The organism is Streptomyces sp. NPDC001549 (assembly GCF_042894025.1).
Classification (GTDB): Bacteria; Actinomycetota; Actinomycetes; order Streptomycetales; family Streptomycetaceae; genus Streptomyces; species Streptomyces kutzneri.
The window spans coordinates 227,548-284,814 of the sequence record NZ_JBIAVJ010000005.1 but is presented as its reverse complement, the minus strand read 5'-3'; the positions used below and the strand labels follow the sequence as shown (position 1 = coordinate 284,814).

Here is a 57,267-nt window from a genome sequence, read left to right as displayed (position 1 = left end):
CCGGATCGAATCCGACCTCGCGGCGTCACAGGCGATATTCGGCCAATCTCCCTTCGGGTTCCTGCTCTTCGGCACGGACCTCACCGTCCAGCGGGCCAACCGCCGGTTCGCCACCGTCTTCGGGGGTGCCGCCGAGGAGCACCGCGGCCGGACGGTGCACGACTACCTGCCGGCGCACGAGGCCGACCGGATGACCGAAGCCCTGCGCCGGGTGCTGGACACCGGGGACTCGGTCACCGATCTGCGGATCACCGGCGCCACCCCCCGCAGCCGGGAGAACCGCCACTGGTCCATCAACCTCTACCGCGTCCACGGCGGCAGCGGCCGCCCCATCGGCGTCGCCGGGATCGGCACCGACGTCACCCGCCGCCACCTCGCCGCCCGCGAGGCCGCCGGGGTCCGGCGCAATCTGGCCCTCCTCAACGAGGCCGGGCACCGCATCGGGAACTCCCTCGACCTGGAGACCACCGCCCGCGAACTCCTCGACGTCACCGTCCCCGGCTTCTGCGACCTGGCCGCCGTCGACCTCTACCAGGGCCTGCTGCTCGGCGACGACGACCGGCCCGCCCGGCCGCAGGGCCCGGGCGTGCCCAGCCTGCCCGGCCAGGGCCCCGCGCGGACGCCCTCGGCCGCCCTGCGCCGGGTGGCCTTCGCCTCCGCCGTCTCGGACGCCCCGCTGTCGGGTCCCGGCGCACCGGTCTCCGTCGGCGACATCCACCGCTACCCGGCCGCGTCGCCGGGCGCGCTGGCCCTGCGTACGGCGCGGCCGCGGCTGATCGAGGGCGGCGGACCGGAGGACCTCGTACAGTCCACGCTGGTCGTGCCGTTGGTCGCCCACGACACGGTCGTCGGGCTCGCGCAGTTCTCCCGCACCAAGGGCAGCGAGCCCTTCGGCGAACGGGACCGGGCGGTGGCCGTGGAACTGGCCGCACGGGCCGCCGTGTGCATCGACAACGCCCGCCTTTACCGGCGCGAGCACGAGCGGGCGCTGATCCTGCAGCGCAGCCTGCTGCCCCCCGGCGACCCGGAGGCGGCCGGCCTCGACATCGCCTGCCGGTACCTGCCCGGCAACGCGGCCACCGAGGTCGGCGGCGACTGGTTCGACGTCATCGAGCTCCCCGGGCACCGCACCGCGCTGGTCGTCGGCGACGTCATGGGCCGCGGCCTGCGGGCCGCCGTCGCCATGGGAGAACTGCGCACCGCCGTACGGACCCTCGCGCTGCTGGACCTCGAACCGGCGGAGGTGCTGACCGCGCTCGACGAGATCGCCCGCGGCCTCGGCGCCCCCGGCGGCTCCCAGCAGGCCTCCCGGGCGGCCCTGCACTCGCGGGACGCGGACCGCTCCGAGGTGTACCTGGCCACCTGCGTGTACGCGGTCTACGACCCGGTGACGCGGCGCTGCACGATCGCCAACGCGGGCCACATGCCGCCCGTGCTGGTCGAACCCCCGGACGAGGCCGGCGTCCCGCGGCCCGCACTGCTCCTGGAGGTGCCGCCCGGGATGCCGCTGGGCGTGGGCGGCGAACCCTTCGAGGAGGTCGAGGTCGACCTGCCGGAGGGCGCACTGCTGACCCTCTACACGGACGGGCTCGTGGAATCCCGCGACCATCCCCTGGAGGAGGGGCTGCGCGGACTGCGCGCGGCCCTCGCGGATCCGGTCCGGCCGCTGGAGGACGTCTGCGACCACGTGCTGAACACCCTCGACACCCGGCACGGCGAGGACGACATCGCCCTGCTCATGGCACGGGTGCAGGGCCTGCCGCTGGACGCGGTCGGCGACTGGCAACTGCCGCGCGAGGCCCGCTCGGTGGGCCGCGCCCGCGAACTGGCCCGGGCCAAGCTCCCGGCCTGGGGCCTGGAGGGCCTGCTGGACACGACCGAACTGCTGGTCAGCGAACTGGTCACCAACGCCCTGCGCTACGGGGAGGGCGAGATCCGGCTGCGCCTGCTGCTGGACCGCACGCTGGTCTGCGAGGTCTGGGACGCGAACCTGGTCCAGCCCCGCCGGCGCCGCGCCCGCGACACCGACGAGGGCGGCCGCGGCCTCCAGCTGGTCGGCCTGCTGTCGGCGGGCTGGGGCACGCGCCGCACCCACCGGGGCAAGACGGTCTGGTTCGAACTCCCGCTGCCCGGCGCGGCATCGGAGGCCGTCACCGAACTGTCGGCGGAACAGCTGCTGAGCATGTACGGCTGAGCACCTCCCGCCCGCCGGGGCAAGGGCCGACAGCACGTGGCGGCCGCCTCCCCGGTCGGGCGGGGCGGCTGTCACCGACGCCGGTCGTGGAGCGGCCGGCGGGAATCCCGGCCCCGGCTCAGGCGGCCTTGCCGGATTTGAGGGCTGCCAGGCGGGCCTCGATCTCCGAGGTCTTGCCGAGGTCGTCCAGGGCTTCGAACTGGGCGTCCAGGGAGGACGCGGCCAGCTCCCGCTTGCCGAGCGCCATCGCCTCCTCCCGGCGCACCTTCTCCTCGAAGCGGTGCAGGTCGCTCGTCGGGTCCATCACGTCGATGTTCTTCACCGCGTCCATCATCGTGTTCTGCGCCTCGGCCGTCTTCGCCCGGGCCACCAGCTCGTCGCGCTTCGCCTGGAGCTCCGTCAGCTTGTTCCGCATCGAGTCCAGGCCCGACTTGAGCTTGTCGACGACCTCCGTCTGGGCGGCGATCGTCGGCTCCGCCACCGTCGCCTCCTTCTCGGACCGGATCTGCCGGCCCAGCGCCACCTTCGCGAGGTTGTCGAACCTGTCGGCGTCCGCCGCCGCCCCCGCCGCCCGCAGCTCGTCGGCCTTCCGGCTCGCCGCCAGGGCCTTGCCGCCCCACTCGGCGGCCGTCTCCACGTCCTCCTTGTGGTCCGCCTCCAGCATCCGCAGATTGCCGATCGTCGTCGCGACCGCCTGTTCCGCCTCCGAGATGTTGTTCGTGTAGTCGCGGATCAGCTGGTCCAGCATCTTCTGCGGATCCTCCGCCTGGTCCAGCAGCGCGTTGATGTTGGCCTTGGCGAGCTGGGTGACGCGGCCGAGGACGGTCTGCTTGCTCATCGTTGTCTCTCCTGGTCAGGGCCGATGTGTGTGCCGGTCAGAAGCGGCCGCCGCCGCCCATGCGGCCGCGGGTTCCGCCGCCGCCGAAGGAGCCGGGGCCGCTGCCGCCCCCGCCGCCCCCGAAACCGCCGCCGCCCCCGCCCCCGCCGCCGAAGCCCCCGAAACCGCCCCCGCCGCCCCGCAGGATCTCGCCGAGGATGATCCCGCCCAGGACGGCGCCTCCCTGGCCGCCCGACCGCCGGCCCGCGTACGGGTCCTGGTACGCCCGCACGTCCTGCTCCGCCAGCTGCTGCGCCTGCCGCGCCAGCGCGTCCGCCTGCTGGGCCTCGGCCAGCGCCCCCGCCGGGTCGGCAGCCGCCAGGGACACCGCCCGTTCCAGGTGCCGGTCCGCCTCCGCCAGCCGGGTGCGGGCCTGGCTGCCCACCGCGCCCCGGGTGGTGGTGATGTAGTCCGTCGCCGCGCCGATCGAGCTGCGCGCCGCCAGCATGGCCTGGTCGAGCAGGTCCGCCGCCCGCTGCCGCCCCGACTCCCGTTCCCGCGCCCCGGCCAGCGCCTCGTCGAGGGCCGCGTCGGCCTCCTCGATCCGGCGCAGGGCGTCGATCGGGTCGTACCGGCTGGCCGCCTCCTCCCGCCGTACGTCGGCCAGTACGGCCTCCGCGCGGCCGATCCGCCCGCGCAGGTCCGCCGTCGAGGTGCCCTCGGTGGTGCCGGTGAGCAGTCCGCGGGCGTCCGCGAGGTCGGTGTCCGTCTCGGTCAGCGCACCCGGCAGCTTCCCGGCCGCCTCCGCGAGTTCCTGCGCCCGCCGCTCGACCGCGTCCACCAGGGTTGCCGCCTGGTCCACCGCGCCCTCGGCGGCCCGTACGTGCACGGCCGCCGTGCCCTTCCCGCCCGCGTCGAGGGCGGCGTGCGCCAGGCCCAGGTTGGTCGCCGCGAACAGCAGCCGGTCCTTGGCCTGTTCGGCGTTGGAGGCGACGGGCGCCGACGCCGAATCCGCGTACCGCCGGGCCAGCGCGGTCAGCGTCGCCTCGGCGGTGGCCGCGCGCCCGGTCAGGTCCAGGTAGCCCTGCTCCACCGAGGCCAGGGCCTGCGGGGCGTTCTTCTCCAGGTCCCGCAGCCGGTCGAAGTCCTCCGACTCGGCGTCCAGCCGCCGGTTCGCCTCGGTGCACCGGGCGACGATCTCGTCCAGCATCCGGCGCCGGGTCGCGTCGTCCTCCGGGTAGGCGTCGTCGAGCTGCTGGCGCAGCCGGAAGGCGTGCGTGAGCTCGTCCTTGGCGTACACCACGGCCGCGACGAAGGGGCGGGCCGCCTCCTCGCCGAACTGGGCCGAGGCGAAACCGAGTTCCTCGGTGCTGGTGCGGACCGCGTCGTCGGTCTCCACCAGCAGGGTCTTCACCCTGGCGTCCAGCTCCGGCAGCGGGAGCCGGTCCGGCGCCCCCTCGGGCCAGCCCGGCCCGGTCGTCGTACCGCGCCCGCCCCCGGCGGCGTCCCTGCGCTTGCGGCGGGTGTACGTGTACGCCGCGAGCGCCCCGGCCGCGCCGACGGCGACCACCGGGAGCACGAAGTCCCCGGCCCCGCTCTCGCCGCTCCCCGTGCCGCCGGGATCCGCCGGGCCGGGGGTGATGGTGGGCACGGGGACCGGCTGACCACCGAGGACGGCGTTGTAGCCGTTGGCCGCACCGATGGCGGCGCCCGCCCAGTCGTTCTGCTTCAGGGCGGGCTCGATGGCGGTCTGCGCGACGGTGGCCAGCTGCTGCTCGGTGAAACCGGAGTCGACGTCCGCCGAATAGGCGTACTGGCGGGCCCCGGTCGCCACGGCCAGCAGGACGTCGTTCTGGCCGAGGCCGTTGCGCTGCGCGGTGGCGTCGGCCCAGCTCTGGGCGGAGCGCCCGGAGAAGTCCTGTACGTAGGCGACGAAGAGCTGGATCTTCCGGTCGGCGTACAGCTTGTCGAGCGCGGCGGTGACGGCGCCCTGCCGGTCGCCCAGGGCCCCCACCCGGTCGGTGATCTGCCCCTGCTGGGACAGGGTGACGGGATCCTCGGCCCACGCGGGCGCCGCCCCGGCCGCGCCCCAGCCGCCGACCGCGAGCAGCCCGGCCGCCAGGGCGAGCCCGGCCCGTACGAACGTCCTGCGGCGCGGCCTGCTTCTCGGCGGAATCACAATTGGGAGGGTATGGGGGGTTTCGCGGCCTCGCATTCGGAGTCATCGGCGCGGCAGCGTCATCGACGCCGCCGCCCGCTCCCACAACGGCACGAGCGCCGTGGGAGCGGGCGGCGGGGCCGCCGGGACTACCGGGAGTCGGCGGACCGGCGCCCGATCTTGTTCCCCAGCCACACCAGCGGGTCGTACTTGCGGTCCACCGCCCGCTCCTTCAGCGGGATCAGCGCGTTGTCGGTGATCTTGATGCCCTCCGGGCAGACCTCCGTACAGCACTTGGTGATGTTGCAGTAGCCGAGCCCGTGCTCCTCCTGCGCGGTGCGTTTGCGGTCCAGGCCCGCCTCCGCCGCCGCGTCCAGCGGGTGCATGTCCAGCTCCGCCACCCGCATCAGGAAGCGCGGGCCGGCGAAGGCGCCCTTGTTCTCCTCGTGGTCACGCACCACATGACAGGTGTCCTGGCACAGGAAGCACTCGATGCACTTCCTGAACTCCTGCGAGCGCTCCACGTCGATCTGCTGCATCCGGTACGCACCCGGGGCCACCCCCTCCGGCGGCACGAAGGCCGGGACCTCCCGCGCCTTGGCGTAGTTGAAGGACACGTCCGTCACCAGGTCCCGGACGACGGGGAAGGCGCGCAACGGGGTGACCGTGATCGTCTCGGACCGCTCGAAGGTCGACATGCGCGTCATGCACATCAGCCGCGGCCGGCCGTTGACCTCCGCACTGCACGAGCCGCATTTGCCCGCCTTGCAGTTCCAGCGCACCGCCAGGTCGGAGGCCTGGGTGGCCTGGAGCCGGTGGACGATGTCCAGGACCACCTCCCCGTCGTGCACCTCGACGGTGAAGTCCCGCAGTTCCCCGCCCTCCGCGTCGCCCCGCCAGATCCGGAAGCTCGCGTCGTACGTACTCATTGGTAGAGCTCCTCTTCGGCGAGGTACTTGACCAGCTCTTCCTTCTCGAAGAGCGCGAGCAGGTCGGGACGGATGGGCTCGGTGCGGGTCCGTTCGAGGGCGATCCGGTCGGCGGCCGGGTCCGCCGGCGCCGGGTCCACCGGCCGGCACAGCAGGTTCACCGGACGCCAGCCGCGCTCCATCGACGGGCAGTCCTCGCGGGTGTGCCCGCCCCGGCTCTCGGTGCGCTCCAGGGCCGCGCGGGCCACGCACTCGCTGACCAGCAGCATGTTCCGCAGGTCCAGGGCGAGGTGCCAGCCGGGGTTGAACTGCCGGTGTCCCTCGACGCCGGCCCGGTTGGCCCGTACGCGCAGGGTCGCGAGCTTCTCCAGCGCCTCGGTCATCTCGCCCGCGCGCCGGATGATGCCGACGAGGTCGTTCATGGTCGTCTGCAGTTCCCGGTGGAGCGTGTACGGGTTCTCCGCGCCCTCGGCGGCGTGGAAGGGGGCCAGCGCCTCCGTCGCCGCCGCGTCGATCTCCGACTGGGCGACCGCCGGGCGTCCGGCGGACGTGGCCGACGCGGCGGACGCGGCGTACCGCGCCGCGTGCAGCCCGGCCCGCCGTCCGAAGACCAGCAGGTCGGAGAGGGAGTTGCCGCCGAGCCGGTTCGAGCCGTGCATCCCGCCCGCGACCTCGCCCGCCGCGAACAGCCCCGGCACCCCGACGGTGGCGGCGGACTCCGAGTCGACCGCGATCCCGCCCATCACGTAGTGGCAGGTCGGGCCCACCTCCATCGGCTCCGCCGTGATGTCCACGTCCGCCAGCTCCTTGAACTGGTGGTACATCGACGGGAGCCGCCGCTTGATCCTCTCGGCCGGCATCCGGGTGGACACGTCGAGGAAGACCCCGCCGTGCGGTGAGCCGCGGCCCGCCTTCACCTCGGAGTTGATCGCCCGCGCCACCTCGTCGCGCGGCAGCAGCTCGGGCGGGCGCCGGTTGTGGTCCGGGTCCTCGTACCAGCGGTCGCCCTCCGCCTCCGACTCCGCGTACTTCTCCTTGAAGACGTCGGGGACGTAGTCGAACATGAACCGCTTGCCCTCGGAGTTGCGCAGCACCCCGCCGTCACCGCGCACGGACTCGGTGACGAGGATGCCCTTGACCGACGGCGGCCAGACCATGCCGGTCGGGTGGAACTGCACGAACTCCATGTTGAGCAGGGGCGCGCCCGCGAGCAGGGCCAGCGCGTGGCCGTCGCCCGTGTACTCCCAGGAGTTGGAGGTGGTCTTGAAGGACTTGCCGATCCCGCCCGTGGCGAGGACGACCGCCGGGGCCTCCAGCACGAAGAAGCGGCCGGACTCGCGTTCGTAGCAGAAGGTCCCCGAGACCCGCTGCCTGTCCTTGAGGACCCTGGTGACCGTGCATTCCTGGAAGACCTTGAGCCGGGCCTCGTAGTCCCCGAACTCCTTGAAGTCCTCCTGCTGGAGCTGGACGATCTTCTGCTGGAGCGTGCGGATCAGCTCCAGGCCGGTGCGGTCGCCGACGTGCGCGAGGCGCGGGTACTCGTGCCCGCCGAAGTTGCGCTGGGAGATCTTCCCGTCGGGCGTCCGGTCGAAGAGCGCGCCCCAGGTCTCCAGCTCCCAGACCCGGTCCGGGGCCTCCTTCGCGTGGAGTTCCGCCATCCGCCACTGGTTGAGGAACTTGCCCCCGCGCATGGTGTCGCGGAAGTGCACCTGCCAGTTGTCGCCCTCGTTGACGTTGCCCATGGAGGCGGCGATCCCGCCCTCCGCCATCACCGTATGGGCCTTGCCGAACAGGGACTTGCAGATCACGGCCGTACGGGCGCCGCGCTCGCGGGCCTCGATCGCGGCGCGCAGCCCGGCGCCGCCCGCGCCGACCACGACCACGTCCCACTGCTGCCGTTCCACTTGAGCCATCTCAGAAAATCCTCGGGTCGGTGAAGGCGCCGCTGGCCAGCAGGTACACGTAGAAGTCGCACAGGGCCACGCTGATCAGGGAGGCCCACGCCAGCTGCATGTGGCGGGCGTTGAGCCGGCTGATCCAGCCCCAGAGCCGGTAGCGCACCGGGTGCTTCGAGAAGTGTTTGAGCCGGCCGCCCATGATGTGGCGGCAGGAGTGACAGGACAGGGTGTAGGCCCAGATCAGCGTGATGTTGACCAGGAACAGCAGGGTCCCGAGGCCCATGTGGCCCCAGGCGTAGTGCTCGTCGCGGAAGGTCAGCACCGTGTCGTACGTGAGGATGCCCGCGACCGGGACCGCCGTGTAGAAGAAGTACCGGTGCGCGTTCTGGAGGATCAGCGGGAAACGGGTCTCGCCGGTGTACCTCGTGTGCGGTTCGGCGACGGCGCAGGCGGGCGGTGAGGCCCAGAAGCCCCGGTAGTAGGCCTTGCGGTAGTAGTAGCAGGTCAGCCGGAAGCCGAGCGGGAAGATCAGGATCAGCAGGGCGGGGGAGAGGACCCACCAGCTGCCGAAGATCTCCCAGTTGGGCCCGCCCTTCATCGGGACGCAGTTCTCCGCGAGACACGGGGAGTAGAAGGGGGAGACGTACGGGGCCGCGTAGTAGTCGGCGTTCGCGAAGGCCCGCCAGGTCGAGTAGACGATGAAGGCGAAGAGCCCGGCCGCGGTGCCGGCGGGGGCCAGCCACCACCGGTCGGTCCGCAGGTGCCGGGCCGTGATCGCGGCCCGTGAGGCGTCGTGGACGCCGCCGGGCCGCTGCTGGGGTCGTTCCGTGCCTGTGGCCAAAGAAGACTCCGGGAGGAGTGATGAGGGGTGCCCCGGCCGGTCCGGCCGCGGACGGCCGGACCGGACGGGGCGTGGGTGGATGCGTGTCCGTGACGGGCTGCCTCAGGGGGCGTGGCGGTCGCGGGCGCCCAGGCCCTCGTCGTCGGAGTCCGTCCACAGGGAGCTGTCGTACGGGGTGTCCGGGACCGTCACCATCCGGGACGGGTCCGGACCCGCCGCCGTCGTCGACGGCTTCTGCCGGGCGGCCCGCTGTTCCAGCCGCTCGACCTTGCGCGTCAGCTCGTCCAGGTTGCGCCGTACGGCACTCAGATCGTCTTGCAGGGACATGATTTGCCCTCACTTCCGCCAGGTGCGGTGGCAACGCTCATGTGCGCCTGCGAGTGTCGCGCTTCCCGTCCCCCGTTGTGAAGGGACGTGCAGCGATTGCGGGCGCGCAGGCGCGAACCGTGCGCCCCTCCCTGCCCCCCATTGTCATCCCTCTCCCGGGGGAACGCCTCCTGTCGCGCAAGGGGGATTGGTCCGCACGGGTGGGGTTCGCGGCGTGGCGAGAGGCGGCTGCGAGGGGTGCGGCGGACCGTCTATTTCAGTGGGTTCCGGCAACCGGTGTGATCAGCTCCATATACCGCCGAACGTGATCATGCTTCCCCCACGCCCCGCCCCGGAGGTACCACCCATGTCCCAGAGAAGGCGCAGGTCCTTGGCGCTCCTGACCTCGGGAGTCCTCGCACTGCCGCTGCTCACGGGCTGCGGCGCGGGTGACGACGAGGGCGGTCAGGCCGCCGCAGGACAGGACATCGCCACGACCACCCGTGACAAGGTCGCGGACGGGGGTGTGGTGCGCTGGGCGGTGGACACGCTCCCGGGCACCCTCAACACCTTCCAGGCCGACGCGGACGCCACCACCAACAGGATCGCCGGCGCCGTCCTGCCCCAGCTCTTCGTGCTGGACGCCAAGGGGCGGCCGGTGGCCAACCCGGACTACCTGGAGAAGGCCGAGGTCATCGAGCGGGAGCCGAAGCAGGTCGTCCAGTACAAGCTGAACCAGAAGGCGGTGTGGAGCGACGGGCGCGAGATCGGCGCCGCCGACTTCGTGGCGCAGTGGCGGGCCCTGAACGGCAAGGACTCGGCGTACTGGACGGCGCGCAACGCCGGCTACGAGCGGATCGAGAAGATCGAGAAGGGCAAGACCGATCTGGAGGTCAGGGTCACCTTCAACAAGCCGTACGCCGACTGGCGCTCCCTCTTCACCCCGCTCTACCCCAAGCAGGTCACCGGTACGCCGGACGCCTTCAACGAGGGTGCCCGGGGCGCGCTGAAGATCACCGCCGGACCCTTCGGGCTGGGCGCGATCGACAAGAAGACCGGTACCGCCGCCCTGACCCGCAACGCGCGCTGGTGGGGCCGTCCGGCCAAGCTGGACACGCTCGTCCTGACGGCGGTCCCGCGGGCCGAGCGCCCGGCGGCGCTGGCCGCCGGAAAGATCGATCTGGCGGAGATCGACCGGGCCGGGGCCGACCGGATCGCACTGGCCCGCCGGGACGCGGCCGCCAAGAACGGCCCGGGCGCGGGCGGCGCCCCGGCCCACGGCCCGGGGGCCGCGCTGACGCCGGCGCAGGCCACGCTCTCGTGGGCGACCGCCTTCGGGGCGGACGAGGAGAAGGCGGCGGCGGAGACGGAGAGCCGCCAGAAGCACCTCGCCTCGGTCAAGCGGTACGCGGACGAGCAGGCGGCGCTGAAGGCCTTCACCGTACGGAAGTCCCTGGAGCCGGCCTACACCCAGCTCGCGATCAACGGGGCCTCCGGCCCGCTGGCGGACGAGCGGGTGCGCCGGGCGGTGGCCCGGGCGCTGGACCGCAAGGCGCTGGCCGAGGTCGTGCTCAAGCCGCTGGGCCTGCCCGCGAAGCCGGTCGGCAGCCACCTGGCCCTGGCCGGGCAGCGGGCGTACGCCGACAACAGCGACGCGCTCGGCGGCCAGGACACGCAAGCGGCCCAGGCCCTGTTCGCGGACGCGGGCTGGCGCAAGGGCGGCAAGATCACCGAGCCCGTGGGCGCCAAGGCGGGCCCGGAGAGCGCGCCGCAGGACGACTCGAAGACCCCGTCGGGCCCGGGCACCGGAAACGACGGGCTCTACATCGTGGGCCAGGACGACGGGGCCAACGGCGAGCCGCGGTCGGCGGCCGCCGACCGCCCGGAGGACGGCACGGTCCCGGCGGGGGCCCAGGACGGGCCGTCCCCGGTGCTGGCCCCGGCTCCCTTCGGGGCCGAGCAGCGGGCGTCCCTGCTCGCCCAGGCGGCCCAGGTCGCCCGGGCCGCCCGGGCGGAGGCCGCCGACGACGGCAAGGGGGTCCCGGCCCGCGAAGGCGACGCGGCCGACCCCGCGAAGGCCTCCCCGGCCCCGGCCCCCGCCAAGCAGCCCGTCCGCACCTCCGGAAACATGCTCGCCAAGGACGGCAAGGCGCTCAGCCTGCGCTTCGTCCTCCCGGCGGGGCCCGGCTCGGAGTCCCTGCGCACGGTCGGCGAGCGGATCGCGGGGATGCTCCGCAAGGTCGGCGTGAACACCGAGACGATCAAGGTGGCCGACGACAGCTTCTTCAAGGACCACATCGCCTCCGGCCAGTACGACCTGGCCCTGTACTCCTGGCCCGCGACGGCCTACCCGGCCACCGACGCCCGGCCCATCTTCGCGAAGCCGGAGCCGGCCGCGGACGGCTCGCTCCTCGTCGAACAGAACTACACACGGGTCGGCACCGACCACATCGACCAGTTGTTCGATCAGGCGGTCGGCGAGCTGAACGAGGAGCAGTCCCGTGAGCTGATGCGCAAGGCGGACGCCCGGATCTGGGCCGCGGCGGGCTCCATCCCGCTCTTCCAGCGCCCCGAGCTGGTGGCGGTCAAGCCGGGTCTCGCCAACGCCGGCGCCTTCGGTCTCGGCGCCCCCCGCTACCAGGACATCGGCTGGAGGAAGGCGCCGACCGCGAAGGAGAAGAAGAAGTAGCGGGGGAGAAGAAGTGGTGACAAAGCGGTGCCTGTCTGGTTGACCGCAGGGTCGCAAGCTCAGATGTGACTCAAGTCCCTTGCCCGCCGGATCACCCGGCGGGCAAGGTCGTGCATACCCGTTGACCCGCGTGAATACCGGCCGGAACGGCGGTCGGGGCACCCCACGCAACCCTCGGCCGCACTCATGCATCCGGCCTCTTGACAGACCCCCGGCAGGCGGTTCCCGCCACTCGACGTACCATGGGGTAAGGCCGTGGCAGGTTTTCGCCCGGCCGAGGCGCGCGTGCCGGACCGTACGCGACGCCATCCACGATCCCGGGAGAAGCGCCGAAGTGCCCACGCGCCACGACATCCGTAACGTCGCCATCGTCGCCCACGTCGACCATGGCAAGACGACCATCGTCGATGCCATGCTCAAGCAGGCCGGTGCCTTCGCCGCCCACCAGCACCTCGACGACCGCATGATGGACTCGAACGACCTGGAGCGTGAGAAGGGCATCACGATCCTCGCCAAGAACACGGCGGTGAAGTATCACCCCAAGGACGGCGGGGCCCCGATCACGATCAACATCATCGACACCCCCGGCCACGCCGACTTCGGTGGTGAGGTCGAGCGCGGTCTGTCGATGGTGGACGCCGTCGTTCTGCTGGTGGACGCCTCCGAGGGTCCGCTGCCCCAGACCCGCTTCGTCCTGCGCAAGGCCCTGCAGGCGAAGATGCCGGTCATCCTCTGCATCAACAAGACCGACCGCCCGGACTCCCGGATCGACGAGGTCGTCAACGAGACGTACGACCTCTTCCTGGACCTGGACGCGGACGAGGACCAGATCGAGTTCCCGATCGTCTACGCCTGCGGCCGTGACGGCGTTGCCTCGCTGACCAAGCCCGAGGACGGCACCGTCCCGGCGGACAGCACCAACCTGGAGCCGTTCTTCTCCACCATCCTGGAGCACGTCCCCGCCCCGGTGTACGACGAGGAGGCCCCCCTCCAGGCCCACGTCACCAACCTGGACGCCGACAACTTCCTCGGCCGCATCGCGCTGGTGCGCGTCGAGCAGGGCGAGCTGCGCAAGGGCCAGACCGTCGCGTGGATCAAGCGTGACGGCTCCATCTCCAACGTCCGCATCACCGAGCTGATGATGACCGAGGCGCTCACCCGCAAGCCGGCCGAGGTCGCGGGCCCGGGTGACATCTGCGCGGTCGCCGGTTTCCCCGAGATCATGATCGGCGAGACCCTGGCCGACCCGGAGAACCCGATCGCGCTCCCGCTGATCTCGGTGGACGAGCCGGCGATCTCCATGACCATCGGTACGAACACCTCCCCGATGGTCGGCCGCGGCGGCAGCGGCAAGGGCGCGGACGCCAAGTCCGCCGTCAAGGACCGCAAGGTCACCGCCCGCCAGGTCAAGGACCGTCTGGACCGCGAGCTGGTCGGTAACGTCTCGCTGCGCGTCCTGGAGACCGAGCGTCCCGACGCCTGGGAGGTCCAGGGCCGTGGTGAGCTCGCGCTCGCCATCCTGGTCGAGCAGATGCGCCGCGAGGGCTTCGAGCTGACCATCGGCAAGCCGCAGGTGGTCACGCAGGAGGTCGACGGCAAGGTGCACGAGCCGGTCGAGCGCATGACGATCGACGTCCCCGAGGAGCACATGGGTGCGGTCACGCAGCTCATGGGCGTCCGCAAGGGCCGCATGGACAACATGTCGAACCACGGCTCCGGCTGGGTCCGCATGGAGTTCGTCGTCCCGTCGCGCGGCCTCATCGGCTTCCGTACCGAGTTCCTGACGGGCACGCGCGGTACCGGTATCGCCCACTCGATCCACGAGGGCCACGAGCCGTGGTTCGGCCCGCTGGTCACCCGTAACAACGGTTCGCTGGTCGCGGACCGCGCCGGTTCGGTCACGCCTTTCGCGATGATCAACCTGCAGGAGCGCGGCGTCCTGTTCACCGACCCCGGCACCGAGGTGTACGAGGGCATGATCGTCGGCGAGAACTCGCGCTCCGACGACATGGACGTGAACATCACCAAGGAGAAGAAGCTCACCAACATGCGTGCGGCTTCCGCGGACAACACGGAGAACGTGGTGCCGCCCCGCAAGCTCTCCCTGGAGCAGTCCCTGGAGTTCTGCCGCGACGACGAGTGCGTCGAGGTGACCCCGGAGGCCGTCCGTATCCGCAAGGTCGTCCTGGACCAGAAGGACCGCTCGCGCACCGCGTCGCGCGCCAAGTCCGCCAAGTAGCAGTAGCCGTACGGCCGTTCGCCCGCGCTAGCCCGCGTTTGCTCGGGCGGCGGCCGTGGCGGTCGCCGTCGGCCACAGGGCCCTGGTAGTGCAGCAGCCCCTCCCGTCACGGAGTCCGTGACGGGAGGGGCTGTTCGCTTCTGTCAAGCGGATTTTTGCGTTCAGGTGTCCGTATACCGACCGTGACACTCCGGAAGATGGACCAACCGTCCGTTTCGCACGTGTCTGTCTCCTATCCGTTTGTCCGGATTTCGGGTTTCTGACGCGGATCGATGTTGTGAAAACGAGACCACTTAAGTGTGGTTTACGGCCTGACAGTCCCTGAGGATGGCTCCATTGAGCTCGGGTCAATGGGTCACGCGATGTGGGGATCGCGCCGACTCACGAGCACACTATGGGCAGGGAAATTGCTCGCCGTCAGGGGTGTCGGCGAGGTTTTTCTGCCCCTCAAGTCGATCAGTGGACTCATGAGGAGGAAACCCATGCGCGGTGCCAAGAGCGCCAAGTGGGTCGTGGGCGCGGTTGTCGTCGCCCTGGCCGCTACCGCCTGTGGCGGCGGTGACGGTGACAGCAAGGACAAGGGCAGCGCCAACGGTGGCGTGTTCCGGCTCGGTAGCACCGAGCCGGACACCATCGACCCGGGGCGTGCCCACGAGTCCACCGGCGTGCTGCTGGCCAACGCCCTGTTCACCGGCCTGTACGGCAACACGCCGGACGGCCTGGCCGAGCCCGCGCTCGCCGAGTCGGCGACGTCGGACGATAGCTGCACGTCCTTCACTTTCAAGATCAAGCCCGACACCAAGTTCTCCAACGGCGAGGTCGTCGACGCCGAGTCGTTCGCCCGTGGTTGGGCCCGTGCCGCGCACAAGGCGGCCGCGTCCGACGTGGCGTACCACTTCGCCGGCATCAAGGGTTACGCCGAGCTGCAGGACGGCTCCGCCAAGACCTTCTCCGGTGTCACCACGCCGGATCCGACCACCATCAAGGTGGACCTGTCCAAGGCGGACTGCGAGTTCGTCCTGAAGACGGCGCACAACGCCTACAGCCCGGTCCCGAAGGTCGCCAAGGTCGGCGAAGAGGACAAGGCGTTCGGCGAGTCCCCCATCGGCAACGGTCCGTTCAAGATGGACGGTGCGTGGGACCACAACAAGGCGATCAACCTCGTCCGCAACGACACCTACGGGCTGGAGAAGGCGTCCCTGGGCAAGGTCCAGGTCACCCTCCTCAACGACAAGACCGCGCAGCAGCTCGAGTACGACGGCTTCCAGGCCGGCACCTTCGACTACGCGCACATCCCGACGCCGATGCTGAAGACGGCCGAGGCGAAGTACAAGCCGCAGAACAAGTGGTTCGCCAAGGACACCAGCGGCATGAACTTCGTTCTGCCGATCGGTGACAACGGTCCGACGAACAACAAGGACGCCCGTCTGGCGATCTCCTACGCGATCGACCGTCAGGCCATCGCCAAGGGTGTCTTCCAGGGCTTCCAGACCCCGTCGACCACCATCGTGCCGCCGTCGTTCCCGAAGGCGTTCCAGAAGGACCTGTGCGTCTCCTGCGTCAAGCAGGACGTCGCCAAGGCCAAGGAGCACGCCGAGAAGGGCGGCCTGAAGCCGGGTACCGAGATCAAGTTCAGCTTCAACACCGGTGCGGGCCACGAAGAGTGGGTCCAGGCCATCGCGAAGCAGCTCGAGGACGTTCTCGGCGTCAAGGTCAAGCTGGACGGCAAGGACTTCCCGGGCATGCTCAAGGAGCAGCAGGGTTCCAGCGCGACCGGTATCTACCGCTTCGCGTGGGGCGCGGACTACCCGACCCCGGAGAACTTCCTGTTCCCGCTGCTGCACTCGACCTCGATGTCCAAGGACGCCGAGGGCAACGTGACCGGTGACAACCGCGTCCGTTACAACAACCCCGAGTTCGACAAGCTGATCGACACGGCCCGCGCCACCAAGGACGAGGCCGCGCGACTGGCGATGTACAAGCAGGCCGAGAAGATGGCCATGGACGACATGGCCCTCATCCCGACCTTCAACCGCTCCCAGTTCCGCCTGATGGCGACGGACAAGTTCAACGGTCTGGACGACATCAACTTCAACGAGGACCCGATCCTCGAGAAGATCTCGCTCAAGAAGTAATCGGTTCGGACGGTATATCCGTCAGGAGCGAACGTGCCGCGGCCCCCGGGTGACCGGTGGGCCGCGGCCCCGCTCGGCAGGCCGTTTTTACTTCGGCACCCCTCACATCCGCGGGCAATCCCCGCAGGCCGAGAGCCGGCCCGTTCCTTGGGCCGGAGGCCGCTGCTCCCAGAAGCGGCCAGGTAGAGAGGCAAAACATGGGAAGGTACGTCGCCCGTCGCCTCGGGCAGATGGTCATAGTCCTCATCGGCGCGACCATGGTTCTGTTCGCGTGTCTGTTCGTTCTCCCCGGCGATCCCGTGGGTTCGATCGCGGGCAGTGACAAGGCACGTGACCCCGCAGTGGTCGCGGAACTGAAGGCACGTTACGGGCTCGACAAGTCGCTGCCCGAGCAGTACGTGAACTACGTGACCAAGGTTGCGACCGGAGACCTCGGCGAGGACTTCATCCAGCGCCGCGAGGTGTCCGAAATCCTCGGTCCCAAGCTGCAGAACACCGCGAAGCTGGCCCTGCTGGCCATCGCTCTCGTCACGGTGTTCGGTATGGGCGTGGGCATCATCGCCGCGCTCTACAGATACAGCATCCTGGACATGACCACGACATTTTTTACGACCATGGCGGTCGGTTTCCCAACCTTCGTCATCGGCATGCTGCTCAAGAAGTACTTCGCCGTGGAACTCGGTTGGTTCCCCCCGATCGGCGGCGATCAGCTCAACGGCATGATCCTTCCCGCGGTCACCCTCGCCATCACGGACATCGCGTTCGTCGCCCGCCTCACCCGCGGCACGATGCTGGAGGTGCTGCGCGCGGACTACGTGAAGACGGCCGTGGCCAAGGGACTTCCGCGCCGCCGCGTGCTGTTCAAGCACGTGCTGCGCAACTCGTCCATCCCCGTGGTCACCTACCTGGGTATCTCGTTCGGTGCACTTCTCGGTGGTGCGCTCATCACTGAGGCGATCTTCAACTGGGACGGTGTCGGTCTGGCACTGGTTCAGGCGATTCAGCAGCAGAACAACCCGATCGTGATCGGCGTCGTGACATACAGCGTCGCCATCTTCGTCGTCCTCAGCCTCATCGTGGACCTGCTGTACGCGGCCCTCGACCCGCGTATCCGCCTCAGCTGACCGCCCCCAAGGAGGATTTCCTCATGTCTGAGCTCGCAACGAGCCCGGCGATCGGGGACGAGAACCCCGTGTCGTCCGCTTCGGCCCTGGCCGAACCCCGACCCAAGCAACTGAGTCAGTGGGGCGAGATCCGTCACCGCTTCGTCCAGAACAAGCTGGCCGTCGTCGGCCTCGTCATCATCTCCGCGCTGTTCCTGACCGCCATCTTCGGCGACTACCTCACCCCCTTCGACCCGGGGGCGCAGGACTTGGAGAACACCCTCGTGTCGCCCAACGGCACGCACTGGATGGGTACGGACGCCCTGGGCCGCGACATGTTCTCGCGCCTCATAGTCGGCACCCGCGTGGCCATGTTCGTCGGCCTCGCCTCGATCTTCTTCGCGGTGCTGATCGGTGTCGCCCTCGGCGCCATCGCCGGTTACTTCGCCGGCTTCGCAGACACCCTGGTCATGCGCGTCGCGGACGTCTTCCTCGCGTTCCCGCTGATGATCGGCGCCATCGTCATCATCCTGGTCACCGGCCGTGGCATCACCCCGGTGGTCATCTCGCTGGCGATCTTCTCCTGGGCCACCGTGTCCAGGCTCCTGCGCAGCTCGATCCTGTCGGTGCGCGAGATGGACTACGTCCACGCGGCCAAGGCGCTGGGCGCCAGTGGCTGGCGCGTCGTGCGGACGCACATCCTGCCCAACTCGCTGACCGCCGTGCTGGTCTACGCGACCTTCAACGTCGGCACCACGATCGTCGGCGTGGCGGCGCTCTCCTTCCTCGGCGCCGGCGTCCCCGTCGACGTCCCCGAGTGGGGCAACATGCTGGCGGCCGGACAGGGCTTCATCGGCGTCAATGACTATCTCTGGTACTTCCCGAGCCTGTTCGTCGTCGTCACCGTGCTCGGCTTCGCCTTCGTCGGCGACGGCCTGCGTGACGCGCTCGACCCGAAGCTCCGGTAGGGCCGCGCGATGCCCCGAGACAACATCAGCAAGCAGGACGAAGGTGGCGGCGTGACCACGTCGGAGATTCTCAGCGTTGCGGAGACGGGCGGCGGATCCGCCGTGCCGCTGCTGGAGGTGGACAACCTTCAGGTCGAGTTCAAGACCCGTGACGGGGTCGCCAAGGCCGTCAACGGCGTGAGCTACAGCGTCAACGCCGGCGAGACCCTCGCCGTGCTCGGCGAGTCCGGCTCCGGCAAGTCCGTCACCGCTCAGGCGATCATGGGCATCCTCGACAGCCCGCCCGGACGGGTCGCCGGCGGCGAGGTGCGCTTCCACGGCAAGGACATCCTCAAGATGTCCGACGAGGAGCGCCGCAAGCTCCGCGGCAACAAGATGGCGATGATCTTCCAGGACGCGCTGTCCTCCCTGAACCCGGTCTACTCGGTGGGCGACCAGCTCGGCGAGATGTTCCGGGTCCACCGGGGCGCGTCCAAGAAGGACGCGAAGCTCAAGGCCATCGAGCTCATGGACCGCGTGAAGATCCCCGCCGCCAAGGCGCGCGTGGGTGACTACCCGCACCAGTTCTCCGGCGGCATGCGCCAGCGCATCATGATCGCCATGGCGCTGGCCCTGGAGCCGGACCTGATCATCGCCGACGAGCCGACCACGGCTCTCGACGTGACCGTCCAGGCCCAGGTCATGGACCTGCTCGCGGAGCTCCAGCGCGAGATGAACATGGGCCTGATCCTGATCACCCACGACCTCGGCGTCGTCGCCGACGTCGCGGACAAGATCGCGGTCATGTACGCGGGCCGGATCGTCGAGACCGCTCCGGTCCACGAGATCTACAAGCGCCCGTCCCACCCGTACACCCGTGGCCTGCTGGACTCGATCCCGCGCCTGGACCAGAAGGGCCAGGAGCTCTACGCGATCAAGGGTCTGCCGCCCAACCTGCTCCGCATTCCCGCGGGTTGCGCCTTCAGCCCCCGCTGCCCCAAGGCGCAGGACATCTGCCGCACCGAGATCCCGGTGCTGCACCCGGTCACCGAGCAGGACGGCACCGAACTGCCCGGCCGCGGCAGCGCGTGCCACTTCTGGAAGGACCAGATCCATGGCTGAGCTCACCAAGAACGCCACCGAGCGCGAGCCGATCCTCCAGGTCCGTAACCTGGTCAAGCACTTCCCGCTGACCCAGGGAATCCTGTTCAAGAAGCAGGTCGGCGCGGTCAAGGCGGTCGACGGGATCTCCTTCGACCTCTACCAGGGCGAGACCCTCGGCATCGTCGGCGAGTCCGGCTGTGGCAAGTCCACGGTCGCCAAGCTCCTGATGAACCTGGAGCGCGCGACCGCCGGCGAGGTCTTCTACAAGGGCCAGGACATCAGCAAGCTGTCCGGCCGCGCCCTGAAGGCCGTGCGCCGCAACATCCAGATGGTCTTCCAGGACCCGTACACGTCGCTGAACCCGCGCATGACGGTCGGCGACATCATCGGGGAGCCTTTCGAGATCCACCCCGAGGTGGCTCCCAAGGGCTCGCGCCGGCAGAAGGTCCAGGAGCTCCTGGACGTCGTCGGTCTGAACCCGGAGTACATCAACCGGTACCCGCACCAGTTCTCCGGCGGCCAGCGCCAGCGCATCGGCATCGCCCGCGGCCTCGCCCTGCAGCCGGAGATCATCATCTGCGACGAGCCGGTCTCCGCGCTCGACGTGTCGGTGCAGGCCCAGGTCATCAACCTGATGGAGAAGCTGCAGGACGAGTTCAACCTCTCCTACCTCTTCATCGCGCACGACCTCTCGATCGTCCGGCACATCTCGGACCGCGTGGGCGTCATGTACCTGGGCAAGATGGCCGAGATCGGCTCCGACGCCGAGATCTACGAGCACCCGACCCACCCGTACACCCAGGCGCTGCTCTCGGCCGTCCCGGTCCCGGACCCGTCCGCGCGCGAGGGCCGCGAGCGGATCATCCTCACCGGTGACGTCCCGTCCCCGGCCAACCCGCCGTCGGGCTGCCGCTTCCGCACCCGCTGCTGGAAGGCCCAGGACAAGTGCTCCACCGAGGAGCCGCTGCTGGCGATCCCGGAGCGCTTCAAGGGCGTGAACACCCTGGCCGCGCACGAGTCCGCGTGCCACTTCGCCGAGGAGAAGGCCATCCTGGCCGTCTGACCGGCGCGTTCCTTTCCGACGGCTGGTCCCCGGTGCCTCACGGCGCCGGGGACCAGCCGTTTTCGTCACCGGTGCGGGGCGGTTCCGCCCCCGGGGACCGGACCCTGGGGAAACCGGTTGCGCCCCCGGGAGCAGGGGACGGAGAGTGACGGCATGACCCTCACCGTACGGCCCGCCGGGCCCGGGGACGCGGCCGACATCTGCGCCCTGCTCAATGCAGTCGACGTGATCGAGATCGGCCGCCCGGAGACCGATCTCGGCACCGTCGAGTCCGATCTCAACGCCCCCGACGTGGACCTGGCCACCGATTCCTGGCTCGCGCACCAGGACGGCCGGCTCGTCGCCTACGCCCTCGTCTGGGCGGACTCCGGCCCGGGCCGCGTCGACGGGGACCACTACGTACTGCCCGGCCACTCCGAGGCCGCCCTCCTGCTGCTGGAGCGCATGGAGGCCCGGGCCCGGGAGCTGACCGCCGGTCAGGGCGTCCTGCGACTCCAGCTCAACGTGAAGCCCACCCTCGACCTCTCCCTCCTCACCGGGCGCGGCTACCGCACCATCCGCCGCTACCAGGTCATGACCCGCTCCCTGTCCCCGGCCGCCGACCCGGCGCCGGCCCTTCCGGCCGGACTCACCCTGCGGCACTGCGCCGACGACGAGGCCGACCGCCACCGGGCCCACGCCCTGATCGAGCGGACCTTCGCCGCGCACTTCGGCCATGTGGACCGCCCGTACGAGACCTGGCTGGACCACATGGACGGCCGCAAGCTCGACTGGTCACTGGTGTGGATCGCGAGCCTGCCCGGCCACGGCGACGCGGCCGTGCTGCTCACCCGCGACGACCGTACGAGCATGGCCTGGGTCAGCCACATCGGCGTGGCCGAGGAGGTGCGCGGCCGGGGCATCGGCGGTTTCCTGCTCCGCCACTGCTTCGCCGTCTACGCGGAGCGCGGCCGGGACTCCGTGGGCCTCGGCGTGGACACCCACAACGTGACCGGCGCGCTCGCGCTGTACGAGGCGCACGGCATGGGCCTGCACTACTCGGTCGACTCGTGGGAGCTGGCATTGCACCCCCAGGGGTGACAGGGGCGTGACGCGCGGGTGCAATCGGTCCAACGAGGAGTGTGCAGGGCCCCACATAGGGTGACATTGGCCCCTAAGCGAGTCTTGGGATCCATAGGAGGCACTCCATGCGCGGAGCCACCCATGCCACGTGGGCCGCATGTGCGGTGGCCGTCGCCCTCGCGGCGACGGCCTGCGGCGGCGGTAGCGACAGCGGCGGAGGCGGCGAGGCGGGAATCGTCAGCTCCTCGTGGGGTGACCCGCAGAACCCGCTGGAGCCCGCCAACACCAATGAGGTGCAGGGCGGCAAGGTGCTCGACATGCTCTTCCGGGGCCTCAAGCGATACGACCCGAAGACGGGCGAGGCCCTCGACATGGTCGCCGAGAAGATCGAGACGACGGACAGTCAGAACTTCACCATCACGCTGAAGGACGGCTGGAAGTTCAGCAACGACGAGCCGGTCACCGCGCAGTCCTTCGTCGACGCCTGGAACTACGGCGCGGACGTGCGCAACAAGCAGAACAACTCGCCGTTCTTCTCCGACATCGTCGGTTACGCGGACGTCCACCCCGCCTCCGGTGAGCCCAAGGCCAAGACGATGTCCGGACTGGTCGTCAAGGACGACAAGACCTTCACGGTCGCCCTGAAGAACAAGTTCTCCACCTGGCCCGAGACCCTCGGCTACCAGGCCTTCTCCCCCCTGCCCAAGGCCTTCTTCACCGACCACGCCGCCTGGCTGGACAAGCCGATCGGCAACGGCCCGTACACGGTGGACTCGTACACCAAGGGCACCGGCATGAAGCTGCGCAAGTGGGACACCTACCCCGGTCCGGACAAGGCGCAGAACGGCGGTGTGGACCTGAAGGTCTACACCGACAACAACACCGCCTACACCGACCTGATCTCCGGCAACCTCGACCTCGTCGACGACATCCCGGCGCAGCAGCTGAAGAACGTCAAGAACGACCTGGGCGACCGGTACATCAACCAGCCGGCCCTCATCATCCAGACCCTCACCTTCCCGCTGTACGACCCGCAGTGGAGCAAGGAGGGGATGGAGAACGTCCGGATCGGCATTTCCCGGGCCATCAACCGCGACGAGATCACCAAGCAGATCTTCCGTGAGACCCGCACCCCGGCCAAGGACTGGACCTCCCCGGCCCTCGGCGCGGCGGGCGGCTTCTCCTCCACCGTCTGCGGCGACGCCTGCGTCTACGACCCGGCCGCGGCCAAGAAGCTCATCACGGACGCCGGCGGGCTCCCCGGCGGCAAGGTCACGCTGACCTCCAACGTGGACACCGGCTCGCACCGCGACTGGATGGACGCCGTCTGCAACAGCATCAACAACGCGCTGGGCGAGGGCCCGGTCTGCACGGTCAACCCGATCGGCACCTTCGCCGACTTCCGCAACCAGCAGAGCAGCTTCAAGCTGACCGGTCCCTTCCGTTCCGGCTGGCAGGCCGACTACCCGCTGATCCAGAACTTCCTCCAGCCCCTCTACTACACCGGGGCCTCCTCCAACTACGGGAAGTTCAGCAACGCGGACTTCGACAAGCTCGTCGACGAGGCCAACCAGGAGAGCGACCAGGCCAAGGCCGTCGCGAAGTTCCAGGACTCCGAGAAGATCCTCGCCGCGCAGATGCCGGCCATCCCGCTCTGGTACCAGAACGGCAGCGCGGGCTACGCCGAGCGGCTCTCGGACGTGGCGCTCAACCAGTTCAGCGTCCCCGTGTACGACCAGATCAAGGTCAGCTGACCCGCGTTTCGGATCGATCCTGGAGCAGTCCATGGGACGTTATGTGATCCGGCGGCTGCTCCAGATGATCCCGGTGTTCATCGGCAGCACGTTCCTGATCTTCTTCATGGTGTACGCGCTCGGTGACCCGGTCGCGGCCCTCTTCGGCGACAAGGCGCCCGACCCCGCCACCGCCGCGCGCATCCGCAAGGACCTCTTCCTCGACCAGCCCCTGTGGAAGCAGTACCTCCACTACATGGGCCAGATCTTCCAGGGCGACTTCGGCACGGCCTTCAACGGCCAGCCGGTCACCGAGCTGATGGCCAGCGCCTTCCCCGTCACCCTGCGCCTGACCCTCGTCGCGATCTTCTTCGAGATCGTCATCGGCATCACCCTCGGCGTGGTCAGCGGCCTGCGCCGCGGCAAGTCCGTCGACACCAGCGTGCTCGTGCTCACCCTCGTCGTCATCTCCGTACCGACGTTCGTGACGGGCTATCTGCTCCAGTACCTCTTCGGCGTCAAATGGGGCTGGGTACGGCCCACCGTCTCCCCGGACGCCCCCTTCAACGAGCTGATCCTCCCCGGCATGGTGCTCGCACTGGTCTCCCTCGCCTACGTCACCCGGCTCTCGCGCACCTCCATCGCCGAGAACGTCAAGGCCGACTACGTGCGCACCGCCGTCGCCAAGGGCCTGCCGCGCCGCCGGGTCGTCACCCGCCACCTGCTGCGCAACTCGCTCATCCCCGTCGTCACCTTCATCGGCACCGACATCGGCGCCCTGATGGGCGGCGCCATCGTCACCGAGCGGATCTTCAACATCCACGGCGTCGGATACCAGCTCTACCAGGGGATCCTGCGCAACAACTCCCCGACGGTGGTCGGCTTCGTGACCATCCTCGTCATCGTCTTCCTGCTGGCGAACCTGCTCGTCGACCTGCTCTACGCGGTCCTGGACCCGAGGATCCGTTATGCCTGACCCGGAGCGTCCCGAAGGGCCCGGCGGTTACGATCCCGTCGGGCCCCGTCCGCACGAGGCGGTCTCCCCGACCGGCCAGGGGGGACCCATGGATCTGGCTCTGGAGGAGGCCGAGAGCGTCGAGGGCATCGAGAAGGACGGCCCGCCGGGCGGGACCGGCCCCGGCGAGAAGCCCCGCTCCCTGTGGTCCGACGCCTGGCACCAGCTGCGCCGCAACCCCGTCTTCGTCATCTCCTCGCTGATGATCCTCTTCCTCGTGATCATCTCGATCTGGCCGCAGCTCATCGCGAGCGGCGACCCGCTGCAGTGCGACCTGTCCAAGTCGCAGCAGGGCTCCTCCCCGGGCCACCCCTTCGGCTACGACACCCAGGGCTGCGACGTGTACACCCGTACCGTCTACGGGGCCCGCGCCTCCATCACCGTGGGCGTCTGCGCCACCTTCGGCGCCGCCCTGCTCGGCTCGCTGCTCGGCGGGCTCGCCGGGTTCTTCGGCGGCTGGGGCGACGCGCTGCTCTCGCGGGTCGCCGACATCTTCTTCGGCATCCCCGTCGTCCTCGGCGGCCTGGTCTTCCTGTCCGTCGTCACCAGCACCACCGTCTGGCCGGTGGTCGGCTTCATCGTGCTCCTCGGCTGGCCGCAGATCGCCCGCATCGGCCGCGGCTCCGTCATCACCGCCAAACAGAACGACTACGTCCAGGCGGCCCGGGCCCTCGGCGCCGGCAACGGCCGGATGATGCTCCGGCACGTGGCGCCCAACGCCATCGCCCCGGTCATCGTCGTCGCCACCATCGCGCTCGGCACCTACATCGCCCTGGAGGCCACTCTGTCCTTCCTCGGCGTCGGCCTGCGCCCGCCCACCGTCTCCTGGGGCATCGACATCTCCAACGCGGCCTCGCAGATCCGCAACGCTCCGCACATGCTGCTCTGGCCGGCCGGCGCGCTGAGCCTGACCGTGCTCGCCTTCATCATGCTCGGCGACGCGGTGCGCGACGCCCTCGACCCCAAGCTGCGCTGAGGAGCCCCGCACATGCTGCTCGAAGTCCGCGACCTGCACGTGGAATTCAAGACGCGCGACGGAGTCGCCAAGGCCGTCAACGGCGTCAACTACTCGGTGGCCGAGGGGGAGACGCTCGCCGTGCTCGGCGAGTCGGGCTCCGGCAAGTCGGTCACCGCCCAGGCCGTGATGGGCATCCTCGACGTGCCGCCGGGCCGGATCGCGGGCGGCGAGATCCTCTTCAAGGGCAAGGACCTCCTCACGATGAAGGAGGAGCAGCGGCGCAAGATCCGCGGCGCCGAGATGGCGATGATCTTCCAGGACGCCCTCTCCTCCCTGAACCCGGTCCTGAGCGTGGGCGCACAGCTCGCCGAGATGTACGAGGTGCACCGCGGGATGTCCCGCAAGGACGCCAAGGGCAAGGCCGTCGAGCTGATGGACCGGGTCAAGATCCCGGCGGCGAAGGAGCGGGTGGGGGACTACCCGCACCAGTTCTCGGGCGGCATGCGCCAGCGCATCATGATCGCGATGGCGCTGGCCCTGGAGCCCTCGCTGATCATCGCGGACGAGCCGACGACGGCCCTGGACGTCACCGTCCAGGCCCAGGTGATGGATCTGCTCGCCGAGCTCCAGCGGGAGCTGAACATGGGCCTCATCCTGATCACCCACGACCTGGGCGTGGTCGCGGACGTGGCCGACAAGATCGCGGTCATGTACGCGGGCCGGATCGTCGAGGCGGCCCCCGTCCACGAGATCTACAAGGCGCCCGCGCACCCGTACACGCGCGGCCTGCTGGACTCGATCCCGCGCCTGGACCAGAAGGGCCAGGAGCTGTACGCCATCAAGGGCCTGCCGCCGAACCTGGTGGCCATCCCGCCGGGCTGCGCCTTCAACCCGCGCTGCCCGATGGCGCAGGCGGTGTGCCGCACCGACGTTCCGCCGCTGTACCGGGTGACCGAGTCCCCGGTGGAGCGGACCAGCGCCTGCCACTTCTGGAAGGAGTGCCTCCATGGCTGAGCCCCTGCTGGAAGTGAAGGACCTGGTCAAGCACTACCCGCTGACCCGGGGCATCGTCTTCCGCAAGCAGGTCGGCGCGGTCAAGGCGGTCGACGGGGTCTCCTTCGACCTGCGCGCCGGCGAGACGCTCGGCATCGTGGGCGAGTCCGGCTGCGGGAAGTCCACCGTGGCCAAGATGCTGGTCAATCTGGAGCGGCCGACGGCGGGCGCGATCTCGTACAAGGGCGAGGACATCACCAAGCTGTCGGGGCGCGCCCTGAAGGCCGTGCGCCGCAACATCCAGATGGTCTTCCAGGACCCGTACACGTCGCTGAACCCGCGCATGACGGTCGGCGACATCATCGGGGAGCCCTACGAGATCCACCCCGAGGTGGCTCCCAAGGGCTCGCGCCGGCGACGCGTCCAGGAACTCCTGGACGTCGTCGGCCTGAACCCGGAGTACATCAACCGGTACCCGCACCAGTTCTCCGGCGGCCAGCGCCAGCGCATCGGCATCGCCCGCGGCCTCGCCCTGCAGCCCGAGATCATCGTCGCCGACGAGCCCGTCTCGGCGCTGGACGTCTCCGTCCAGGCCCAGGTGATCAACCTGCTGGACCGGCTGCAGAGCGACTTCGACCTGTCCTACGTCTTCATCGCGCACGACCTCTCGATCGTCCGGCACATCTCCGACCGGGTCGGCGTCATGTACCTGGGCCGGATCGTCGAGATCGGCACCGACCGCCAGATCTACGACCACCCGACCCACCCGTACACCCAGGCGCTGCTCTCGGCCGTCCCGGTCCCGGACCCGGAGGCCCGCGCCCACCGCGAGCGGATCATCCTCACCGGCGACGTGCCGTCCCCGGCCAACCCGCCCTCGGGCTGCCCCTTCCGCACCCGCTGCTGGAAGGCCGAGCCCCGCTGCACGGCGGAGGTCCCGCTGCTCGCGGTCCCCGAGGTCTTCCCCTCGGGCCCGGCGGCGCACCCGTCGGCCTGCCACTTCGCGGCGGAGAAGCAGGTGGTCCCGCCGTCGGACCAGCCGCCCCCGCCGCCGCCCCCGCCGCCCCCGTCCCCGCCGCCGGCGGATCCGCTGACGAAGGAGTAGCCGCAGACCGATCATTTCCGGCCACCGCTGTGTGCCGGGTGGGGAAACGGCAGGCACCCCCGGCAACTCCGTTTACACGGGGGCAACTTGACCGTTTCTGCCCCGAGATCTGGGGCATGCAACCTGGATGCCGTGCGGCCGTGCGGGTGCCGACAGCCGGCCGGGGAGGCGTACAGCCTCGCCGGCCGGCCTCCCCGTGACCCCACTCATGCGCGGCATGCGCCCCTCGTGCTGCCGGATTTCGATCGATGCGCTGGTACGGATAGTTATGATCCGTAGCGCACGGTGGGTATGACTCCTGCCGAGCACGAATACGCGTACCGATGTCCGCTCGACGTGGAGGTGAAACGCCGTGGCACTCTCGATCTCCGCCGTGGTGCTGCTGGCGATCATCGTCTTCCTGCTGGTCCGAAGGGCGGGCCTGAAGGCGGGACATGCGGTGGTCTGCGTACTGCTCGGCTTCTACCTGGCGAGTTCCACCATCGCCCCGACCCTCAGCCAGCTCACCTCGAACGTGGCGAGCATGATCAGTGGCCTCAAGTTCTAGGCCTCGCCTCGTAGGCTAGGCCCCATGAACGGTCTTCCCGCCCGTCGTCTGCTCCTCGTGCACGCGCACCCCGACGACGAGTCGATCAACAACGGCGTCACCATGGCCAAGTACGCGGCCGAGGGCGCCCACGTCGCGTTGGTGACCTGCACCCTGGGCGAGGAGGGTGAGGTCATCCCGCCCGGGCTCGCCCACCTGGCGGCCGACCGCGACGACACCCTCGGCGCCCACCGCGTCGGCGAGCTCGCCGCGGCCATGGCGGAACTGGGCGTCCACGACCACCGGTTCCTCGGCGGCCCCGGCCGCTTCCGGGACTCCGGGATGATGGGCGCCCCGCAGAACCACCGCCCGCAGGCCTTCTGGTCCGCCGACGTGGACGAGGCCGCCGCGTACCTCGTGGAGATCATCCGGGAACTGCGGCCGCAGGTGCTCGTCACCTACGACCCGGACGGCGGATACGGGCACCCCGACCACATCCAGGCCCACCGGGTCGCCATGCGCGCCGCCGAACTGGCGGCGGAGACCGCGTACCGGCGCGACCTCGGCGCGCCCCACACGGTCGGGAAGATCTACTGGAACCGCGTCCCGCGCTCGGTGGTCGAGGAGGGCTTCGCCCGGCTGCGCGCCGCCGGGGGCGAGATGCCCTTCCCCGCGGTGGGCTCGCCCGGGGACGTGCCGGGGGTCGTCGCCGACGAGCGGATCACCACCGAGATCGACGCCAAGGACACCTTCGTGGCGGCGAAGGCGGCCGCCATGCGGGCCCACGCCACCCAGATCGCCGTGGACGGGCCCTTCTTCGCCCTCTCCAACGACCTGGCACAGCCGCTGTTCACCCGCGAGTACTACGAACTGGTCGAGGGTCGGCCGGGCGCCCCGGCGGGCGAACGCGAACACGACCTCTTCGCGGGGGTGGAGGCATGAGCGGCACGGCCACGGCCGGACGGATCGCCGGCTGCCTGGGCATGCTGGTCGCCGGTGCGCTGACCGGCGCGGCCGGCTTGCTGGTGGTCGGCCTCTGGTTCCCCGGCGGTCTGCTGCTCGCCCTGCTGGCCGTCTTCGGGCTGTTCCTCGGCGGGCGGATCGCCCTCGGGACCGGCTTCGGAGTGGGCGGCGCCGCGGCCGGCTGGTTCCTCTCGTACGTGATGCTCAGCATTCCGCGCCCCGAGGGGGACTTCCTCCTCGCTTCGTCCGGAATCGGCGTATATGTCTACCTTTTGGGTGGAACCGTTCTCGCTGTGATGTGTGCCACGATGCGCGGTCCGCTGGATCGGCCGGTTTCGGTCTCCCGGCCTGCCAAGTGACGTGGTGTCGGACCTCGTAGGGAGGTTCGCCGAGGGGCCGCGCCGGTGCCCGCCGGGCGCTTCAGGGGGGTTTGACGGGCTCTATCAGGAACCCCTGATTCCCGCCAGTCAGTTGCGTGCGGGCGACGGCCAGTATGGTGGACGGGCCGCCGAGCTGCCCGCGCACGGTATGACGGGCGGCGGAGCCAACCGGGAGAACCTGCCTTGAGTCGTGAAACCGACAGTTCGTCCTCCGGGCCCAAGGGGCACGGTGGAGCCGCTTACCCCTCGGGTACACCGCCGTACGGAACCGGCCAGTACCCGTCCACGGACGCTGCGGCGACCGCTCCGGAGGAGAACGCTGTGACCTCGAAGCCGTCCACGCCCGATTCCGACGGGCCCAAGACCGAGACCACCCTGACGACCCGGATCCGGATCAACATCCCGGGTTCGCGGCCGATCCCGCCGGTGGTCGTGCGCAAGGCGATGGGCACCAACTCCGGCTCGGCCGGTGCCGGGGAGCGGAGCGCGCCGGAGCCGGCGCCCGAGCAGGCCTCCCCGCCGCCCGCGCAGCGGCGCGGGCCGCAGCCGACCCGTATCGAGGCCGCCCCGGAGCCGGCCGGCGCCCAGGCGCCGCCGCCCGCCCCGGCCGCCGAACCCGAGGAGGCGGCCAGCAACTGGTTCGCCCCCCGCAAGCCGGCCGCCCAGGCACCCGGACCGGCCCCCGCCGCGGCACAGATGCCGCCGGCCGCGGCCGCCCCGCCGCTCGCGCAGCGGCCGTTGCCCACCCGGACGCCGTCCCCGACGCCGACTCCGACGCCCATGCCGCCGCCGGCCGGGCCCGGCGCGGGCTTCGCCCCGCCGCAGCACACCCAGGCTCCGCCGCCCGGACCGGACGCTGCCTTCGCGCCGCAGCGCACCCCGCCGCCCGTCGCGGACTACGGCCAGGGATACGCCCAGGCCCCCGCAGCCCCGATGCCCGGCGGCCCGGGTGTCGGGACGACCCAGGGCTTCCCCGCGTACGGGGGCGACCAGGGCGACGGCGGCCCCGTCACCGAGGCGTTCCCGGCCTACGGCGGCGGCCCCGCCGGACCCACCGGCGGCCCCGGCTTCGGCACCGGCCCCGTCGGCGGCCCGGCCGGCGCGGCCGCCTTCGACGAGGCTCCGCAGTGGCCCGGCCCCGACCTGGACGGCCCGCTGCCGCCCCCGGTACCGGCCCCCGCCCCGGCCGCCTCCCGCCCCGCTGCCGCGCAGCCCAAGGCCACCGGCAAGGCCGCAGGCAAGCCCGCCGGCAAGCCCGCCAAGAAGGGCCGCTCCAAGCTGGTCCTGCTCGGCGGCGGTGTCATCGCCCTCATCGGCGTGGCCTACGGCGCCGGGCTGCTCCTGAACCACTCCGACGTCCCCAAGGGCACCACCGTCCTCGGCGTCGACATCAGCGGCAGCCGCGACGAGGCCGTCTCCAAGCTCCAGACGGCCTTCGGCACCCGCGCCGCCGCCCCGATCCAGCTCAGCGTCGGCGGCAAGCCGGTCGAGCTGAAGCCCGAGAAGGCCGGCCTGACGCTGGACGCCCAGACCACCGTCCGCAACGCGGCCGGCAGCGACTACAACCCGATCACGGTCATCGGCTCGCTCCTCGGCAACGAGCGGGTCGCCGACCCCGTGATGCCGACCGACGAGGAGAAGCTCCAGGTCGCGCTGCAGGAGCTCGCGGGCACCTCCGGTACGGCCACCGAGGGCACGATCAAGTTCGACACCGGCAAGGCCGTCGCCGTCCCCGGTACCCCCGGCACCACCCTCGACGTGGACGCCTCCGTCCAGCTGGTGGCCAAGACCTTCAAGGACCAGGTCGCCACCGGCAAGGCGGCCGTGGCCGAACTGCCGACCACCGCCAAGGCGCCGGCCATCGGCCAGGCCGAACTGGACCGGGCCATGAAGGAGTTCGCCGAGCCCGCGATGTCCGCGAACGCCACGGTCAAGGTGGGTGCCAAGTCCATCGCCTTCGGCGCCAGGTCCCTGCCCAAGATCCTCAGCATGCAGCCCGTCGACGGCCGCCTGACCGAGAAGTTCGACCTGGAGGCGCTCAAGGCGACCTACGGGAACACCTTCGACGGGATCCTGATCACCCGCGGCACCGGCGAGAAGACGGCCGTCACCCCGCAGGACATCGCCGGCGCCCTCGGCAAGGCCCTGCGCGGCAAGACCACCGCCGAGCGCACCGTGGTCGTCGACACCAACCCGAACTAGCCCGTCCCGTTCCCTCCGGATCGGCCGACCGGTGCCCCCGCCCGTACCCCGGGCGGGGGCACTGTCATGTCCGCCGCATGACATCTGTCATCCGGCACACACGACGCCCGACACTGCCGAGCGGAACCCCGTACGGGCGAAGCTCTCTCCATGACGACGACCGCGACACGCACCGCGAAGCCCGCCACCGACCGCGTGGTCAGCTTCGAGAACGTGACCAAGAGCTACGGCACGGTCCGGGCGGTCGACGGCCTCTCCCTCACGCTCCACCCGGGCGAGACCGTCGCGCTCCTCGGCCCCAACGGCGCCGGCAAGTCCTCCACCCTCGACCTCCTCCTCGGCCTGCGCCCCGCCGACTCCGGCACCGTCCGGATCTTCGGCACCACCCCGCGCGAGGCCGTCGCCGCCGGCCGGGTCGGCGCGATGCTGCAGAGCGGCGGCCTGATGGAGGAGGTGACCGTACGGGAGATCGTCGCCCTCGGCTGCGCCCTGCACCCGCGGCCGCACCCGGTCGACCAGGTGCTCTCCCGGGCCGGCGTCGACAAGATCGCCGACCGCCGGGTCGACAAGCTCTCCGGCGGCCAGGAGCAGCGTGTGCGCTTCGCGCTCGCCACGGCCGGCGACAACGACCTGATCGTGCTCGACGAGCCGACCACCGGCATGGACGTCACCGCCCGCCAGTCCTTCTGGGCCACCATGCGGGAACAGGCCGACCAGGGCCGTACGGTCCTCTTCGCCACCCACTACCTGGAAGAGGCCGACGCGATCGCCGACCGGGTCCTGGTGCTCGGCAAGGGCCGGCTGCTCGCGGACGGCACCGCCGCGGAGATCAAGGCCAAGGCCGGGGCCCGGAAGATCTCCTTCGACCTGAGCGACCCCGCCGACGGCGCGATCGGCCGGCTGCGCGCGCTGCCCTTCCTGACGGCCTTCGAGCACCACGGCGACACCGTCCGCATCCAGTCCCGCGACGCCGACGCCACCGTCCACGCCGTGTACGCGCTCGGGCTGTACCCCCGCAATCTGGAGGTCGCGGGCCTCGGCCTGGAACAGGCCTTCATCGCCCTCACCGAGGCCGAGGAGGCCACCCAGTGAACGCCCTCATCAAGCTGGAGATCGTCCGTGCCCTGCGGAACAAGAAGTACCTCTTCTTCACGATCATGTACCCGGCCGCGCTGTTCCTGATGCTCGGCGGAACCCTCGACGGCACCACCAGGGTCATGGGCACCGAACTGACCATGCCCGCCTTCTACATGGTCGCCATGGCCTCCTTCGGCGCCCTGACCGCCGTCCTGATGGGCAACAGCGAACGCATCGCCAAGGAACGGGAGAAGGGCTGGGTCCGCCAGCTGCGCCTCACCGCCCTCCCCGGCCGCGGCTACGTCCTCGCCAAGACGGCGGGCGCCGGAGTGCTCTCGCTCCCCGCCATCCTGGTCGTCTTCGCGGTGGCGGCCGCCGTGAAGGGCGTACGGTTCGAGGCCTGGCAGTGGCTCGCCCTCACCGGCTCGATCTGGGCCGGCAGCCTCGTCTTCGCGGCCCTCGGCGTCGCCCTCGGATACCTGGCCAGCGGGGACAACGTCCGCCCCATCACGATGCTCGTCTACTTCGCGCTGTCGATCCTCGGCGGCCTGTGGATGCCCACCGCGAACTTCCCGCAGTGGCTCCAGAACATCTGCGAGTGGCTCCCCACCCACGCCTACGCGGGCCTGGGCCAGGCCATCGAGCTCGGTGGCGCCCCCCGGGCCGGGGACGTCGCGCTCCTCGCGGTGTACTTCGTACTGTTCACCGGTGCGGCCGCCTGGCTGTACCGCAAGGACTCACTGAAGGCATGAAACCCGTGGCGCTGACGAAGGAAGGCGAGGACCGGGACTTCCTGGAGATCGCCAAGCAGCCGGAGAACCGCCACCAGAAGATGGTGAAGATGCTCTGGATCAGCATCTGGCTCTTCTACCTGAGCGCCCCCGTCGCCGACCTGGCCGACGGCGGGCACAGCCCCGGCGCCCGGGTGCTCGGCGGCCTGGGCCTCGCGGTCTTCGTCGCCTGGTACCTGGTGCTGGTCTTCCGCACCGCCCGCCCGATGCCGGTCCGCCGGGTGCTGTTCTCCCTGGCGGTGCTCTCCGCCGAGGCCATGGTCCTGTCGCTGGCCCTGGGCCGCGAATGGCTCGTCCTCTTCGTCTACGTGGCCATCTCCTCCGGAGCCGCGCTGCCGGCCCGGTACTCCCGCTGGACCGTCCTCGGCACCACCGCCCTGCTCGCGGTCACGGCGAACGCGGTCCCGGACGGCACCGCCTACCTGGCGGGGCTGCTGATCCCGGCCCTCATGGGCGGCTACGCGATGGTCGGAGTCCGGGCGATGATCCGCACCACGATGGAGCTGCGCGAAGCCCGGGCCACCGTGGCCCAGCTCGCGGCCAACGAGGAACGGCTGCGGATGGCCCGGGACCTGCACGACCTGCTGGGGCACTCGCTGTCGCTGATCACGCTGAAGAGCGAGCTGGCGGGCCGGATGCTGCCCGGGCAGCCGGAGGCGGCCGCCCAGCAGGTCGCCGACATCGAGCAGGTCAGCCGGCAGGCGCTGGTCGACGTACGCGAAGCGGTGAGCGGCTACCGGCGGCCCACCCTCCCCGGCGAACTCGCCGGCGCGCGCACGGCCCTGGCCGCGGCGGGCGTCCTGGCCGAGCTCCCGGCGCCCCCGGCCGACGACCTTCCCGAGGCGGCGGAATCGGCCCTGGCCTGGTCCCTGCGCGAAGCGGTGACGAACGTGGTGCGGCACAGCGGCGCGAAGCGCTGCCGGGTCACGCTGGAGACCAGCCAGACCCTCGACGGGCCGGTACTGGAACTGACCGTCACGGACGACGGCGCGAGCGGCGGCCAGAGCGGCCCCGGCAACGGTCTGACCGGCCTGACGGAACGTCTGGAGGCCCTCGGCGGCACCCTGTCGGCAGGCCCCGCCGGCCGGGCCGGCTTCGCCCTCACGGCCCGAGTCCCCCTAGGATCGAGCACATGACCTCACGTCCCATCCGCATCCTCCTGGCGGAGGACCAGTCGATGGTCCGCGAGGCCCTCGCCGCGCTGCTCGGCCTGGAACCCGACATCGAGGTACGGGTCCAGGTGGCCCGCGGCGACGAGGTGCTGGCGGCGGCCCGCGCGCACGACGTGAACGTGGCCCTGCTGGACATCGAGATGCCGGGCATGACGGGCATCGAGGCGGCGGCCGCCCTGCACGCCGAACTCCCCGCCCTGCGGATCGTCATCCTGACCACCTTCGGCCGCCCCGGCTACCTCCGCGGCACGATGGAGGCGGGCGCCTCCGCCTTCCTGGTCAAGGACGCCCCGGCCGCGCAGCTGGCGGCCGCCGTACGCAAGGTCCTCCAGGGGGAGCGGGTCATCGACCCCACCCTGGCCGCGGCCGCCCTCGCGGAGGGTGCGAACCCGCTGACCGACCGCGAACGGGAGGTCCTGCGGGAGGCGGAGAGCGGCGCGACCAACGCGGAACTCGCGGCGCGGCTCCACCTGTCCCAGGGCACGGTCCGCAACTACCTCTCGACGGCGATCCAGAAACTGGCGGCCCGCAACCGCGCGGAGGCCGTGCGCGTGGCCCGCGAAAAGGGCTGGCTCTAGCCAACCCAGCCCCGCCGGCGTTTGAGGCGCGGTCCGGGCGGAGCCCGGTGCCCGGCGGAGCCGGGTTCCCCGGGGCTCCGCCCCAGACCCCGCGCCTCAGACGCCGGCGGGGCTGAATGTGGCCCAGGCGAGCCTGAACGAGGTCAGTTCAGGAGGGCGCGGGCCGAGACGGCTTCCGCACGGATGCGGGCCGCCGCATCGGCGTCCACCGCGGAGACCACCCCGGCGTACGCGTCGAGCTCGGCCGCCCCCTCCTGGAAGGAGCCCCGCTCCACCAGCAGCCGCGCCCGCTCGTACCGCAGCGCCGCCGGATGCGACGGCAGCAGCAGCGACAGCTCCACCGCCCACAGGGCCACCCCCGACTGCTCCGGGCGGGCCGAGGCCCAGGCCCGGATGTTCGCCAGGATCCGCTGCACGATGTCCAGCGTCCGGGCGGGCTCGCGCGGCCCCGACGCCAGCTCCGCCGGCCCGGTGCCCAGCGACGCGCCGCCCGCGAACGGGTCCACCACCACGCCCTCCTCCGGGTCCCCGAAGCCCACCACGAAGTGCCCCGGCAGCCCCAGCCCGTACACCGGCGCCCCGGCCCGCCGGGCGACCTCCAGCCACACCACCGACAGCAGGATCGGCAGCCCGCGCCGCCGCCTCAGGACCTCGTGCAGCAGCGAGGACGACAGCCGGTCGTAGTCCGCCGGGGTGCCGTGGAACCCGAGGCGCCCGCCCAGCAGTTCCGTCACCGCGGACGCCCACGCCCGCCCGCCGCGCAGCCCGTACGGCAGCATCCCGGCCAGCCGGTCCAGCTCGATCTGCGCCCGGTCCATGGCGCGTTCGTCCAGCTCCGGGTCCCCCTCGGTGGCCAGCAGCAGGCACAGCAGCGCCAGGTCGGGCCGCTCCGCCCGGGCCTCGGCCGCGAACTGCTCCCGCCAGGCCGCCGGACTCACGAGGCCGCCCGGTAGTGGTGGTACGTGTGGTGCGTGGCGAAACCCAGCCCGCCGTACAGCGCCAGCGCCCCCGGATTGTCCGTCTCGACCTGGAGCCAGGCCGCCGAAGCGCCCTCCTCCAGCGCCCGCCGGGCCAGCGCGGCCATCACCGCCGTCGCCAGGCCCTCCCGCCGGTGGGCGGGATCCACGGTCACCGCCGCGAAGCCGGCCCACCGCCCGTCCACCACGCAGCGCCCGATGGCCCGGCCCCCCGGCAGCGCCGCGAACCACACCGACGGCCCTTCCACCAGCATCCGCCGGGCCAGGTCCGGGTCGCTCACCTTCCCGTAGCGCCCGAGCCACTCCTCGTCCGGGGCCCGGGTCAGGCGTACGGCCCCGGCCGCGGGCGCGTCCACGTCGCCCACCGGCGCCAGCGCCCCGATCCGTACCTCCGCCGACACCTCGTTCACCCAGCCGCGCCGCTCCAGCTCCGCGCCGAGCACCTCCTGGGTGCCGGCGGCCCCCGTCGCGACCTGCACATAGGCCGGAAGCGACCGCTCCGCGTACCAGGAGGTCACTCGCGCGAGTGCATCGTCCAGCGGTATCCCCGGGTCGCCGAGCGGCAGCACGGAATTGGCCCGCCGGGTGAATCCGGCGGCCGCCCGCAGCGTCCACCCGCCCAGCTGCTCGCTCTCCAGCGGCTGCCAGGCCCGCGCGGCGACCCGCGAGAGCTCCTCGAAGGAGGCCGCGGGACCCCGGCGCCGGGCCGGCGCCGGAGGCACGATCTTGCCCGCCACCAGCGAGGATTCCGAGATGCGGACGGATTGTCCGTCCTTCTTTGTGATCAGCAGCACACCCTGGTCCCAGGATGTGAGAACCCCGACCGTGTCCGTGAACTCGGGTGATCCGCTCACTACGGCCTCCACCCGTCGTACAGAGACTCGTTTACCCACGTCAGCCGGGGTAATACGGACCTCCAGCAGTCCACCGGCAGTGATTTCCACAGCTCTGTCCGCCCCTCCTGTTCGGATCGTGCCCGGGAACGGAGATACTAGGTGCGGGCATCGACGACGCCGCGCTCCCGCGCGATATGGAAAGCCCTACCGAGGAGGAACGAGAGCGTGACCTACGTCATCGCGGAGCCTTGTGTCGACGTCAAGGACAAGGCATGCATCGAAGAGTGCCCCGTCGACTGCATCTACGAGGGCCAGCGGTCCTTGTACATCCACCCGGACGAGTGCGTCGACTGTGGTGCGTGTGAGCCGGTCTGCCCGGTCGAGGCCATCTTCTACGAGGACGACACTCCGGAGGAGTGGAAGGACTACTACAAGGCGAACGTCGAGTTCTTCGACGAGCTCGGTTCGCCCGGTGGTGCCTCCAAGCTGGGCCTGATCGAGCGCGATCACCCCTTCGTCGCGGCGCTGCCCGCCGGTATCAACGGCGAGCACTGACTTTTCAGGCAGACGCGCCCCTCGGTCCCGTACGGCCTTCCCGCCGCACGGGACCGACGTGTTTCCCGACCCGCACACACCAGCACTCAGAGAGAGCAGAGACCACCGTGGCCGCAGTATCCGACCGTCTTCCCGCCTTCCCCTGGGACAAGCTGGAGCCCTACAAGGCCACGGCGGCGGCCCACGCGGACGGCATCGTCGACCTGTCGGTCGGCACGCCCGTGGACCCGGTCCCGCAGCTGATCCAGCGCGCCCTGATCGAGGCCGCCGACTCCCCGGGCTACCCGACCGTGTGGGGCACCGTCGCCCTGCGCGACGCGATCACCGGCTGGGTGCGCGGCCGCCTCGGCGCGAGCGCCGCCGAACACCGCAACGTCCTGCCGGTCGTCGGCTCCAAGGAGCTGGTGGCCTGGCTGCCGACCCAGCTGGGCCTGGGCGCCGGGGACAAGGTCGCCTACCCCCGGCTCGCCTACCCCACGTACGAGGTCGGCGCGCGGCTGTGCGGCGCCGAGGCCGTCGTGTACGACGACCCCACCGAGCTCGACCCGGCCGGTGTGAAGCTGCTGTGGCTCAATTCCCCTTCCAACCCCACCGGCAAGGTCCTGGCCAAGGAGGACCTCGTCCGGATCGTGGCCTGGGCGCGCGAGCACGGGATCCTGCTCTTCAGCGACGAGTGCTACCTGGAGCTGGGCTGGGAGGCCGAGCCCGTCTCCGTCCTCCACGACGACGTCTGCGGAGGCTCGTACGAGGGCATCGTGGCCGTCCACTCCCTCTCCAAGCGCTCCAACCTGGCGGGCTACCGGGCGGCCTTCGTCGCCGGTGACGCGGACGTGCTCGGCGAGCTGCTGGAGATCCGCAAGCACGGCGGCATGATGACCCCCGCCCCGGTGCAGGCGGCCACCGTCGCCGCCCTCGGCGACGACACCCACGTCGAGGAGCAGCGCGAGCGCTACGCGGCCCGCCGCGCGGCACTGCGTACGGCCCTGGAGGCGCACGGCTTCCGGGTCGAGCACAGCGAGGCGAGCCTGTACCTGTGGGTGACCCGCGACGAGCCCTGCTGGGACACCGTCGCCCACCTCGCGGGCCTGGGCATCCTGGTCGCGCCGGGCGACTTCTACGGCGAGGCGGGAGCGCGGTTCGTGCGCGTCGCCTTCACCGCCACCGACGAGCGGGTCGAGGCGGCGGTCAAGCGCCTCGGCTGACCTCCGGGTTCCACTACGAAAACGCCCGAGGGGGCCGGGAGTTCGCACTCCCGGCCCCCTCGGCGGTTCCTGCGGCGTCAGCCGCCCAGCGGCAGACCGCCCGGCAGACCGCCCGGCAGACCGCCCGGCAGGACACCGGACGTCGGCAGCGAGGACGTCGGCAGCGAGGACACCGGCAGCTCCTGCGCCGTGGGGAGCCCGCCGAGCAGGCCCTGCGCGGTGCCGGCCACCTCGGAGGCGGGGGCCGGCAGGGCCTTGGTGGCGCTGCCGGCGGTGTCGACGGCACCCGTGGCAGCGTCCGCCGTCGCGGCGGTGTCCGTGGCGGTGAGCTGGCCCAGCTGCGGCACGGACTCCAGACCGGCGGCGCTGGCCGCGCCGGCCGCACCGACCACGGGCGCTGCCCCGGCTGCGATCAGCAGCGCGGCACGGGCGATCCGGCGGGTCAGGGGGAGAGACATGTTGCTCCTAAGCGGTAGCGGCTGAGTACGCCGTCCTAACCGCTCCGGGGGCGGGTGGAGTTGCGGTGCCAGTGGGTAAAGGATCGGTAACGCATCGTTTAATCGGCTTCCGGGAAAAGCGCATTGGATGCACGCCGACCAGGGCTTCCGTCCGTTTCCGGGATCCGTGGCCCGCTACACGGATCCCCCCGCAGGAGTGATCACTCGTACGTGAGCCCGGGCGCCCCCGGCGTGTGCCCCGCCGCCGAGCGGATCAGCGGGCCATGAAGATCCGTACCTCGCCCGGGCCCGCGTAGTGGAGGTCCTTGGCACCGTCCTTGGTCCCCGCGCCGGCCTTGTCCTGCCACCGTCCCCGGTCCTTGCCCGCGATCCAGCCGTGCCGGTCGTACGACACCCGGGAGATGCCCATCGCCTTCGCGTTGGCCACCGCCCAGTGGGCCATGGCCCGGCTGCGGCGGACCGCGGCCTCATCGCCGGCCTTCTTCTCCGTCAGGGTGACCTCGGCCTCCGGGGCCGTCCGGCCCCCGCCGGCGTTCCGGCCGGCCTGGCCGCCCTGCGGGGACATGGTGTGCATCCCGTCCTTGCCGAAGATCCGGACCAGGTCGGCCCGTACCCGCTCCGGGTCGCCCGGCCCGGTGGGCGCGGGTCCGCCGCAGTTCAGGGTGCCCCCGCCGGCGAAGGCCGCCGTCAGCACGGTCGCGTCGGGCTCGTGCTTCGCGTACGCCTGCGGGAACCCGCTGCGCTGCACCTTCTGCGCGGCCACCGTCAGCGGCAGGCGCGAGTACCCCGGCACGTCGACGAGGTGGTCGTAGAAGATCCCGGCCGAGTAGACCGGGTCCGTGATCTGCTCCGGAGTGCCCCAGCCCATCGACGGCCGCTGCTGGAAGAGGCCGAGCGAGTCCCGGTCGCCGTGATCGAGATTGCGCAGCGCGGACTCCTGCATGGCGGTCGCCAGCGCGATGGTCACCGCCCGGTCGGGCAGGCCCTTGGCGACACCGACGGCGGCTATCGTCGCCGCGTTGGCCGCCTGCTCCGGCGACATTTCGTACGTTTCAGAGGTTTCGTCCTCCCCGACCGGATCCGCGCTGGCCATACAGAACGGGGCGCCGCCGCCACCGTTCGAATCGTGCTGCACGGCGAAGTACCCGATCACCGCGAGGAGAACGAGCAGGCCGACGGCCGCCCGGAGCAGCCGGCGGCGACGAGGACGGGGATCACGGGTCTCGGACACGCGGCCCACCGTACTTGAGGCATATGACGCGTCCACCGGCCGGACGTACGAGGCTTCGTCGCATCCCGGGGCGTTAGGGTCAGTTCCATGTCCGAATCCGAGCTGGACCTCACCCTGGACGCCGCCGAGCTGACCGCCCGGCTCGTCGACATTCCGTCCGTGAGCGGCGACGAGAAGGTACTCGCCGACCTCGTGGAACACGCGTTGCGCGGCCTGGCGCACCTCACCGTGGACCGCTTCGGCAACAACGTCGTCGCCCGCACGGACCTCGGCCGCGCCGAGCGCGTCGTACTGGCCGGCCACCTCGACACCGTGCCGATCGCCGACAACGTCCCCTCCCGCCTCGACGAGAACGACGTGCTGTGGGGCTGCGGCACGACCGACATGAAGTCCGGTGTCGCCGTGCAGCTGCGCATCGCCGCGACCGTGCCCGAGCCGAACCGGGACCTCACCTTCGTCTTCTACGACCAGGAGGAGGTCGCCGCCGACCTCAACGGCCTCGGCAAGGTCGCAGGCGCCCACCCCGACTGGCTGACGGGCGACTTCGCGGTCCTGCTGGAGCCCTCGGACGCCGAGGTCGAGGGCGGCTGCCAGGGCACCCTGCGCGTCCTGCTGCGCACCGCCGGCGAGCGCGCCCACTCCGCCCGCAGCTGGATGGGCTCCAACGCCATCCACTCGGCGAGCCCGATCCTCGCCCGCCTCGCGGCCTACGAGCCCCGCAGGCCGGTCATCGACGGCCTGGAGTACCACGAGGGCCTCAACGCGGTCCGCATCGAGGGCGGCGTCGCCAACAACGTCATCCCCGACGCGTGCACGGTGACCGTCAACTTCCGCTACGCCCCGGACCGCACCGAGGCCGAGGCGCTGGCCCACGTGCGGGAGGTGTTCGCGGACTGCGACATCGCCGAGTTCGTGGTCGACGACTCCTCGCCCGGCGCCCTCCCCGGCCTCTCCCACCCGGCCGCCAAGGCCTTCATGGAGGCGGTCGGCGGCCGCGCCATGCCCAAGTTCGGCTGGACGGACGTCTCCCGCTTCAGTGCCCTCGGCGTCCCGGCGGTCAACTACGGCCCGGGCGACGCCCTGCTGGCGCACAAGGTCGACGAACGCGTCGAGACGAAGGCGATCCTGCACTGCGAGGAACGACTCCGCGCCTGGCTGACCTCCTGAATTCCGCTTCTCGTCACCTTTGTGCGCCTACCCTGATCCAACGATCAGCAGGAGGGAGCACAGCATGGGCAACCACGGCAGTCCCGAGGGTTCCGCTCGTCGCCGGCCCGAGGAGCAGCAGCTCGGGCCGGTGCTGAGGAGGCGGAGCCAGGTGCAGGCGGGCAGTACGACGGACCAGCGGCTGCTGGACTCGGCGGGGCCCTCCGAGTGGGTGCACACCGATCCCTGGCGGGTCCTGCGCATCCAGTCGGAGTTCATCGAGGGCTTCGGCACGCTCGCCGAGCTGCCGCCCGCGATCAGCGTGTTCGGGTCGGCCCGTACGCCGGAGGGCTCGCCCGAGTACGACGCGGGCGTGCGGATCGGCAGCGCGCTGGTCGACGCCGGCTTCGCGGTGATCACCGGCGGCGGTCCGGGGGCCATGGAGGCGGCCAACAAGGGCGCCCGCGAGGCGAACGGCGTCTCGGTCGGCCTCGGCATCGAGCTCCCCTTCGAGCAGGGGCTCAACCAGCACGTCGATCTCGGCCTGAACTTCCGGTACTTCTTCGTCCGCAAGACGATGTTCGTGAAGTACAGCCAGGGCTTCGTCGTCCTGCCGGGCGGCCTGGGCACGCTGGACGAGCTGTTCGAGGCACTGACCCTGGTCCAGACCCAGAAGATCACCCGCTTCCCGATCGTGCTCTTCGGCACGGAGTACTGGAGCGGCCTGATCGACTGGCTGCGGAACACCGTGATCGCCCAGGGCAAGGCCTCGGAGAGGGACCTCTACCTGTTCCACGTCACCGACGAGGTGGATGAGGCGATCGCACTGGTGACGAAGGAAGTCGGCAAGTGACTGCCCGGGCCCGGGGCACTTCGCCCCGGGCCCGGCAAGGGGTTCACGCCAGGCCGCGGCGGGCGACCGCCGGGGGGCGGTGGCCCTGGATGGAGCGGACCATGTCCAGGATCTGCCGGGTCTCCTCGACCTCGTGGACGCGGTAGACCTGCGCGCCCAGCCAGGCCGAGACGGCCGTCGTGGCCAAGGTGCCCAGCAGGCGTTCCTTGACCGGCTTGTCGAGGGTCTCGCCGACGAAGTCCTTGTTGGACAGGGAGACCAGGACCGGCCAGCCCGTCGCCGTCATCTCGTCCAGCCTGCGCGTGGCCTCCAGCGAGTGCCTGGTGTTCTTCCCGAAGTCGTGACCGGGGTCGATCATGATCGCGTCCCGGCGGACGCCCAGCGCCGCCGCCCGCTCCGCGAGTCCGACCGTCACGCGCAGCACGTCCTCCATGACGTCCTCGTACGCGGTCCGGTGCGGCCGGGTGCGCGGTTCCACCCCGCCCGCGTGGGTGCAGACCAGCCCCGCGCCGTAACGCGCGGCGACCTCCGCGAGCTTGGGGTCCACCCCGCCCCAGGCGTCGTTGAGGACATCGGCCCCGGCCTCGCACACCGCCTCGCCGACCTCGTGCCGCCAGGTGTCCACGCTGATCACCACGTCCGGGTGGCGGCGCCGGACCTCGGCCACGAAGCCGACCGTGCGCCGTGCCTCCTCGGCCGCGTCCACGTGCTCGCCCGGGCCCGCCTTGACCCCGCCGATGTCGATGATCGCGGCGCCCTCGGCGATCGCGTGCTCGACCCGGTCCAGCGCCGGCTCGTCGCGGAACGTCGCGCCCTGGTCGTAGAAGGAGTCCGGCGTCCGGTTCACGATGGCCATGATCACCGGCTCGTGGGTGTCGAACTCGCGCCTGCCCAGTCGCAGCATCCTGCTCTTTCCTCCTTCGGCGGCCCTTGCGCCTCGCCTGCGACCTTAACCTGGTGGCCGGAGTCTCTCAGGGGAGTTGATCGTGTTCTTCTTCTTGATGATCGCGCTGGTCGTGGTCGTGGCAGCGGTCACCCTGGCGGTGATCGGCGGCGGCTCGGAGGCCGTCCTGCCGGAAGCGGAGCCGGACCGGGTCGCGGACGGGCTGCCGGAGACCCGGCCCGTCGTACGGGCCGACATCGACGCGCTGCGGCTGCCGGTCGCCCCGCGCGGGTACCGGATGGCCGAGGTGGACGACGTACTGGAGCGGCTCGCGGCCGAACTGGCCGAGCGGGACGCGCGGATCGCGCAGCTGACGGCCGCGGCGGCGCCCGCCGCCGCCCCGTCGGACGCGCCCGGGCACGTCGACCTCAGCAAGGGCGGCGAGCGGTGAGCGGTTCGGTGGCGGGTGCGGACGGGCTGCTGCGCTGTCCGTGGGGGCTGTCCACGCCGGACTACGTCGTCTACCACGACACCGAATGGGGCCGTCCGGTGCACGGGGACGACGCCCTCTACGAGCGGCTGTGCCTGGAGGCGTTCCAGTCGGGGCTGTCCTGGATCACGATCCTGCGGCGCCGCGAGGGATTCCGTAAGGCCTTCGCGGACTTCTCGATCGCGGCGGTCGCGGAGTTCGACGACCGCGACGCGGAGCGGCTGCTGGCCGACGAGGGGATCATCCGCAACCGGGCCAAGATCGAGGCGACCCTGGCCAACGCGAAGGTCCTCGCCGGGTGGGAGCCGGGCGAGCTGGACACCCTGATCTGGTCCCACGCCCCCGGGGAAGCGGGACCGGCCCCGCTGACGGTCACCGAGGTCCCGGCGGTCACGCCGGAGTCCACCACCCTCGCCAAGGCCCTGAAGAAGGCCGGCATCCGCTTCGTCGGCCCCACGACGGCCTACGCCCTGATGCAGGCCTGCGGGCTGGTCAACGACCACCTGGCCGACTGCGTCTCCCGCGACCCGGCCTGAGCCCGGCCGGGTCGCGGCACGCGCGTCAGCGGCCGAGGTACTTCGGCGGCTGCTTCGCGAGGAAGGCCTGGACGGCGATGGAGTGGTCCTCGGAGGCCCCCGCACGGGTCTGGAGGGTGTCCTCGTGGGCCAGGGCCTCGGAGAGCGTGTGGGAGGCCCCGTAGGCCAGGGACTCCTTCAGCGCGGCGTACGCGACCGTCGGGCCGGCGGCCAGCGCGCGGGCCACGGCCTCCGCCTCGGCGTGCAGGGAGTCCGCGGGCACGAGGCGGTTGACGATGCCGAGCTCGTACGCCTCCTGGGCCTTGATCGAACGCGGGAACAGCAGCAGGTCCGAGGCGCGGGAGGCGCCGATCAGACGGGGGAGGGTCCACGAGACCCCGGAGTCGGCGGTCAGCGCCACCCCGGCGAACGAGGTGTTGAAGGAGGCGGTGTCGGCGACGACCCGGAAGTCCGCCGCCAGCGCGAAGCCGAAGCCCGCCCCGGCCGCGACGCCGTTCACGCCGGCCACCACGGGCTTCGGCATCTCGGTGAGCGCCCGCACGATGGGGTTGTAGTGGTCGGCCACCGTGGTCATGGTCAGCGAGGAGCCGGTCTCGCGGTCCGAGGCGAGATTCCCGATGTGCTCCTTGAGGTCCTGACCCACGCAGAAGGCCCGGTTCCCGGCCGCGGTGAGCAGCACGGCCCGTACGGCGGTGTCGGCGGCCGCCGCCTCGACCGCGTCGCGCAGGGCGATCTTGGCCTCGGTGTTCATCGCGTTCATCGCGTCCGGGCGGTTGATCGTGATGGTCGCGAGTCCGTCGGTCACTTCGTAGAGCACGCTGTCGGCCATGGCAGGGGGTCCCCCTTCGTCGCGGGCTTGGCTACCGGTCGGTACTGTCCGGTACAAAGGTCAGCATGGCGGACCGGAGGTGGCGCGCACATGTGATGTGCGTCAAAGAAAGCCGGTGCCGCTTCCCGGGTGCGGCGGCGAAGTATCGCAGGCGGCTCCCCGAAATGAGTGGTTTTGGCCGAGCGCGTTGCCCAAGCGTTCCCATGCGATGTTGGTCATCGGGTCCTGACATGCGGGATAATGGCTGGGAAGCAATGTGTTCGATGCCGGGTATTAGGCGCCTGAATGGGGCCGTCGGCTGACGATGAGCTGGTTTCAGGAAGGGGAACGAGCATGGCGGCCATGAAGCCGCGGACGGGCGACGGCCCGCTCGAGGTCACCAAGGAGGGGCGGGGCATCGTCATGCGCGTACCGCTCGAGGGCGGCGGTCGGCTTGTCGTCGAGCTGACCCCTGATGAGGCGGACGCCCTGGGTGACGCCCTGAAGAAGGTCGTCGGCTGACCCCACGGGGACACCGGCAGTACTTCCACCTTCTGCATTTCCGCATTCTCTGCGCTGCCCCGACCGCGATCCCGCGGCCGGGGCAGCGTTGTGTCGTCAGTCCTGGACCCGAGCCTTCCGGAGCCGTGCCGTGACCTTCGCGCCGCCTGCGCCGCCCGCTTTCGCCGACTGCACGGCCCGCCAGAAGGCGGCCCGGATCCTCTCCGACGTGCTGGCACCGGCCCCTCTGGTGGTCGCGCTGCTGCTGCTCGTCGGATGGCGGAGCACCATGTCGTGGGCCGGGCTCGGCTGGGGCCTGTTCGCCGCCCTGTTCTGCGGGCTGGTCCCGGTCGGGATCATCGCCCTCGGCGTCCGCCGGGGCGCGCTGACCGACCAGCACATCCGGGTACGGCGTCAGCGGGTCGTCCCGATGGCCCTGAGCCTGGTCTCCGTCATCGCCGGAGTCACGCTCCTGCACGTCCTGGGCGCCCCCCGGGAGGTGTTCGCGCTGGTCGTGGCGATGCTGGTGGGCCTCGTGTCCTCGCTGCTGGTCACGGTGGCCTGGCAGATATCGATCCACATGTCGGTGGCCGGCGGGACCGTGATGATCCTGCTGCTCGTCCTCGGGCTCCAGGTGCTCCCCGCGGTGCTGATCGCCGCCGCCGTGGGCTGGTCCCGGCTGGTGCTGAAGGCGCACACCCCGGCCCAGCTCCTCGCCGGCACCGCGCTGGGCGGTACGGCGGCCCTCACCTTCGCGCTCCTGAACTGATCCGGGGGCCGCGGCCGCGCGGCCGCGGCCCGGTGGACCCGCAGGTCCTACGCGGCCCGCCGGCGACCCCGGGGGCTCAGCGCCGCACGGCGCACAGCAGCCCGTCGCCCACCGGGAGCAGCGCGGCCTCCAGCGCGGGGCTCTCGCGGACGCTGCGCAGCAGCTCGCGGACGCGCAGGACCTCCACCGGCTGGGCCGCGGAGTCGACCGTGCGGCCGTCGGAGAAGACCCCCTCGAAGCACACCAGTCCGCCGGGGCGCAGCAGCCGCAACGATTCGGCGAGGTAGTCGAGGGACTCGGAGGGGTCCCCGTCGCAGAAGACGAGGTCGTATCCGCCGTCGGCGAGTCGCGGGAGCACGTCGAGGGCGCGGCCGGGGATGAAACGGGCGCGGTTGCCCGCGAAGCCGGCGGCGCGGAAGGCCTGGCGGGCGAAGGCCTGCCGGTCCGCTTCGGGATCCACCGTGGTCAGCACCCCGTCGGGGCGCATTCCGTGCAGCAGGTGGATGCCGGAAACGCCGGTTCCGGTGCCGATCTCGGCGACCGCCTTGGCGTCCGCGGTGGCGGCCAGCAGGCGCAGCGCGGCCCCGGTACCGGGGGAGACGGACCTCAGGCCCGCTTCCCTGGACCGGTCGCGGGCCCATCGCAGAGCGTCGTCCTCGGCGACAAACGCGTCGGCGAACGCCCAGCTCGTCTGCCGGTTGCCGGTAATGACCCTCTCCTGTCCCCATAGTTGGCGCAACGGTGACTGTATCCGTTGACGTCGGGAACCCGCAGATGGGACCGGGCGTTGTGAAGGGTGGAGGCGGGATAAGAAGGGACGGTGCCGGGCAGATCGACGGCCAGGACCGCTCCCGGGCTTAAGTCTCGCGTAAAGATACTGCAAAAACGCTTATCCGGAGCTGACAGAGGGGGTGGCTATGGTAGGGACTCCACTGGACACCACCAGAGCCGACAGGGGAGGTGCGGCTGCGCCTGTGGATCGTGGGGGCGTACTGAGACGCCTCTTCTGGTCGGCGGGTGAGCCGAAATCCGTGACCTACATTGCTGACCGCTTCCACACCGCCGACGCCGCAACCACCGCGACCTTTGCCGCCGATGCGGGCTCCCAGGCGTGGACCCCTCCTTCATGGGAGGAGATCGTCAGCACGCACAGCGCGCGGGTCTACCGCCTTGCCTACCGTCTGACGGGTAACCAGCACGACGCCGAGGATCTGACGCAGGAGGTCTTCGTCCGCGTCTTCCGCTCGCTGTCCACGTACACCCCCGGCACCTTCGAGGGCTGGTTGCACCGCATCACGACGAACCTGTTCCTGGACATGGTGCGCCGCAAGCAGCGGATCCGCTTCGACGCGCTCGGCGACGACGCCGCCGACCGGCTGCCGAGCCGTGAGCCGTCCCCGCAGCAGGTCCTGCACGACACCCACTTCGACGCGGACGTGCAGCAGGCGCTGGACACCCTCGCCCCCGAGTTCCGCGCGGCCGTGGTGCTGTGCGACATCGAGGGCCTGTCGTACGAGGAGATCGCCGCGACGCTCGGCGTGAAGCTCGGCACCGTGCGCAGCCGTATCCACCGGGGCCGTTCGCACCTGCGCAAGGCACTCAAGCACCGGTCCCCGCAGGCCCGTGCCGAGCAGCGCGCGCTGGCCGGAGTGGCGATGGGCGCCCCCGGCGCCGGGGGAGAGGGCGGAGCCGAGTGAGCGACGTCAGTCCGTCACCCGCCGAACAGCACCTGGGCGACCGGCTTGCCGCCCTGGTGGACGGGGAGCTGAAACACGACGCCCGCGACCGGGTCCTGGCCCATCTGGCGACCTGTGCCAGGTGCAAGGCCGAGGCCGATGCCCAGCGGCGTCTGAAGACCATGTTCGTGGAGAGCGCGCCGCCGCCGCTGTCCGCGGGGCTGCTCGCGCGGTTGCAGGGGCTGCCTGGCGGCGGCCTCGACGATCCGTCGGGTCCCGCCGGTCCCGCCGGTCCCGGCCGTCCCACCGACCCGGCAAGCACCGCGGGGGCCGACCCCTTCAACGCGTTCGCGTACGGGCTGCCGCTCGCCGCACGGCCGCGGCCGCAGGAGGGCTTCCGCATCCACGAGGTGGGCCGTCCGCGCCGCAGGTTCGCCTTCGTCGCCGCCGGGGCCGTCTCGCTGGCCGCTCTCGCGCTCGGCGGCGCCCTGCCGTTGGAGGTGGACCCGAACCTGCGGGGTGATTCCCCGGCCCCGGCCTCCAGGCCCGGTCCTGCCCTGCCCGTGGCCGATCAAGGGGCCCGTGACCGGCTGCCCAGCCCCGAGGCCGTCCCGACCCTCCTGTCGGCCGTGGCGACCCCGCTGCCGCCGCTCCAGCCCTCCCCGCAGCACCCGGCACGCCCGGTCTCCCTGCTGCGCTGACGCGGGACCTGGTTGAATCTGCGGCACATGCGCATAGGTACGCGGGGAGCGCCCATGGCCGACAGGCAGCAGACCGACCCGGCTCCGCAGTGGTGGAGCCGGCCCGAGGGGACGACCGAGGAGGGCCGCCGCGAAGCGGTTCCCGCGCCGCGGCCCGGAACCGGGGGCGAGGACCACGTACAGGACGCGGCCCCGGCCCCGGAGGCCCGGGCCTCGGACGTGTCTGCCCCGGACGCCCCGGCCCAGGACGTCTCGGCCTCGGACGTGTCTGCCCAGGACGTGCCGGCCTCGGACGTCTCGGCCTCGGACGTGTCTGCCCAGGACGTGCCGGCCTCGGACGAGCCGGCCTCGGACGAGCCGGCCGCAGTCCCCATGGTGCGGTACGACCCCTGGGGCGCCGAGCCCCTGCAGGTCGTGGACCGGGGCCGGACGCCGCGCGGGATCCGGCTGTGGCAGGTGGTGGCCCTCAGCCTCGGAACGGCCCTGCTCGCCGGCGGGATCGGCGGCTACCTCGGCGTGCTCGCCGAGCGGCAGAGCAGCACCCGGCTGGAGCTCCCCCAGACGGCCGGCGCCGCCGACCGGGGCCGGGCCCCCGAGAGTGTGGCCGGGATCGCGGCCACCGCACTGCCCGGCGTGGTCACCCTGCACGTGCGGGGCACGAAGGGCAGCGGTACGGGTACCGGCTTCGTGCTCGACCAGCAGGGGCACATCCTGACCAACAGCCACGTGGTGGCCGACTCCCAGGAGATAACGGTCACCTTCAGCACCGGCGAGAGCGTCACCGCCGAGCTGGTCGGCCGCGACTCCGGCTACGACCTGGCCGTGGTCAAGGTCAGCGGGGTGCGCGGGCTCCAGCCGCTGAGCCTGGGGAACTCCGACAACGTGGAGGTCGGCGACCCGGTGGTGGCCATCGGCGCGCCCTTCGACCTGTCGAACACCGTCACCGCCGGCATCATCAGCGCCACCGGCCGGCCCGTCACCGCGGGCGGTGACAAGGGCGACGGCAGCGACATCAGCTACGTCGACGCGCTGCAGACCGACGCCCCCATCAACCCGGGGAACTCCGGCGGCCCGCTCCTCGACGCGAAGGCCCACGTGGTCGGCATCAACAGCGCGATCCGCGGGGCCGACAAGGAAGATCCCACCCGGCAGGGCGGCTCCATCGGGCTCGGCTTCGCCATCCCCGTCAACCAGGGCAAGCGCGTCGCCGAGGAGATCATCCGCACCGGCCGCGCCACGCACCCGGTCATCGGCGTCACCCTCGACATGGACTACGCGGGCGACGGGGCCCGGGTCGGGGACAAGGGCGAGGACGGCAAGCCGTCCGTCGTCGCCGGCGGACCGGGCGCGCGCGCCGGGATCCGGGCCGGGGACGTGATCACCAAGGTGGACGGCCAGCGGGTGCGCGGCGGCGACGAGCTGATCATCAAGATCCGGGCCCACCGCCCGGGCGACCCGCTGACCCTCACCGTGCTCCGCGGCGGCCGCGAAACCACACTGAAAGTGGTCCTCGGATCGGCGAACGGCTCATGAGCGCGGGATGACAGGAGGGTGAAAGCGCCGCGGAGGCGGTACGCAGGTAGGGGTCCGTGGACAACGCCGGGTACCGTGTGTCGGGGCCCGAAGTGATAGAGAGCCGAGGAGCGGCAAGGTGTTCAACGACATAGGCGCACTCGAACTTGTCACGATCGTGGTGCTCGGCATCCTCGTCTTCGGACCGGACAAGCTGCCCAAGGTCATTCAGGACGTCACGGGCTTCATCCGGAAGGTCCGGGCGTTCTCGGACAGCGCGAAGAACGACATCCGCTCCGAACTGGGCCCGGAGTTCAAGGATTTCGAGTTCGAGGACCTGAACCCGAAGACCTTCATCCGCAAGCAGCTGACCGAGAACGAGGACCTCAAGGAGATCCGCACCAGCTTCGACCTCCGCAAGGAGCTCAGCGACGTCTCCGAGGCCGTGAAGAGCTCGGAGGCCGACGCTGCCCCGGCCTCCCCGGCCGCGGCCGCCACGCCCGCCGTGACCGGCCCGGACCTGCTGAAGAAGCCCGCCGCCCCCGCCCCGGAAGAACGCTCGCGCTTCGACGCCGACGCCACCTGACGCGCGGCCTGCCCGGCGATTCGCGGTCGGATGGCTATCCTCCATCTGTCCGGATCGCAGGACGCCCGAGGGAGGGGGTCCCCCCAGCACAGCGAGGGGGAGGGCCGTTCCGGACCCCACGGAACGAGAGGCCGCCCAGATGGAGACGACGAGCAGCAGCCGGGTAGGGGCGCAGACCGCGGAGGCCCCCGCCCCCGCAGGCGCACCCGCCCAGGAGCCGGATACCGGCCCACACAGCGATACGCAGCCACAGGAGGCCCCTGCGCCCGTACCGGCGGCCCGCCGGACGGCCGAGGGGTTCCTGGCGGCCGACTTCCCCTGGTACGGGCTGGACGGAGCCTTCACCGGCCCCCGCTGGCTCATGCAGGTCGGCACCGCCGCCGACGGAACGGTGGAGCACGGCTCCACCGGCCACGGCGACGAGCCCTCCGCCCGGGGCGAGATCGCCACCGGTGAGAAGGAACGCTTCGCGGTGGTCATCACCGTGGCGAGCAACCCGCTGCGCCGCAGCGGCGACGGCACCGGCGTCCTGGAGGCCACCTCGGTCTCCTCGGCCGCGTGGCTGGCCGGCTCCGGGCTGCTGGCCTACAGCTGGCCCGGACAGATGGACCACGCCCTGCGCAACGACTGGCTCGACCAGCAGACCGAGGCCGCGTGGGAGCTCGCCGACGACCTCGACGGCGAGGACTGGTCCACGCTGTCGCTGCCCGTGGACGGGGAGCCGACGACCTTCCACTACCGCGAGTCCGAGTTCGGCTGGGTGCTGGCCGGCTCCACCGGCAGCGGCGTCCACCTGGGCGCCTACGGCCGCGGCATGAGCGCGTACGGTCTCGGCTTCTCCGCGATCGCGGACCTCGGCTCGTACCAGTAGCGGGTCACGGGTACCGGGCGACGGGGCCCGGTACGGGGAAGGGCGCCGCTCGGCGAGCGGCGCCCTTCCCCGTGGTACGGACGGTCAGAACTTGTTGCGCGGGGTGATGCCCAGCGACATGCCCGACAGGCCGCGCGCCCGGCCGCCCAGCTTGCCCGCGATCGCGCGCAGGGCCGCGCCGGCCGGGGAGTCCGGGTCGGACAGGACGACGGGCTTGCCCTCGTCGCCGCCCTCGCGCAGCCGGACGTCGATCGGGATCGAGCCCAGCACCGGCACCGTCGCGCCGACCGTCTTGGTCAGGCCGTCGGCGACCTTCTGGCCGCCGCCCGAGCCGAAGACGTCAACCATCTCGTCGCAGTGCGGGCACGGCAGGCCCGACATGTTCTCGACCACGCCGACGATCTTCTGGTGGGTCTGCACGGCGATGGAGCCGGCCCGCTCGGCGACCTCGGCCGCGGCCTGCTGCGGGGTGGTGACGACGAGGATCTCTGCGTTCGGCACCAGCTGGGCCACGGAGATCGCGATGTCACCCGTGCCCGGCGGCAGGTCGAGCAGCAGTACGTCCAGGTCGCCCCAGAACACGTCGGCGAGGAACTGCTGGAGCGCGCGGTGCAGCATGGGCCCGCGCCACACCACCGGGGCGTTGCCCGGGGTGAACATGCCGATGGAGATGACCTTCACGCCGTGCGCCGACGGCGGCATGATCATGTTCTCGACCTGGGTCGGACGGCCGTCCACACCCAGCATGCGCGGCACGCTGTGGCCGTAGATGTCCGCGTCGACCACGCCGACCTTCAGGCCGTCCGCCGCCATCGCCGCGGCCAGGTTCACCGTGACGGAGGACTTGCCGACACCGCCCTTGCCGGACGCGACCGCGTACACACGGGTCAGCGAACCCGGCTTGGCGAAGGGCACCTCGCGCTCGGCGGTGCCGCCGCGCAGCGTGGCCGCCAGGTCCTTGCGCTGCTCGTCGCTCATCACGTCGAGGGAGACGGCGACGGAGGTGACGCCCGCGACCTTCTCGACGGCCTCGGTGACGTTCTTCGTGATGGTCTCGCGCATGGGACAGCCGGACACCGTGAGGTAGACCGTGACGGCGACCTCGCCGCCCTCACCGATCTCCACCGATTTGACCATGCCGAGCTCGGTGATCGGCCGGTGGATCTCGGGGTCGTTCACCGTCGCCAGTGCGTCCAGGATCGCGTCCTGCTCAGGCACGGCGGCGGAGCTTGTGTCGGTAGCCATGCCCCGATGGTACGGCTCGGTAGCAGGCCGCAGGAAAGCCCGTCAGCGGTCGCCTTCGTCACGTTCGGCGGGGAATAGACGCCGCTCGTCCATCTCCTTGATCAGGTCCTGGAACTCGGACCTGATCCAGTCGCGGGTGGCGACCTCGCCCAGGCCCATCCGCAGGGCGGCGATTTCCCGGGTCAGGTACTCGGTGTCGGCGATGGACCGCTCGTTCTGCTTGCGGTCCTGCTCGTGGGTGACCCGGTCGCGGTCGTCCTGCCGGTTCTGCGCGAGCAGGATCAGCGGAGCGGCATAGGAGGCCTGGAGCGACAGCATCAGCGTCAGGAAGATGAACGGGTACGGGTCGAACCGCAGGTTGTCCGGCGCGAAGATGTTCCACAGCACCCAGACGATGATGACCAGGGTCATCCAGACGATGAACCGGCCGGTGCCCAGGAAGCGCGCCACCCGTTCCGACAGCCGCCCGAAGGCCTCCGGGTCGTACTCGGGCAGCAGCGACCGGCGCGGCGCGCGCGGCAGGTCCAGGCGCACCCGCGAGCGCGTCAGCGCGCTCGACCCGGCGCCCGAGGACCTCCCCGCGCGCTCGCCGGAACGTTCCGCCGCTTCCGCCGCCAGCCCGTGCTCGCGCGCCTGCGTCCGTGCCTGCTCGCGCCGCTCCCGGATCTGCTCGCGGCGCCGCTCGCGCGCCTGCTCGCCCCGCCCCCGTTCGAAGCGTCCTCGTTCAGCGGCCACCGAGGGCCTCCTCGGAATGGAAGTCCGTCTCCCGCCAGTCGTCCGGCAGCAGGTGGTCCAGCACGTCGTCCACGGTCACCGCGCCCAGCAGCGAGCCGCTCTCGTCGACCACCGGCACCGCCACCATGTTGTAGGCGGCGAGGTGCGTGGTCACCGCGGGCAGCGAGGCGTTCGGCCGCAGCGGCGGCAGGTCCGTGTCCACGATCGAGCTGACCAGCGTGAACGGAGGGTCCCGCAGCAGCCGCTGGAAGTGCACCGTGCCCAGGTACTTGCCCGTCGGCGTCTCGTCAGGCGGCCGGCACACGTACACCTGCGCCGCCAGCGCCGGCGACAGGTCCGCCTGCCGTACGCGGGCCAGCGCGTCCGCGACCGTCGCGTCCGGCCGCAGCACGATCGGCTCGGTGGTCATCAGACCGCCCGCGGTGTTCTCCTCGTAGGACAGCAGGCGGCGCACATCCGCCGCGTCGTCCGGCTGCATCAGCGTCAGCAGCCGCTCCTTGTCGTCCTCCGGCAGCTCGGAGAGCAGGTCGGCCGCGTCGTCCGGGTCCATCGCCTCCAGGACGTCGGCGGCGCGCTCCTCCTTCAGCTTGCCGAGGATCTCCACCTGCTCGTCCTCGGGCAGCTCCTCCAGTACGTCCGCGAGCCGGTCGTCGTCGAGGGCGCTGGCCACCTCGGCGCGCCGCTTCGGCGTCAGGTGGTGCAGTACGTTCGCCACGTCGGCCGGGCGCATCTGCTCGAAGGTGGCGACCAGGTTCTCGGCGCCCTGCCCGTGCTCCTCCAGCGAGAAGCCCGTCACCGCCGACCACTCCACCGTCAGGGCCTCGCCGCGCCGGCGCAGCGCCCCCGACTTGCCCTTCCGTACGAAGATCCGGTCGATCTCCCAGTCCCGGCGGGCCGGCAGCTGCTGGATGGCCACGTCCAGGACGGTGACCTCCTCGCCGCTCGCGACCAGCGTCACCCGCCGGTCCAGCAGCTCGCCCAGGACCAGGCGTTCGGTCGGACGCTGTTCGAACCGCCGCATGTTGATCACACCGGTGGTGATGACCTGCCCGGACTCCACACCGGTGACCCGGGTCATGGGCAGGAAGATCCGCCGCCGGCTGACGACCTCGACCACCAGGCCGAGCAGCCGCGGCGGGCGGCCGCCGACCCGGAGCATCGCGACGAGGTCGCGGACCCGGCCGACCTGGTCGCCGTTGGGATCGAAGACGGGCACACCCGACAGATGCGAGACGAAGATCCGCGGGGCGCCTGCAGCCATCCGAGCGCCTCCTAGTGCGTCGATCAAGAGTCGTGCCGCCCCTCAGGCTAGCCCGTGCCGCCCGAAAGCGTCCTGGTGGGGCGGTCCGCCCGGGGGCGGGCGAACACCGGGGCGCGGTCGCGGGGCGCGAGGTACGGGCGGGTACGCTGCCTGCTGCTCGCAGACGACCGACGAGAGGCACCCGCCCGTGACCGCCTACTTCCCTGCCGCGCGGCTGCGCCGGGCCGCCTTCATCGGCGTGCTGTGCGCGGGCCTCGCCGTCACCGGTACGGGCTGCGGGGAGGACCCCGACGAGGGCACGAACGGTGTCGGCAAGCTGTCCGCCGACAAGATCGAGGCGAAGGCGAAGGCGGCCGCGACGGAGGCCGACTCGGTGCACCTGTCCGGCACGCTGGTGAGCGGCGGCAAGTCCTTCACCCTCGACATGCGCCTCAAGGCGGACGGCGGCTCCGGCGAGGTGAAGTCCAACGAGGACACCTTCCAGCTGCTGCGCGTGGGGGAGCAGCTGTACCTGAAGGCGAGCGCGGCGTTCTGGGGCCAGTCCGACTCGGCCGGCAAGCTCGGCGACAAGTTCGTGAAGGTGCCCGAGGGCGACCCCTCGTACAAGCAGTTCCGCGGCTTCACCGACATGGACGTGCTGCTGGACGGGCTGCTCGGGCTGGAGGGCAAGCTCGCCAAGGGCTCGTACACCAAGGTCGGGCACACCCGCGCGGTCCAGGTCACGGCGGACGCGGGCAAGGGCGGCAAGCTCTCGGTCTCCCTGGAGGGCACCCCGTACCCGCTGCTGATGGAGCGGGCGGGCGGCGCGGGCCGGGTGGAACTCGCCGAGTGGGGCAAGACGTTCCCGCTGGAGGCACCCGCGCAGGACCAGACGGTCGACTACGGGTCCCAGCTGCCGACGACCAAGGACCAGGGCGGCGCCCCCGCCCCGGCCCCCTCCAAGGGCTCCGGCCAGGGCGCGAACCCGACGAAGCCGTAACGTTCCGCTGGCCGGGCGCGCCCCGGCACGCACCCGTCCCCGGTACCCCTTACGGCAGGGCGCGGGCGGCTTTCAGCTCCGGGCCTTCTTGCGCTTCAGCAGCAGCTTCGGCAGGGCCGCCGGGACGGCCCGGCGGGTCGTCGCCGGGGACGGCAGCGGAACGGCGGCCAGCGAGCCGTCCGGGAGCTGCGCACGGACCGATTCCGGCTCCAGCCGCAGCAGCCGGCACTCCCGGGCCCACCGCTCGGTCATGTCCTCCGAGTCGGGCGCGTTCAGCCGCTTGCCCTTGAGCTCGGCGACCGCCGCCGCCCACTCCTCGCCGCGGGGCGGGAGCTCCCGTACCGTCGCCGTCCAGGCCACCAGCCGGCCGCCCTTGTCCTTGCTCCGCACGGTCACCTCGGCACGCGCGCCGTCCGCCAGCCCCGGGAACGGCTGCTCGCCGGGCCCGTCGCCCAGCACATGGGCCGCGCCGTCCACCCAGGCGTGCCACAGGGCGCGGTCGGTCCCGTCGCCGCGCACCCAGATCAGGCCGGACTTCTTGGTGGCCTCCTCGACGAGGGCCAGGTCGAGCGTGCTGAGAGTCATGCCGACAGGGTAGGGGGTCGCTCCCCGCGCGCGAGCGGGCGTCCCGGCCCGCAAGACCCGGGGCGGGCCCGCCTCAGAGCCAGCCGTTGCGGCGCAGCGCGCGGTGGATGGTGAAGCAGGAGGCGGCGATCGCGGCCATCACCATCGGATAGCCGTAGCGCCAGTGGAGCTCCGGCATGTGGTCGAAGTTCATGCCGTACACGCCGCAGATCATCGTCGGCACGGCGATGATCGCCGCCCAGGAGGTGATCTTGCGCATGTCCTCGTTCTGGGCGACCGTCGCCTGCGCGAGATTGGCCTGGAGGATCGAGTTCAGCAGCTCGTCGAAGCCCACCACCTGCTCGTGCACCCGCGCCAGGTGGTCGGCGACGTCGCGGAAGTACTTCTGGATGTCCGGGTCCACCAGCCGCATCGGCCGTTCGCTCAGCAGCTCCATCGGACGCAGCAGCGGCGAGACCGCCCGCTTGAACTCCAGCACCTCGCGCTTGAGCTGGTAGATGCGGCCCGCGTCGCCGCCGCGCGCACTGCCCTTGGCGGGGGCGGCGAAGACCTCGCTCTCCACCTCGTCGATGTCGTCCTGCACCGCCGCCGCGACCGCGATGTATCCGTCGACCACGTGGTCGGCGATGGAGTGCAGGACCGACGAGGGGCCCTTGGCGAGGAGGTCCGGGTCGTCCTGGAGGCGGTGGCGCAGCCCCTTGAGGGAGCCCTGTCCGCCGTGCCGGACGGTGATGACGAAGTCGGGGCCGGTGAAGCACATCACCTCGCCGGTCTCCACCACCTCGCTGGTGGCGGTCAGTTCGGCGTGGTCGACGTAGTGGATCGTCTTGAAGACGGTGAAGAGGGTGTCGTCGTAGCGCTCCAGCTTCGGCCGCTGGTGCGCGTGCACCGCG

54 protein-coding genes (2 of these 54 cut by a window edge) are annotated in these 57,267 nt (G+C 71.3%); 36 read left to right on the top strand and 18 right to left on the bottom strand.

The window, feature by feature from the left end; translation table 11 throughout:
• A protein-coding gene (locus tag ACFY04_RS11410; RefSeq protein ID WP_389115792.1) for a SpoIIE family protein phosphatase crosses the window boundary here: on the top strand, positions 1-2,194 show its 3' portion. It extends 425 nt beyond the left edge of the window; only the last 2,194 of its 2,619 coding nucleotides appear in the window; its start codon lies off the left edge, out of view; its stop codon occupies positions 2,192-2,194.
• A 118-nt stretch (positions 2,195-2,312) separates the two neighbouring features.
• On the opposite strand, the gene ACFY04_RS11405 is transcribed toward ACFY04_RS11410, so the two are convergent.
• The 6 genes from ACFY04_RS11405 to ACFY04_RS11380 form a co-directional block, all read right to left on the bottom strand.
• Complete coding sequence (locus ACFY04_RS11405; RefSeq protein ID WP_389115790.1) at positions 2,313-3,032, bottom strand: PspA/IM30 family protein; 720 nt, start codon at positions 3,030-3,032, stop codon at positions 2,313-2,315.
• 37 nt (positions 3,033-3,069) lie between these two features.
• On the bottom strand, positions 3,070-5,190 hold the full coding sequence (locus tag ACFY04_RS11400) for a TPM domain-containing protein (RefSeq protein ID WP_389115788.1): 2,121 nt from the start codon (positions 5,188-5,190) through the stop codon (positions 3,070-3,072).
• Positions 5,191-5,318: 128 nt separating this feature from the next.
• On the bottom strand, positions 5,319-6,098 hold the full coding sequence (locus tag ACFY04_RS11395) for a succinate dehydrogenase/fumarate reductase iron-sulfur subunit (protein ID WP_389115786.1): 780 nt from the start codon (positions 6,096-6,098) through the stop codon (positions 5,319-5,321).
• Positions 6,095-8,011, bottom strand: a complete 1,917-nt coding sequence (locus tag ACFY04_RS11390; protein ID WP_389115784.1) for a fumarate reductase/succinate dehydrogenase flavoprotein subunit — start codon at positions 8,009-8,011, stop codon at positions 6,095-6,097. The genes ACFY04_RS11395 and ACFY04_RS11390 overlap by 4 nt, the downstream gene beginning before the upstream one ends.
• A 1-nt stretch (position 8,012) precedes the next feature.
• A complete protein-coding gene (locus tag ACFY04_RS11385) occupies positions 8,013-8,837 on the bottom strand; it encodes a hypothetical protein (protein ID WP_389115783.1) in 825 nt (274 codons plus the stop codon).
• A gap of 102 nt (positions 8,838-8,939) precedes the next feature.
• Complete coding sequence (locus ACFY04_RS11380) at positions 8,940-9,164, bottom strand: hypothetical protein (protein ID WP_389115781.1); 225 nt, start codon at positions 9,162-9,164, stop codon at positions 8,940-8,942.
• Positions 9,165-9,510: 346 nt separating this feature from the next.
• Here ACFY04_RS11380 and ACFY04_RS11375 point away from each other — a divergent pair, with 346 nt between their 5' ends.
• The 21 genes from ACFY04_RS11375 (at position 9,511) to ACFY04_RS11275 (ending at position 34,978) form a co-directional block, all read left to right on the top strand.
• Positions 9,511-11,832 (top strand): ABC transporter family substrate-binding protein, encoded by a 2,322-nt coding sequence (locus ACFY04_RS11375; protein WP_389115779.1) that lies wholly within the window; start codon positions 9,511-9,513, stop codon positions 11,830-11,832.
• Between the two features lie 334 nt (positions 11,833-12,166).
• Positions 12,167-14,071, top strand: coding sequence for a translational GTPase TypA (typA, locus tag ACFY04_RS11370; RefSeq protein ID WP_266380445.1), 1,905 nt, complete (start codon positions 12,167-12,169; stop codon positions 14,069-14,071).
• 482 nt (positions 14,072-14,553) lie between these two features.
• Positions 14,554-16,206: an ABC transporter substrate-binding protein gene (locus ACFY04_RS11365; protein WP_389115777.1), complete on the top strand. Its 1,653-nt coding sequence runs from the start codon at positions 14,554-14,556 to the stop codon at positions 16,204-16,206.
• A 197-nt stretch (positions 16,207-16,403) separates the two neighbouring features.
• Positions 16,404-17,330, top strand: coding sequence for an ABC transporter permease (locus ACFY04_RS11360; RefSeq protein WP_389115775.1), 927 nt, complete (start codon positions 16,404-16,406; stop codon positions 17,328-17,330).
• A 23-nt stretch (positions 17,331-17,353) separates the two neighbouring features.
• Positions 17,354-18,277, top strand: a complete 924-nt coding sequence (locus ACFY04_RS11355; protein WP_389115774.1) for an ABC transporter permease — start codon at positions 17,354-17,356, stop codon at positions 18,275-18,277.
• A gap of 51 nt (positions 18,278-18,328) precedes the next feature.
• Positions 18,329-19,378, top strand: a complete 1,050-nt coding sequence (locus tag ACFY04_RS11350) for an ABC transporter ATP-binding protein (RefSeq protein ID WP_389115772.1) — start codon at positions 18,329-18,331, stop codon at positions 19,376-19,378.
• On the top strand, positions 19,371-20,423 hold the full coding sequence (locus ACFY04_RS11345) for an ABC transporter ATP-binding protein (protein WP_389115770.1): 1,053 nt from the start codon (positions 19,371-19,373) through the stop codon (positions 20,421-20,423). Before ACFY04_RS11350 ends, ACFY04_RS11345 begins: the two co-directional genes overlap by 8 nt.
• 153 nt (positions 20,424-20,576) lie before the next feature.
• The gene (locus tag ACFY04_RS11340; RefSeq protein WP_389115769.1) at positions 20,577-21,503 is read left to right on the top strand and encodes a GNAT family N-acetyltransferase; all 927 of its coding nucleotides are present in this window, start codon (positions 20,577-20,579) and stop codon (positions 21,501-21,503) included.
• A 107-nt stretch (positions 21,504-21,610) separates the two neighbouring features.
• Positions 21,611-23,239 carry an ABC transporter substrate-binding protein gene (locus ACFY04_RS11335; protein ID WP_389115767.1) on the top strand — a complete coding sequence of 543 codons (1,629 nt, stop codon included), beginning with the start codon at positions 21,611-21,613 and terminating at the stop codon, positions 23,237-23,239.
• Positions 23,240-23,270: 31 nt separating this feature from the next.
• On the top strand, positions 23,271-24,194 hold the full coding sequence (locus ACFY04_RS11330; RefSeq protein ID WP_389115766.1) for an ABC transporter permease: 924 nt from the start codon (positions 23,271-23,273) through the stop codon (positions 24,192-24,194).
• Entirely contained in the window at positions 24,187-25,209 is a 1,023-nt protein-coding gene (locus ACFY04_RS11325; RefSeq protein ID WP_389115764.1) for an ABC transporter permease, read from the top strand. Before ACFY04_RS11330 ends, ACFY04_RS11325 begins: the two co-directional genes overlap by 8 nt.
• 12 nt (positions 25,210-25,221) lie before the next feature.
• On the top strand, positions 25,222-26,205 hold the full coding sequence (locus tag ACFY04_RS11320) for an ABC transporter ATP-binding protein (RefSeq protein ID WP_389115763.1): 984 nt from the start codon (positions 25,222-25,224) through the stop codon (positions 26,203-26,205).
• A complete protein-coding gene (locus ACFY04_RS11315) occupies positions 26,198-27,289 on the top strand; it encodes an ABC transporter ATP-binding protein (protein ID WP_389115761.1) in 1,092 nt (363 codons plus the stop codon). The genes ACFY04_RS11320 and ACFY04_RS11315 overlap by 8 nt, the downstream gene beginning before the upstream one ends.
• A gap of 352 nt (positions 27,290-27,641) precedes the next feature.
• Entirely contained in the window at positions 27,642-27,836 is a 195-nt protein-coding gene (locus tag ACFY04_RS11310) for a hypothetical protein (protein ID WP_030012369.1), read from the top strand.
• Positions 27,837-27,860: 24 nt separating this feature from the next.
• Positions 27,861-28,757 carry an N-acetyl-1-D-myo-inositol-2-amino-2-deoxy-alpha-D-glucopyranoside deacetylase gene (gene mshB, locus ACFY04_RS11305; protein WP_389115759.1) on the top strand — a complete coding sequence of 299 codons (897 nt, stop codon included), beginning with the start codon at positions 27,861-27,863 and terminating at the stop codon, positions 28,755-28,757.
• Positions 28,754-29,137 (top strand): DUF6113 family protein, encoded by a 384-nt coding sequence (locus ACFY04_RS11300; RefSeq protein ID WP_389115758.1) that lies wholly within the window; start codon positions 28,754-28,756, stop codon positions 29,135-29,137. The genes mshB and ACFY04_RS11300 overlap by 4 nt, the downstream gene beginning before the upstream one ends.
• Before the next feature lie 342 nt (positions 29,138-29,479).
• Entirely contained in the window at positions 29,480-31,360 is a 1,881-nt protein-coding gene (locus tag ACFY04_RS11295) for a hypothetical protein (protein WP_389115756.1), read from the top strand.
• A gap of 150 nt (positions 31,361-31,510) precedes the next feature.
• Positions 31,511-32,452 carry an ABC transporter ATP-binding protein gene (locus ACFY04_RS11290; RefSeq protein ID WP_389115755.1) on the top strand — a complete coding sequence of 314 codons (942 nt, stop codon included), beginning with the start codon at positions 31,511-31,513 and terminating at the stop codon, positions 32,450-32,452.
• Positions 32,449-33,189: an ABC transporter permease gene (locus ACFY04_RS11285; RefSeq protein WP_389115753.1), complete on the top strand. Its 741-nt coding sequence runs from the start codon at positions 32,449-32,451 to the stop codon at positions 33,187-33,189. The genes ACFY04_RS11290 and ACFY04_RS11285 overlap by 4 nt, the downstream gene beginning before the upstream one ends.
• Complete coding sequence (locus ACFY04_RS11280; protein ID WP_389115751.1) at positions 33,186-34,364, top strand: sensor histidine kinase; 1,179 nt, start codon at positions 33,186-33,188, stop codon at positions 34,362-34,364. Before ACFY04_RS11285 ends, ACFY04_RS11280 begins: the two co-directional genes overlap by 4 nt.
• Positions 34,361-34,978, top strand: coding sequence for a DNA-binding response regulator (locus ACFY04_RS11275; protein ID WP_389115749.1), 618 nt, complete (start codon positions 34,361-34,363; stop codon positions 34,976-34,978). Before ACFY04_RS11280 ends, ACFY04_RS11275 begins: the two co-directional genes overlap by 4 nt.
• A 143-nt stretch (positions 34,979-35,121) precedes the next feature.
• On the opposite strand, the gene ACFY04_RS11270 is transcribed toward ACFY04_RS11275, so the two are convergent.
• Together ACFY04_RS11270 and ACFY04_RS11265 are read right to left on the bottom strand one after the other, a co-directional pair.
• On the bottom strand, positions 35,122-35,916 hold the full coding sequence (locus ACFY04_RS11270; RefSeq protein ID WP_389115747.1) for a tetratricopeptide repeat protein: 795 nt from the start codon (positions 35,914-35,916) through the stop codon (positions 35,122-35,124).
• A complete protein-coding gene (locus ACFY04_RS11265; RefSeq protein WP_389115746.1) occupies positions 35,913-36,899 on the bottom strand; it encodes a GNAT family N-acetyltransferase in 987 nt (328 codons plus the stop codon). The genes ACFY04_RS11270 and ACFY04_RS11265 overlap by 4 nt, the downstream gene beginning before the upstream one ends.
• A gap of 117 nt (positions 36,900-37,016) precedes the next feature.
• Here ACFY04_RS11265 and fdxA point away from each other — a divergent pair, with 117 nt between their 5' ends.
• Positions 37,017-37,346: a ferredoxin gene (gene fdxA / locus ACFY04_RS11260; RefSeq protein WP_030011906.1), complete on the top strand. Its 330-nt coding sequence runs from the start codon at positions 37,017-37,019 to the stop codon at positions 37,344-37,346.
• Between the two features lie 107 nt (positions 37,347-37,453).
• Positions 37,454-38,548, top strand: a complete 1,095-nt coding sequence (dapC, locus tag ACFY04_RS11255) for a succinyldiaminopimelate transaminase (protein ID WP_189732774.1) — start codon at positions 37,454-37,456, stop codon at positions 38,546-38,548.
• A 77-nt stretch (positions 38,549-38,625) separates the two neighbouring features.
• On the opposite strand, the gene ACFY04_RS11250 is transcribed toward dapC, so the two are convergent.
• A complete protein-coding gene (locus ACFY04_RS11250) occupies positions 38,626-39,006 on the bottom strand; it encodes an ATP-binding protein (RefSeq protein WP_389115745.1) in 381 nt (126 codons plus the stop codon).
• Between the two features lie 253 nt (positions 39,007-39,259).
• Entirely contained in the window at positions 39,260-40,237 is a 978-nt protein-coding gene (locus ACFY04_RS11245; protein WP_389115742.1) for a hypothetical protein, read from the bottom strand.
• 87 nt (positions 40,238-40,324) lie between these two features.
• Here ACFY04_RS11245 and dapE point away from each other — a divergent pair, with 87 nt between their 5' ends.
• Positions 40,325-41,404, top strand: a complete 1,080-nt coding sequence (gene dapE / locus ACFY04_RS11240; RefSeq protein ID WP_389115740.1) for a succinyl-diaminopimelate desuccinylase — start codon at positions 40,325-40,327, stop codon at positions 41,402-41,404.
• Positions 41,405-41,468: 64 nt separating this feature from the next.
• Positions 41,469-42,236, top strand: a complete 768-nt coding sequence (locus tag ACFY04_RS11235) for a TIGR00730 family Rossman fold protein (RefSeq protein WP_328961805.1) — start codon at positions 41,469-41,471, stop codon at positions 42,234-42,236.
• 43 nt (positions 42,237-42,279) lie between these two features.
• Here ACFY04_RS11235 and folP read toward each other — a convergent pair whose 3' ends face one another.
• Complete coding sequence (gene folP / locus ACFY04_RS11230) at positions 42,280-43,140, bottom strand: dihydropteroate synthase (RefSeq protein ID WP_389115739.1); 861 nt, start codon at positions 43,138-43,140, stop codon at positions 42,280-42,282.
• 76 nt (positions 43,141-43,216) lie between these two features.
• Here folP and ACFY04_RS11225 point away from each other — a divergent pair, with 76 nt between their 5' ends.
• Both ACFY04_RS11225 and ACFY04_RS11220 read left to right on the top strand, forming a co-directional pair.
• On the top strand, positions 43,217-43,570 hold the full coding sequence (locus tag ACFY04_RS11225) for a DivIVA domain-containing protein (protein WP_109781240.1): 354 nt from the start codon (positions 43,217-43,219) through the stop codon (positions 43,568-43,570).
• Positions 43,567-44,145 (top strand): DNA-3-methyladenine glycosylase I, encoded by a 579-nt coding sequence (locus ACFY04_RS11220; RefSeq protein ID WP_389115738.1) that lies wholly within the window; start codon positions 43,567-43,569, stop codon positions 44,143-44,145. Before ACFY04_RS11225 ends, ACFY04_RS11220 begins: the two co-directional genes overlap by 4 nt.
• Positions 44,146-44,170: 25 nt before the next feature.
• Here ACFY04_RS11220 and ACFY04_RS11215 read toward each other — a convergent pair whose 3' ends face one another.
• A complete protein-coding gene (locus tag ACFY04_RS11215; RefSeq protein ID WP_389115735.1) occupies positions 44,171-44,974 on the bottom strand; it encodes an enoyl-CoA hydratase/isomerase family protein in 804 nt (267 codons plus the stop codon).
• 333 nt (positions 44,975-45,307) lie between these two features.
• Between ACFY04_RS11215 and ACFY04_RS11210 the strand changes: the two genes are divergently transcribed.
• Both ACFY04_RS11210 and ACFY04_RS11205 read left to right on the top strand, forming a co-directional pair.
• A complete protein-coding gene (locus ACFY04_RS11210) occupies positions 45,308-45,475 on the top strand; it encodes a DUF3117 domain-containing protein (protein ID WP_003966491.1) in 168 nt (55 codons plus the stop codon).
• A gap of 130 nt (positions 45,476-45,605) precedes the next feature.
• Positions 45,606-46,223, top strand: coding sequence for a hypothetical protein (locus tag ACFY04_RS11205; RefSeq protein WP_389115733.1), 618 nt, complete (start codon positions 45,606-45,608; stop codon positions 46,221-46,223).
• A 76-nt stretch (positions 46,224-46,299) separates the two neighbouring features.
• Here ACFY04_RS11205 and ACFY04_RS11200 read toward each other — a convergent pair whose 3' ends face one another.
• A complete protein-coding gene (locus ACFY04_RS11200) occupies positions 46,300-46,962 on the bottom strand; it encodes an O-methyltransferase (protein ID WP_030385883.1) in 663 nt (220 codons plus the stop codon).
• Between the two features lie 178 nt (positions 46,963-47,140).
• On the opposite strand from ACFY04_RS11200, the gene sigE reads away from it, so the two are divergent.
• From sigE to ACFY04_RS11175, 5 genes are all read left to right on the top strand, one after another.
• The gene (gene sigE, locus ACFY04_RS11195) at positions 47,141-47,920 is read left to right on the top strand and encodes an RNA polymerase sigma factor SigE (RefSeq protein ID WP_199810289.1); all 780 of its coding nucleotides are present in this window, start codon (positions 47,141-47,143) and stop codon (positions 47,918-47,920) included.
• Positions 47,917-48,600, top strand: coding sequence for a zf-HC2 domain-containing protein (locus tag ACFY04_RS11190; RefSeq protein WP_389115731.1), 684 nt, complete (start codon positions 47,917-47,919; stop codon positions 48,598-48,600). The genes sigE and ACFY04_RS11190 overlap by 4 nt, the downstream gene beginning before the upstream one ends.
• 54 nt (positions 48,601-48,654) lie before the next feature.
• The gene (locus tag ACFY04_RS11185) at positions 48,655-50,133 is read left to right on the top strand and encodes a trypsin-like peptidase domain-containing protein (RefSeq protein WP_389115729.1); all 1,479 of its coding nucleotides are present in this window, start codon (positions 48,655-48,657) and stop codon (positions 50,131-50,133) included.
• 118 nt (positions 50,134-50,251) lie between these two features.
• A complete protein-coding gene (locus tag ACFY04_RS11180) occupies positions 50,252-50,698 on the top strand; it encodes a sec-independent translocase (RefSeq protein WP_389115728.1) in 447 nt (148 codons plus the stop codon).
• Positions 50,699-50,837: 139 nt separating this feature from the next.
• Positions 50,838-51,569 carry a hypothetical protein gene (locus ACFY04_RS11175; protein ID WP_389115727.1) on the top strand — a complete coding sequence of 244 codons (732 nt, stop codon included), beginning with the start codon at positions 50,838-50,840 and terminating at the stop codon, positions 51,567-51,569.
• Between the two features lie 84 nt (positions 51,570-51,653).
• On the opposite strand, the gene ACFY04_RS11170 is transcribed toward ACFY04_RS11175, so the two are convergent.
• The 3 genes from ACFY04_RS11170 to ACFY04_RS11160 all read right to left on the bottom strand — a co-directional run bounded on the left by ACFY04_RS11170 (position 51,654) and on the right by ACFY04_RS11160 (position 54,810).
• Complete coding sequence (locus ACFY04_RS11170; protein ID WP_266606612.1) at positions 51,654-52,769, bottom strand: Mrp/NBP35 family ATP-binding protein; 1,116 nt, start codon at positions 52,767-52,769, stop codon at positions 51,654-51,656.
• Positions 52,770-52,856: 87 nt separating this feature from the next.
• Positions 52,857-53,432 carry a DUF1003 domain-containing protein gene (locus ACFY04_RS11165; RefSeq protein WP_389116028.1) on the bottom strand — a complete coding sequence of 192 codons (576 nt, stop codon included), beginning with the start codon at positions 53,430-53,432 and terminating at the stop codon, positions 52,857-52,859.
• Between the two features lie 106 nt (positions 53,433-53,538).
• A complete protein-coding gene (locus ACFY04_RS11160) occupies positions 53,539-54,810 on the bottom strand; it encodes a magnesium transporter MgtE N-terminal domain-containing protein (RefSeq protein ID WP_389115725.1) in 1,272 nt (423 codons plus the stop codon).
• A 187-nt stretch (positions 54,811-54,997) separates the two neighbouring features.
• Here ACFY04_RS11160 and ACFY04_RS11155 point away from each other — a divergent pair, with 187 nt between their 5' ends.
• Positions 54,998-55,789, top strand: a complete 792-nt coding sequence (locus tag ACFY04_RS11155) for a hypothetical protein (RefSeq protein ID WP_389115723.1) — start codon at positions 54,998-55,000, stop codon at positions 55,787-55,789.
• Between the two features lie 72 nt (positions 55,790-55,861).
• On the opposite strand, the gene ACFY04_RS11150 is transcribed toward ACFY04_RS11155, so the two are convergent.
• Together ACFY04_RS11150 and ACFY04_RS11145 are read right to left on the bottom strand one after the other, a co-directional pair.
• Entirely contained in the window at positions 55,862-56,374 is a 513-nt protein-coding gene (locus tag ACFY04_RS11150) for a hypothetical protein (protein ID WP_389115721.1), read from the bottom strand.
• A gap of 73 nt (positions 56,375-56,447) precedes the next feature.
• Positions 56,448-57,267: the 3' portion of a magnesium and cobalt transport protein CorA gene (locus ACFY04_RS11145; RefSeq protein WP_314243711.1), read on the bottom strand. The gene runs 296 nt beyond the window's last position; only the last 820 of its 1,116 coding nucleotides appear in the window; its start codon lies off the right edge, out of view — the gene reads right to left on this strand; the stop codon is at positions 56,448-56,450.

Coding starts and splice junctions, on each gene's coding strand:
- ACFY04_RS11375 (WP_389115779.1), top strand. CDS start 9,511: ATGTCCCAGAGAAGGCGCAGGTCCTTGGCGCTCCTGACCTCGGGAGTC.
- ACFY04_RS11405 (WP_389115790.1), bottom strand. CDS start 3,032: ATGAGCAAGCAGACCGTCCTCGGCCGCGTCACCCAGCTCGCCAAGGCC.
- ACFY04_RS11235 (WP_328961805.1), top strand. CDS start 41,469: ATGGGCAACCACGGCAGTCCCGAGGGTTCCGCTCGTCGCCGGCCCGAG.
- ACFY04_RS11380 (WP_389115781.1), bottom strand. CDS start 9,164: ATGTCCCTGCAAGACGATCTGAGTGCCGTACGGCGCAACCTGGACGAG.
- ACFY04_RS11150 (WP_389115721.1), bottom strand. CDS start 56,374: ATGACTCTCAGCACGCTCGACCTGGCCCTCGTCGAGGAGGCCACCAAG.
- dapE (WP_389115740.1), top strand. CDS start 40,325: ATGTCCGAATCCGAGCTGGACCTCACCCTGGACGCCGCCGAGCTGACC.
- ACFY04_RS11395 (WP_389115786.1), bottom strand. CDS start 6,098: ATGAGTACGTACGACGCGAGCTTCCGGATCTGGCGGGGCGACGCGGAG.
- ACFY04_RS11320 (WP_389115763.1), top strand. CDS start 25,222: ATGCTGCTCGAAGTCCGCGACCTGCACGTGGAATTCAAGACGCGCGAC.
- ACFY04_RS11160 (WP_389115725.1), bottom strand. CDS start 54,810: ATGGCTGCAGGCGCCCCGCGGATCTTCGTCTCGCATCTGTCGGGTGTG.
- ACFY04_RS11340 (WP_389115769.1), top strand. CDS start 20,577: ATGACCCTCACCGTACGGCCCGCCGGGCCCGGGGACGCGGCCGACATC.
- ACFY04_RS11275 (WP_389115749.1), top strand. CDS start 34,361: ATGACCTCACGTCCCATCCGCATCCTCCTGGCGGAGGACCAGTCGATG.
- ACFY04_RS11215 (WP_389115735.1), bottom strand. CDS start 44,974: ATGGCCGACAGCGTGCTCTACGAAGTGACCGACGGACTCGCGACCATC.
- ACFY04_RS11360 (WP_389115775.1), top strand. CDS start 16,404: ATGGGAAGGTACGTCGCCCGTCGCCTCGGGCAGATGGTCATAGTCCTC.
- ACFY04_RS11250 (WP_389115745.1), bottom strand. CDS start 39,006: ATGTCTCTCCCCCTGACCCGCCGGATCGCCCGTGCCGCGCTGCTGATC.
- mshB (WP_389115759.1), top strand. CDS start 27,861: ATGAACGGTCTTCCCGCCCGTCGTCTGCTCCTCGTGCACGCGCACCCC.
- ACFY04_RS11335 (WP_389115767.1), top strand. CDS start 21,611: ATGCGCGGAGCCACCCATGCCACGTGGGCCGCATGTGCGGTGGCCGTC.
- ACFY04_RS11315 (WP_389115761.1), top strand. CDS start 26,198: ATGGCTGAGCCCCTGCTGGAAGTGAAGGACCTGGTCAAGCACTACCCG.
- ACFY04_RS11365 (WP_389115777.1), top strand. CDS start 14,554: ATGCGCGGTGCCAAGAGCGCCAAGTGGGTCGTGGGCGCGGTTGTCGTC.
- ACFY04_RS11175 (WP_389115727.1), top strand. CDS start 50,838: ATGGAGACGACGAGCAGCAGCCGGGTAGGGGCGCAGACCGCGGAGGCC.
- ACFY04_RS11325 (WP_389115764.1), top strand. CDS start 24,187: ATGCCTGACCCGGAGCGTCCCGAAGGGCCCGGCGGTTACGATCCCGTC.
- folP (WP_389115739.1), bottom strand. CDS start 43,140: ATGCTGCGACTGGGCAGGCGCGAGTTCGACACCCACGAGCCGGTGATC.
- ACFY04_RS11390 (WP_389115784.1), bottom strand. CDS start 8,011: ATGGCTCAAGTGGAACGGCAGCAGTGGGACGTGGTCGTGGTCGGCGCG.
- ACFY04_RS11355 (WP_389115774.1), top strand. CDS start 17,354: ATGTCTGAGCTCGCAACGAGCCCGGCGATCGGGGACGAGAACCCCGTG.
- ACFY04_RS11345 (WP_389115770.1), top strand. CDS start 19,371: ATGGCTGAGCTCACCAAGAACGCCACCGAGCGCGAGCCGATCCTCCAG.
- ACFY04_RS11185 (WP_389115729.1), top strand. CDS start 48,655: ATGGCCGACAGGCAGCAGACCGACCCGGCTCCGCAGTGGTGGAGCCGG.
- ACFY04_RS11280 (WP_389115751.1), top strand. CDS start 33,186: ATGAAACCCGTGGCGCTGACGAAGGAAGGCGAGGACCGGGACTTCCTG.
- ACFY04_RS11210 (WP_003966491.1), top strand. CDS start 45,308: ATGGCGGCCATGAAGCCGCGGACGGGCGACGGCCCGCTCGAGGTCACC.
- ACFY04_RS11300 (WP_389115758.1), top strand. CDS start 28,754: ATGAGCGGCACGGCCACGGCCGGACGGATCGCCGGCTGCCTGGGCATG.
- ACFY04_RS11290 (WP_389115755.1), top strand. CDS start 31,511: ATGACGACGACCGCGACACGCACCGCGAAGCCCGCCACCGACCGCGTG.
- sigE (WP_199810289.1), top strand. CDS start 47,141: ATGGTAGGGACTCCACTGGACACCACCAGAGCCGACAGGGGAGGTGCG.
- ACFY04_RS11330 (WP_389115766.1), top strand. CDS start 23,271: ATGGGACGTTATGTGATCCGGCGGCTGCTCCAGATGATCCCGGTGTTC.